Annotated in this window: 59 protein-coding genes, 1 pseudogene and 4 riboswitches (1 of these 64 cut by a window edge); of the genes and pseudogenes, 16 read left to right on the top strand and 44 right to left on the bottom strand. The window is 38.8% G+C overall.

The window, feature by feature from the left end:
- Window positions 1–48: 48 nt before the first annotated feature.
- The gene (locus tag MKX72_RS06510; protein WP_013055988.1) at window positions 49–234 is read left to right on the top strand and encodes a YkvS family protein; all 186 of its coding nucleotides are present in this window, start codon (window positions 49–51) and stop codon (window positions 232–234) included.
- Window positions 235–550: 316 nt separating this feature from the next.
- Window positions 551–778, top strand: a complete 228-nt coding sequence (locus MKX72_RS06505) for a hypothetical protein (protein WP_034268205.1) — start codon at window positions 551–553, stop codon at window positions 776–778.
- Between the two features lie 31 nt (window positions 779–809).
- Here the strand turns inward: MKX72_RS06505 and MKX72_RS06500 are convergent, their stop codons facing one another.
- The 9 genes from MKX72_RS06500 to MKX72_RS06460 all read right to left on the bottom strand — a co-directional run bounded on the left by MKX72_RS06500 (window position 810) and on the right by MKX72_RS06460 (window position 8,566).
- Window positions 810–1,511 carry an NAD(P)H-binding protein gene (locus MKX72_RS06500; RefSeq protein ID WP_028414147.1) on the bottom strand — a complete coding sequence of 234 codons (702 nt, stop codon included), beginning with the start codon at window positions 1,509–1,511 and terminating at the stop codon, window positions 810–812.
- A gap of 68 nt (window positions 1,512–1,579) precedes the next feature.
- The gene (gene queF / locus MKX72_RS06495; protein WP_013055985.1) at window positions 1,580–2,077 is read right to left on the bottom strand and encodes a preQ(1) synthase; all 498 of its coding nucleotides are present in this window, start codon (window positions 2,075–2,077) and stop codon (window positions 1,580–1,582) included.
- Window positions 2,078–2,175: 98 nt separating this feature from the next.
- The gene (queE, locus tag MKX72_RS06490; protein ID WP_025749424.1) at window positions 2,176–2,907 is read right to left on the bottom strand and encodes a 7-carboxy-7-deazaguanine synthase QueE; all 732 of its coding nucleotides are present in this window, start codon (window positions 2,905–2,907) and stop codon (window positions 2,176–2,178) included.
- The gene (gene queD, locus MKX72_RS06485) at window positions 2,900–3,340 is read right to left on the bottom strand and encodes a 6-carboxytetrahydropterin synthase QueD (protein WP_013055983.1); all 441 of its coding nucleotides are present in this window, start codon (window positions 3,338–3,340) and stop codon (window positions 2,900–2,902) included. The genes queE and queD overlap by 8 nt, the downstream gene beginning before the upstream one ends.
- A complete protein-coding gene (queC, locus tag MKX72_RS06480; protein WP_028414148.1) occupies window positions 3,340–4,005 on the bottom strand; it encodes a 7-cyano-7-deazaguanine synthase QueC in 666 nt (221 codons plus the stop codon). The genes queD and queC overlap by 1 nt, the downstream gene beginning before the upstream one ends.
- 230 nt (window positions 4,006–4,235) lie before the next feature.
- Window positions 4,236–4,279: riboswitch (PreQ1 riboswitch) on the bottom strand.
- A 72-nt stretch (window positions 4,280–4,351) separates the two neighbouring features.
- Complete coding sequence (locus tag MKX72_RS06475) at window positions 4,352–5,473, bottom strand: GerAB/ArcD/ProY family transporter (RefSeq protein WP_028414149.1); 1,122 nt, start codon at window positions 5,471–5,473, stop codon at window positions 4,352–4,354.
- Between the two features lie 22 nt (window positions 5,474–5,495).
- Complete coding sequence (locus MKX72_RS06470; protein ID WP_033578382.1) at window positions 5,496–5,732, bottom strand: hypothetical protein; 237 nt, start codon at window positions 5,730–5,732, stop codon at window positions 5,496–5,498.
- An 11-nt stretch (window positions 5,733–5,743) separates the two neighbouring features.
- A complete protein-coding gene (locus tag MKX72_RS06465; RefSeq protein WP_028414151.1) occupies window positions 5,744–6,943 on the bottom strand; it encodes a Ger(x)C family spore germination protein in 1,200 nt (399 codons plus the stop codon).
- 24 nt (window positions 6,944–6,967) lie between these two features.
- Window positions 6,968–8,566, bottom strand: coding sequence for a spore germination protein (locus tag MKX72_RS06460; protein WP_028414152.1), 1,599 nt, complete (start codon window positions 8,564–8,566; stop codon window positions 6,968–6,970).
- A 207-nt stretch (window positions 8,567–8,773) separates the two neighbouring features.
- Between MKX72_RS06460 and MKX72_RS06455 the strand changes: the two genes are divergently transcribed.
- On the top strand, window positions 8,774–9,493 hold the full coding sequence (locus MKX72_RS06455) for a 3-ketoacyl-ACP reductase (protein WP_028414153.1): 720 nt from the start codon (window positions 8,774–8,776) through the stop codon (window positions 9,491–9,493).
- A 65-nt stretch (window positions 9,494–9,558) separates the two neighbouring features.
- Here the strand turns inward: MKX72_RS06455 and MKX72_RS06450 are convergent, their stop codons facing one another.
- The 3 genes from MKX72_RS06450 to nhaC all read right to left on the bottom strand — a co-directional run bounded on the left by MKX72_RS06450 (window position 9,559) and on the right by nhaC (window position 12,329).
- Entirely contained in the window at window positions 9,559–9,684 is a 126-nt protein-coding gene (locus tag MKX72_RS06450) for a DUF6254 family protein (protein ID WP_013082238.1), read from the bottom strand.
- Window positions 9,685–9,771: 87 nt separating this feature from the next.
- Window positions 9,772–10,653: an alpha/beta hydrolase family protein gene (locus tag MKX72_RS06445; RefSeq protein WP_014461062.1), complete on the bottom strand. Its 882-nt coding sequence runs from the start codon at window positions 10,651–10,653 to the stop codon at window positions 9,772–9,774.
- 293 nt (window positions 10,654–10,946) lie between these two features.
- The gene (gene nhaC / locus MKX72_RS06440) at window positions 10,947–12,329 is read right to left on the bottom strand and encodes a Na+/H+ antiporter NhaC (protein ID WP_155008285.1); all 1,383 of its coding nucleotides are present in this window, start codon (window positions 12,327–12,329) and stop codon (window positions 10,947–10,949) included.
- Between the two features lie 421 nt (window positions 12,330–12,750).
- Here nhaC and MKX72_RS06435 point away from each other — a divergent pair, with 421 nt between their 5' ends.
- Complete coding sequence (locus MKX72_RS06435; protein ID WP_155008286.1) at window positions 12,751–14,865, top strand: ATP-dependent Clp protease ATP-binding subunit; 2,115 nt, start codon at window positions 12,751–12,753, stop codon at window positions 14,863–14,865.
- Between the two features lie 51 nt (window positions 14,866–14,916).
- Here the strand turns inward: MKX72_RS06435 and MKX72_RS06430 are convergent, their stop codons facing one another.
- Window positions 14,917–15,183 (bottom strand): hypothetical protein, encoded by a 267-nt coding sequence (locus MKX72_RS06430; protein ID WP_049163559.1) that lies wholly within the window; start codon window positions 15,181–15,183, stop codon window positions 14,917–14,919.
- A gap of 340 nt (window positions 15,184–15,523) precedes the next feature.
- Between MKX72_RS06430 and MKX72_RS06425 the strand changes: the two genes are divergently transcribed.
- Window positions 15,524–17,107, top strand: a complete 1,584-nt coding sequence (locus MKX72_RS06425; protein ID WP_155008287.1) for a PAS domain S-box protein — start codon at window positions 15,524–15,526, stop codon at window positions 17,105–17,107.
- A 25-nt stretch (window positions 17,108–17,132) separates the two neighbouring features.
- On the opposite strand, the gene MKX72_RS06420 is transcribed toward MKX72_RS06425, so the two are convergent.
- Window positions 17,133–18,827 (bottom strand): M3 family oligoendopeptidase, encoded by a 1,695-nt coding sequence (locus tag MKX72_RS06420; protein WP_155008288.1) that lies wholly within the window; start codon window positions 18,825–18,827, stop codon window positions 17,133–17,135.
- A 170-nt stretch (window positions 18,828–18,997) separates the two neighbouring features.
- Window positions 18,998–19,468: a MarR family winged helix-turn-helix transcriptional regulator gene (locus MKX72_RS06415; protein ID WP_034268232.1), complete on the bottom strand. Its 471-nt coding sequence runs from the start codon at window positions 19,466–19,468 to the stop codon at window positions 18,998–19,000.
- Between the two features lie 199 nt (window positions 19,469–19,667).
- Here MKX72_RS06415 and MKX72_RS06410 point away from each other — a divergent pair, with 199 nt between their 5' ends.
- Both MKX72_RS06410 and MKX72_RS06405 read left to right on the top strand, forming a co-directional pair.
- A complete protein-coding gene (locus tag MKX72_RS06410; RefSeq protein WP_028414160.1) occupies window positions 19,668–20,435 on the top strand; it encodes a DUF4931 domain-containing protein in 768 nt (255 codons plus the stop codon).
- 156 nt (window positions 20,436–20,591) lie between these two features.
- The gene (locus tag MKX72_RS06405; protein WP_014461072.1) at window positions 20,592–21,323 is read left to right on the top strand and encodes a ZIP family metal transporter; all 732 of its coding nucleotides are present in this window, start codon (window positions 20,592–20,594) and stop codon (window positions 21,321–21,323) included.
- A gap of 64 nt (window positions 21,324–21,387) precedes the next feature.
- Here the strand turns inward: MKX72_RS06405 and MKX72_RS06400 are convergent, their stop codons facing one another.
- The 11 genes from MKX72_RS06400 to MKX72_RS06350 form a co-directional block, all read right to left on the bottom strand.
- Window positions 21,388–21,627, bottom strand: a complete 240-nt coding sequence (locus MKX72_RS06400) for an aspartyl-phosphate phosphatase Spo0E family protein (protein ID WP_013082228.1) — start codon at window positions 21,625–21,627, stop codon at window positions 21,388–21,390.
- A gap of 277 nt (window positions 21,628–21,904) precedes the next feature.
- A complete protein-coding gene (locus MKX72_RS06395) occupies window positions 21,905–22,042 on the bottom strand; it encodes a hypothetical protein (RefSeq protein WP_186808530.1) in 138 nt (45 codons plus the stop codon).
- Window positions 22,043–22,167: 125 nt separating this feature from the next.
- Window positions 22,168–23,508: a CoA-disulfide reductase gene (locus MKX72_RS06390; RefSeq protein WP_098112866.1), complete on the bottom strand. Its 1,341-nt coding sequence runs from the start codon at window positions 23,506–23,508 to the stop codon at window positions 22,168–22,170.
- Between the two features lie 86 nt (window positions 23,509–23,594).
- Complete coding sequence (locus MKX72_RS06385; RefSeq protein WP_028414163.1) at window positions 23,595–24,629, bottom strand: ABC transporter permease; 1,035 nt, start codon at window positions 24,627–24,629, stop codon at window positions 23,595–23,597.
- Complete coding sequence (locus MKX72_RS06380) at window positions 24,626–26,131, bottom strand: sugar ABC transporter ATP-binding protein (protein ID WP_028414164.1); 1,506 nt, start codon at window positions 26,129–26,131, stop codon at window positions 24,626–24,628. Before MKX72_RS06380 ends, MKX72_RS06385 begins: the two co-directional genes overlap by 4 nt.
- A gap of 16 nt (window positions 26,132–26,147) precedes the next feature.
- Entirely contained in the window at window positions 26,148–27,224 is a 1,077-nt protein-coding gene (locus tag MKX72_RS06375) for a sugar ABC transporter substrate-binding protein (protein WP_028414165.1), read from the bottom strand.
- 122 nt (window positions 27,225–27,346) lie between these two features.
- A complete protein-coding gene (locus MKX72_RS06370) occupies window positions 27,347–27,862 on the bottom strand; it encodes a 1,2-dihydroxy-3-keto-5-methylthiopentene dioxygenase (protein ID WP_013055961.1) in 516 nt (171 codons plus the stop codon).
- A 15-nt stretch (window positions 27,863–27,877) separates the two neighbouring features.
- Entirely contained in the window at window positions 27,878–28,516 is a 639-nt protein-coding gene (locus tag MKX72_RS06365) for a methylthioribulose 1-phosphate dehydratase (protein WP_028414166.1), read from the bottom strand.
- Window positions 28,513–29,178, bottom strand: coding sequence for a 2-hydroxy-3-keto-5-methylthiopentenyl-1-phosphate phosphatase (locus tag MKX72_RS06360; protein WP_048020344.1), 666 nt, complete (start codon window positions 29,176–29,178; stop codon window positions 28,513–28,515). Before MKX72_RS06360 ends, MKX72_RS06365 begins: the two co-directional genes overlap by 4 nt.
- On the bottom strand, window positions 29,175–30,419 hold the full coding sequence (mtnW, locus tag MKX72_RS06355) for a 2,3-diketo-5-methylthiopentyl-1-phosphate enolase (protein ID WP_155008289.1): 1,245 nt from the start codon (window positions 30,417–30,419) through the stop codon (window positions 29,175–29,177). The genes MKX72_RS06360 and mtnW overlap by 4 nt, the downstream gene beginning before the upstream one ends.
- A gap of 80 nt (window positions 30,420–30,499) precedes the next feature.
- Window positions 30,500–30,606: riboswitch (SAM riboswitch) on the bottom strand.
- A 130-nt stretch (window positions 30,607–30,736) separates the two neighbouring features.
- Window positions 30,737–31,909 carry a pyridoxal phosphate-dependent aminotransferase gene (locus MKX72_RS06350; protein WP_028414169.1) on the bottom strand — a complete coding sequence of 391 codons (1,173 nt, stop codon included), beginning with the start codon at window positions 31,907–31,909 and terminating at the stop codon, window positions 30,737–30,739.
- Between the two features lie 112 nt (window positions 31,910–32,021).
- On the opposite strand from MKX72_RS06350, the gene MKX72_RS06345 reads away from it, so the two are divergent.
- From MKX72_RS06345 to MKX72_RS06325, 5 genes and pseudogenes are all read left to right on the top strand, one after another.
- Window positions 32,022–32,804 carry a carbon-nitrogen family hydrolase gene (locus MKX72_RS06345; RefSeq protein WP_028414170.1) on the top strand — a complete coding sequence of 261 codons (783 nt, stop codon included), beginning with the start codon at window positions 32,022–32,024 and terminating at the stop codon, window positions 32,802–32,804.
- 91 nt (window positions 32,805–32,895) lie between these two features.
- Window positions 32,896–33,047: riboswitch (SAM riboswitch) on the top strand.
- Between the two features lie 135 nt (window positions 33,048–33,182).
- A complete protein-coding gene (mtnK, locus tag MKX72_RS06340) occupies window positions 33,183–34,355 on the top strand; it encodes an S-methyl-5-thioribose kinase (RefSeq protein ID WP_028414171.1) in 1,173 nt (390 codons plus the stop codon).
- 35 nt (window positions 34,356–34,390) lie between these two features.
- Entirely contained in the window at window positions 34,391–35,449 is a 1,059-nt protein-coding gene (gene mtnA / locus MKX72_RS06335) for an S-methyl-5-thioribose-1-phosphate isomerase (protein ID WP_033578368.1), read from the top strand.
- Window positions 35,450–35,573: 124 nt separating this feature from the next.
- A pseudogene (locus MKX72_RS06330) lies at window positions 35,574–35,812 on the top strand (hypothetical protein).
- A 74-nt stretch (window positions 35,813–35,886) separates the two neighbouring features.
- Window positions 35,887–36,051 (top strand): hypothetical protein, encoded by a 165-nt coding sequence (locus tag MKX72_RS06325; RefSeq protein ID WP_186808532.1) that lies wholly within the window; start codon window positions 35,887–35,889, stop codon window positions 36,049–36,051.
- Here MKX72_RS06325 and MKX72_RS06320 read toward each other — a convergent pair whose 3' ends face one another.
- The 8 genes from MKX72_RS06320 to MKX72_RS06285 all read right to left on the bottom strand — a co-directional run bounded on the left by MKX72_RS06320 (window position 36,052) and on the right by MKX72_RS06285 (window position 45,411).
- Window positions 36,052–36,555 (bottom strand): methylated-DNA--[protein]-cysteine S-methyltransferase, encoded by a 504-nt coding sequence (locus MKX72_RS06320; RefSeq protein WP_028414173.1) that lies wholly within the window; start codon window positions 36,553–36,555, stop codon window positions 36,052–36,054.
- Between the two features lie 19 nt (window positions 36,556–36,574).
- Entirely contained in the window at window positions 36,575–38,731 is a 2,157-nt protein-coding gene (locus MKX72_RS06315; RefSeq protein ID WP_235918769.1) for a PAS domain S-box protein, read from the bottom strand.
- Between the two features lie 285 nt (window positions 38,732–39,016).
- On the bottom strand, window positions 39,017–39,730 hold the full coding sequence (locus tag MKX72_RS06310) for a LutC/YkgG family protein (RefSeq protein WP_098627242.1): 714 nt from the start codon (window positions 39,728–39,730) through the stop codon (window positions 39,017–39,019).
- The gene (locus MKX72_RS06305; protein WP_014461085.1) at window positions 39,708–41,147 is read right to left on the bottom strand and encodes a LutB/LldF family L-lactate oxidation iron-sulfur protein; all 1,440 of its coding nucleotides are present in this window, start codon (window positions 41,145–41,147) and stop codon (window positions 39,708–39,710) included. The genes MKX72_RS06310 and MKX72_RS06305 overlap by 23 nt, the downstream gene beginning before the upstream one ends.
- Window positions 41,148–41,164: 17 nt before the next feature.
- The gene (locus MKX72_RS06300) at window positions 41,165–41,884 is read right to left on the bottom strand and encodes a (Fe-S)-binding protein (protein ID WP_155008446.1); all 720 of its coding nucleotides are present in this window, start codon (window positions 41,882–41,884) and stop codon (window positions 41,165–41,167) included.
- 282 nt (window positions 41,885–42,166) lie between these two features.
- On the bottom strand, window positions 42,167–42,997 hold the full coding sequence (gene nadE / locus MKX72_RS06295; RefSeq protein ID WP_028414178.1) for an ammonia-dependent NAD(+) synthetase: 831 nt from the start codon (window positions 42,995–42,997) through the stop codon (window positions 42,167–42,169).
- Between the two features lie 35 nt (window positions 42,998–43,032).
- Window positions 43,033–44,553, bottom strand: coding sequence for a nicotinate phosphoribosyltransferase (locus MKX72_RS06290; RefSeq protein WP_063247582.1), 1,521 nt, complete (start codon window positions 44,551–44,553; stop codon window positions 43,033–43,035).
- Between the two features lie 138 nt (window positions 44,554–44,691).
- Window positions 44,692–45,411 (bottom strand): FadR/GntR family transcriptional regulator, encoded by a 720-nt coding sequence (locus MKX72_RS06285; RefSeq protein WP_028414180.1) that lies wholly within the window; start codon window positions 45,409–45,411, stop codon window positions 44,692–44,694.
- Window positions 45,412–45,604: 193 nt separating this feature from the next.
- On the opposite strand from MKX72_RS06285, the gene MKX72_RS06280 reads away from it, so the two are divergent.
- Complete coding sequence (locus tag MKX72_RS06280) at window positions 45,605–47,374, top strand: B12-binding domain-containing radical SAM protein (protein ID WP_028414181.1); 1,770 nt, start codon at window positions 45,605–45,607, stop codon at window positions 47,372–47,374.
- Between the two features lie 27 nt (window positions 47,375–47,401).
- Here the strand turns inward: MKX72_RS06280 and MKX72_RS06275 are convergent, their stop codons facing one another.
- From MKX72_RS06275 to phaR, 7 genes are all read right to left on the bottom strand, one after another.
- Window positions 47,402–47,575, bottom strand: coding sequence for a hypothetical protein (locus MKX72_RS06275; protein WP_014461091.1), 174 nt, complete (start codon window positions 47,573–47,575; stop codon window positions 47,402–47,404).
- 2 nt (window positions 47,576–47,577) lie between these two features.
- The gene (locus MKX72_RS06270; protein ID WP_025749458.1) at window positions 47,578–47,736 is read right to left on the bottom strand and encodes a hypothetical protein; all 159 of its coding nucleotides are present in this window, start codon (window positions 47,734–47,736) and stop codon (window positions 47,578–47,580) included.
- A 367-nt stretch (window positions 47,737–48,103) separates the two neighbouring features.
- Window positions 48,104–49,483 carry a TrkH family potassium uptake protein gene (locus MKX72_RS06265; protein WP_255256020.1) on the bottom strand — a complete coding sequence of 460 codons (1,380 nt, stop codon included), beginning with the start codon at window positions 49,481–49,483 and terminating at the stop codon, window positions 48,104–48,106.
- Window positions 49,484–49,702: 219 nt separating this feature from the next.
- The gene (locus MKX72_RS06260; protein ID WP_080974237.1) at window positions 49,703–49,891 is read right to left on the bottom strand and encodes a hypothetical protein; all 189 of its coding nucleotides are present in this window, start codon (window positions 49,889–49,891) and stop codon (window positions 49,703–49,705) included.
- A gap of 120 nt (window positions 49,892–50,011) precedes the next feature.
- On the bottom strand, window positions 50,012–51,100 hold the full coding sequence (locus MKX72_RS06255) for a class III poly(R)-hydroxyalkanoic acid synthase subunit PhaC (RefSeq protein ID WP_013055939.1): 1,089 nt from the start codon (window positions 51,098–51,100) through the stop codon (window positions 50,012–50,014).
- Between the two features lie 76 nt (window positions 51,101–51,176).
- The gene (gene phbB / locus MKX72_RS06250; protein ID WP_014461095.1) at window positions 51,177–51,920 is read right to left on the bottom strand and encodes an acetoacetyl-CoA reductase; all 744 of its coding nucleotides are present in this window, start codon (window positions 51,918–51,920) and stop codon (window positions 51,177–51,179) included.
- Window positions 51,921–52,001: 81 nt separating this feature from the next.
- Complete coding sequence (gene phaR, locus MKX72_RS06245; RefSeq protein ID WP_028414183.1) at window positions 52,002–52,601, bottom strand: polyhydroxyalkanoic acid synthase subunit PhaR; 600 nt, start codon at window positions 52,599–52,601, stop codon at window positions 52,002–52,004.
- 392 nt (window positions 52,602–52,993) lie between these two features.
- On the opposite strand from phaR, the gene phaQ reads away from it, so the two are divergent.
- From phaQ to MKX72_RS06230, 3 genes are all read left to right on the top strand, one after another.
- Window positions 52,994–53,434 carry a poly-beta-hydroxybutyrate-responsive repressor gene (phaQ, locus tag MKX72_RS06240; RefSeq protein ID WP_013055935.1) on the top strand — a complete coding sequence of 147 codons (441 nt, stop codon included), beginning with the start codon at window positions 52,994–52,996 and terminating at the stop codon, window positions 53,432–53,434.
- Between the two features lie 172 nt (window positions 53,435–53,606).
- A complete protein-coding gene (gene phaP / locus MKX72_RS06235) occupies window positions 53,607–54,119 on the top strand; it encodes a polyhydroxyalkanoic acid inclusion protein PhaP (protein WP_014461097.1) in 513 nt (170 codons plus the stop codon).
- A gap of 143 nt (window positions 54,120–54,262) precedes the next feature.
- Window positions 54,263–54,460, top strand: a complete 198-nt coding sequence (locus MKX72_RS06230; RefSeq protein ID WP_013055933.1) for an alpha/beta-type small acid-soluble spore protein — start codon at window positions 54,263–54,265, stop codon at window positions 54,458–54,460.
- 52 nt (window positions 54,461–54,512) lie between these two features.
- Here MKX72_RS06230 and sigI read toward each other — a convergent pair whose 3' ends face one another.
- The 3 genes from sigI to MKX72_RS06215 all read right to left on the bottom strand — a co-directional run.
- Window positions 54,513–55,223, bottom strand: a complete 711-nt coding sequence (gene sigI / locus MKX72_RS06225; protein ID WP_033578364.1) for an RNA polymerase sigma factor SigI — start codon at window positions 55,221–55,223, stop codon at window positions 54,513–54,515.
- A 363-nt stretch (window positions 55,224–55,586) separates the two neighbouring features.
- Window positions 55,587–56,402 carry a TerC family protein gene (locus MKX72_RS06220; RefSeq protein WP_028414185.1) on the bottom strand — a complete coding sequence of 272 codons (816 nt, stop codon included), beginning with the start codon at window positions 56,400–56,402 and terminating at the stop codon, window positions 55,587–55,589.
- A 96-nt stretch (window positions 56,403–56,498) separates the two neighbouring features.
- Window positions 56,499–56,594: riboswitch (yybP-ykoY riboswitch) on the bottom strand.
- Between the two features lie 76 nt (window positions 56,595–56,670).
- Window positions 56,671–57,671 carry the 3' portion of an MHYT domain-containing protein gene (locus tag MKX72_RS06215; protein WP_340758959.1) on the bottom strand. Its footprint extends 2,023 nt past the window's final position, so only the last 1,001 of its 3,024 coding nucleotides appear in the window; its start codon lies off the right edge, out of view; the stop codon is at window positions 56,671–56,673.

Genomic DNA, 57,671 nt, shown 5'->3' with positions numbered 1-57,671 from the left:
TTTAAAAAATTAATAATGAACTAATTTAAAACAAAGGAGCGATGAATGATGAAAATAGCAGAGGTAGGAAACTTGATAGAATTTAAAAATGGCTTACAGGGCATTGTCGAAAAAGTAAATGAAAACTCCGTGATTGTTGATTTGACTTACATGACAAACTACCGGGATTTAGACTTAGAACAGCGAACTGTTGTCAATCACAAAAACTACACGATTATTAATCCCGCTATGTAAAGGGAAAAAGCAACCGGAACGCAAAAACGGTTGCTTTTTTAGTGGTTTTGAAAGAACTGATTCTTTTGTTCTTCTGTAATAATTCCCAGCTTATACATGAGATAAATATACTGTTGAACCTTAACATCCTTCGAACTTTTTTTCACTGTACTCCCTCTTTTCTAAAATGTTTCTTCATACAATAATATATGGCTAAGATAAAAAAAGTTTCCTTAAAGAAACAAAACCAGGCCCCATTTTTTCTTGAAAGGGTCTTATTTTCGTGTGACAATAAGAACAAGCTACTACTACCTACTTACTGAAAGGAATTACTAGCATGTTTGATACTGTATTGTTTATCGTTGCACTTATTGTCATTCTTTTTTTCATCGTGCAGTTCGTTTTTAAACGCAAGCAAACTTCAAATAAAAAAACATCCGTTGAACCCATGAATTATGCCGAAGAAGATTCTAACTCCTACACAAGCTGGAGTGAATCTGCTTCTAATCACGATCACGATGGTGATGGTGATGGTGATGGGAACGCGGATGCTGACGGAAGATAGAAAAAAGCCTCTTCTTATGAAGAGGCTTTTTTTATTTTGATAACACGCGCTTGCCGTTGGTAAACGAATAATAGCATTCACCTGTATAGATGTCTTGGCTTTCATGTACATGAACACCACATTTATCTTCAAGTGCAGCTTTCATCATAGATTTGGCTACGTTATACGCTTTAATTGGACGATATTTTCTCCACTTTCCTACAAGGCAAAATGAACACGACTTTAACGTGTATCCCCCAAGCTTTTCAAATAGGCGAAACTCTTGGCGCTTGCCTAATAATAACGATGGGCGGAAAAAGTGAGTAGAACGGATATACAAGCTTGCGATATCTTCTTCTACTTGCCCCTTTACTTTACTGTAAAAGAATGGCGAACGAAGATCAGCACCAATTGCTGTAATCGTTAAAAAGTTTTTGCAGCGATATTTTTCTGCACATTTAGCCGCTTTTAAAGGAAATTCGTAGTCAACTTTAATGAATTTCGCTTTTGTTTTTGCTTTTTTCATTGTCGTGCCTAAACAGCAATATACATCATCAACTGCAAAGCATTCTTCGTGCTTATCAAGCTCTGAAAAATCAATTTCAAGCTGACGTAGCTTTGTGTGTTCGATTGGTAGCTTTTTTCGAACAAACACTGTCACATGGTTATATAAGCTGTTGCTTAATAACATTTTTAAAAGTTCTTGACCAACAAGTCCGCTTGCACCTAATACTAATGCTGATCTCTGTGACATTCTTTCACCTTCTCATCTGTTGTTTTTGCAATGGAAAACAGGTTGCATACACAACCTGTTTGTTCGAATTAACGATTATCAATTGTTTCTGGGTATAAATCATGATTCATCAGGCGATAATTAGCCATTTCTTCATACTTCGTACCAGGACGGCCATAGTTTGTATATGGATCAATTGAAATCCCGCCGCGTGGTGTGAATTTTCCCCATACTTCAATATATCTTGGATTCATCAGTTTAATTAAGTCATTCATAATAATATTCATACAGTCTTCATGGAAATCTCCATGGTTACGGAAGCTGAACAAATAAAGCTTTAACGACTTGCTTTCCACCATTTTTTCATCTGGAATGTAACTAATATAAATGGTTGCGAAATCCGGCTGACCCGTTTTTGGACATAAGCTCGTAAATTCCGGACAGTTAAATTTCACAAAATAATCACGATTTGGATGTTTGTTATCAAATGCTTCTAGAATCTCTGGTGAATATTCAAACAAATAGTTTGTTCCTTGATTTCCAAGGAGTGATACACCTTCTAATTCTTCATCTTTTCGACCGCTCATTTGCATTTCCTCTCTTTCTACGATTGTCATTCTAACAGCGTTTTTTTATTTTGTATATATCTGTTTTTATTTTTCTTTGTAAATTTTTTGCTATGCGCTTACACGCCTCGTTTATTTCCCCAAACAAGGGCGTGAACCTGCGGCAGAACTCTTACATCGTTCATGTTTTTAGCTGCCACTGCCTTGTCGATTAACCACTCATACTTTTTAAGCAATTCTTGTGTTAACGACGCATTATCGATTGTCGTTAAGTCCTCGTTGCCTACTTGAACAAAAAATGGAACCTCAGGATAACGTTCATGAACAGACGCTGCATACTCAAAGTCCTCATCATTAAATACAACGACTTTTATGCTTATGTGCGCCATGCGTTTTTCCTTTATTAATGTCTCTATAATATCGTCTAATACGGAGAAATTTGTTTTCATTAATGAACTTGGAGGCTTAGGAGAAATCGTTAAATCATCGATCTTTAGGAACCAATCCTGATAACGGCTTCCCTGTGTTTCAAGAGCTGCTTTTACCCCATGACTGTGCAAAAGCTCTACAAGTGAACCAATCGCCTTGATAAGCGCAGGGTTTCCTCCAGAAATGGTGACGTGATCAAAGCACTCTCCTCCAATTTCTTTAAGCTCCGTCCAAATTTGTTCTGCTGTTAGCTGACGAATATCGTTTTTAGCTGATCCATCCCATGTAAAAGCTGAATCACACCAGCTGCAGGAATAATCACAGCCTGCGGTACGAACAAACATCGTCTTACGTCCTACAACCATTCCTTCCCCTTGAATCGTTGGGCCGAATATTTCAAGTACTGGAATTGTATTAGCCACGTTTTTTCACCTTCTTTGGGCGGTAAACCACGTAACTTGTCGGCGTTTCCCGCACGAATACTTGTACGCAAGAAGGCTTATTTGGTAGTGTGTCTAGATATTCTTGAACCAACTCATAAATTTTACGAGCAACAACTTCAGTTGTAGGAAAATCATTTGGATTTTCTTCGTTAAAGATAGAATGATCGTTCAATAATGTATGATCAAATTGACCAGAAACAATTTTTTTCAATAGCGCAAAGTTTACTAAAAAGCCCGCTTCGTCTAATGTATCTCCGGCAACAGTTAAATTTACAAAATACGTATGTCCATGGACTTGACGGCATTTTCCTGCTTCTGTATGAGGAACAAAATGTGCCGCAGCAAACTGCATATCTTTGTTCAATTCATATTCATAGTCATGAAAGACTTGAGGATACATTTGTTGCAGCATTATTTTTCTCCTCCTTCTTTTGTTTGCAAGTATTGATCTAACCCGCGTTTTCGCAATTGACATGCGGGACATTCGCCGCACCCATCAGCAACAATACCGTTGTAGCACGTTAATGTTTTTTCACGCACATATTCAAGCGCTCCTAGCTCATCCGCTAACGCCCACGTTTCTGCTTTATCAATCCACATAAGCGGCGTATGAATCACAAACTCGAAGTCCATTGATAAATTAAGCGTGACGTTTAACGATTTCACAAATACGTCTCGACAGTCTGGATATCCCGAAAAATCAGTTTCACAAACGCCTGTTACGATATGACGGCCTCCGCTGTTTTTAGCCAGTACGGCAGCAAATGATAAAAATAACAGATTGCGGCCATCCACAAACGTTGTAGGCAACTCTCCTTCTTTTTGCTCAATTTCAATATCATCTCGCGTTAAGGCATTTGGTGCTAATTGATTTAAAAGTGACATATCTAGGACGGTATGCTTCACACCTAAATCAGCTGCGATAGCTTTTGCTACCTCTATCTCTTGACTATGACGCTGACCGTATTGGAAAGTAACCGTTTCTACTTCTTTAAAGTTTTTCAAAGCCCAAAATAGACATGTTGTACTATCTTGACCTCCGCTAAATACAACAATAGCTTTTTCATTTTTCATCATTATTGTTCGTCTCCTTTTTGATTGAAATCAAAAGAAGAAGAAACTTTATTGAACCGTTCGTTCCCTTTGTGACTAATTTTATAACACAAAAAAGAGACTGCTCTTTTCCAGCAATCTCCCTAAAAAGCAACTAAGATACACGTCCTCGCCAGCATACACGTCAAAAAGACGTGTTGATAGAAAAGCACGTGAAAGAAGACACGCTAAAACCGTGTCTTTTGTCATCAACGATGATCTTAGTTTTTTATAGAGGGAGTTTTCGAACCTCTCCCGTACATATACAAACGTGTACGGCGTTTCTTCTTGAATTGTCATCGTATACTATACCACATACGTATAAATAATGCTATGTTTGTTGGCTTCTATCACCTTTAGCTGCCTTATTTCTCTTTATATAAGAAAGCGCAATAAATAACAACGGAAAACAGACGCTTAGTACAAATAAATAAAACGGCCAGTAATATTTTTCAAAATAATTGAAGTATGCTGTATTTGGAATAATGTAATACGCCACGCCTGTAATGATTAGACCTAAAGGAAAGCTCAAAAAATTGCGCACCCGTAAATTACATAATTGAGCGATACTTAACTGAATAGCATAGAACACAATGACAACTTTAAAAAAGATAGATAACATCCAAATAATAGCTACTAATACTTCAACATGCTGTATCGTTGCACCTAACGAAATCATTTTTCCTAATAAATAAACTGGGTAGCTGTGCATTGATGCAATATTCGCGCCAAGAGCTAATATACAAGCCGCAACTGCAATCGTAATCGTCAAGCCCGATGCCACAGTGCCGATAACAATCATTCTTTTTACCTTTTTGCCATCTTTTATATGAGGCGTAATCATTAGCACAAAAATCAATTCCATAAACGGATTTCCTAAGAAATACGTGGTTCCTAACACTAAATCATCCATGCGGAATTCAAACAAAGGGTAAAGACGATCCAGTTTCATCTGAGGAATATTTAACGAAATTAACAATAAAAAAGGGACGACGATCCACGGTAAAAAGATTTCCGCGGTTCTCGCTATCACTTCAATGCCTAAATACCCTCCGTATATAACCGCTAAAATCACAAGAGCATGAATCCACGTAGGCAGCGTTTCAGGGACAATTTGCGTCGTCATAAATGTACTGATATCTCGAAGGGAAAACGTAGATTGAATGAACATAAAAAAAATGTAAATAAGAGACATACACGCTCCGGCGTAAGGACCTAGCGCTTTTTTAGCTATTTCAATGAACGTTTGCTGAGGGTAACGGTGCATCAGCCATAACAGCACCGCAACAATTAAAAGGGCAAAGCCAATAGCAAGCACACTACATACCCAGGCATTTTGTCTATTCGTTTCTAATAACGTAGCCGGAACTGCCAAAATAGCGCTTCCGATACAAAAAAAATAAATGAGAAAAAGAAGTTGTTTCGGAGTAATAAATTCTTTTATTTGCATCATACACCCCTTCTCTCCTACATGCTTACGTAAATAACAGATGATGAACGGTTTTAGTAAGAGGCTTAATGAGTTCCTCTAAAAAGTACAGAGGCGTAGGTACTTCTTTACGGAGTGTAATGGCTCCCCAAAAGAATAAACCCATACCTATAAGACAAAGATAGACAACGATTTCACGGTAATACTTTTCCTTTCGGAAGTTAATCATAATTTTTTTAGTCAAATAAGCAAGAAGTACGAGTAAGGCGATAAATCCCTCCATTTTCTTTCTCCTTAATGCTTCATTTGCTTCATATATGAGTTATTTAACGTGCCTAAGCGACGGATTTGAACTTTGGCATCTAAATCGACGGTTAAATCTTCTGCGTAAATTCTGTTCCAGTCTCTTTTCATTTTGTACCATCTCTTTACATCTTGTCTGTAAAACGTTTCTCCAAAACCGAAGATATCACTTTTATAATCTTTTTGAGCTTTTTCCACTGCGTCATTCATTTTTTCTTTTACGTCCGCTGCTGTTTTTCGTTCGAGCATATTGATTACAGCTGGGTCCTGTAAGTTTACTTGACACTCTACATCTGCCACGTTTGCTTCACCTTTTAAATCCACGTGAATATGAGGCTTATGGTTTTTCATAGAAGCCGTTACCTTCACGTTCGTTCGAAGCATTTCTACTCCGATGATATCGTGCTGTTTTTCTTTTCCTTCGCATGGAATAACAATTAACGTACTTTTTACATTTCCTGTAATATAGTTATATCCTTTACTTTCGTCTTCATTGAACCAGCCGATCAGCTTATCATTTTGAAAGACACCTAATCCTTTAAAATTGAGCAGGGTGGACAGATTGGTCCGGGAAATGCTCGACATATCTCCTGCCTTTTTCACGTCGCCTTTGACCAATACTCCCGATAACACCGCCTGCTTTCCTTCGCTCGTTAAGTTACTGATCAGTTCATTTAACTTTACGCCTCTAGTGGGTGCCCAAATACGCTGAGAGACGTCTAATGAAGCAAACATATGGTTAGCTGGTATTTTTTCAATTGTTGTTAATACGTTCAGAACGCTCGATGCTTTCGTGTTTTTAGCAACAACAACAAAATAATCGGTACGCACTTCATGATCCCGAGCAAAGAAATCAAGCACTTCAGCAATACCCTCTTCCGCCATGCTTTCGCTAATGACTAGCATTCGTAAATGAGAAAGATAAATTTTCCGCGGGGATTTTGTCGTTATTTTTCTTAACCCTTCCATTACAGACGAAGCCTTAATAGAGAATGTGGTAACAGAAGGCCCGTTTGTAGGGGTTTTGGCCTGAATATCACCAGGGTTAATCAGCTGAACTGTAACAATAATGCCATCTTCTGCTTTATCAATTCCGACAGCAACCGTAATGGCTAGCTCATTCAACTCTCGACTGCTCCAGCAGCCGCTTAACAGCAATGAACAGATACATAACATCAGAAATGCTTTCATAGTAACCGGCCACCTTTGCACAGTTTAGTTTTTTTGCGTCTTTTGACGTGAAATATTCTTCTCGTTAATAAGCTTTGGCCTTGTTTTCATTTTTTTGATCGAACGTCTAATTAGAACATCCTTTTGATCACGCTTCACAAAGGGAGCCATAGGTGTCATATAAGGGACTCCAAATGACCTTAAGCTGCATAAATGTAAAATCATTAAAATTAGCCCGAGGATAATACCGAACAAGCCAAAAGTAGCTGCTAAAACCATTAAAATAAAGCGCAGCATCCTTACTGCAATGGCCATATCATACACCGGTGAAACAAAGTTACTAATAGCGGTGATGGATACAACGATAACCATTGCAGGCGATACTAATCCAGCTTGTACGGCGGCTTCTCCTAAAACGAGTGCTCCCACGATTGAAATAGCTGAACCTACTGCTCGAGGCAATCGGACTCCCGCTTCTCGCAAAATTTCAAACGTGATTTCCATAATAAACGCTTCAATAATAGCTGGAAAAGGCACACCTTCCCTTTGAGCTGCAATACTAATTAACAAAGCAAAAGGAAGCATCTCTTGATGAAAAGTAGTTAAAGCAATATAAGCAGAAGGTGTTAAAAGGGCTAAGAAAAATGCCATGTAGCGCATTAAGCGAATCAATGTACTAATATCTGCGCGCTGGTAATAATCTTCGGCCGCCTGAAAAAATTGAATAAATAGGGCAGGAACCATCAATACAAAAGGTGTACCGTCTACTAAAATGGCTATCCGCCCCTCTAAAAGACCTGCTGCCACGGAGTCTGGACGCTCCGTGTTATGCATAGTAGGAAAAGGTGTATAATCTTCATCTTGAATCAACTCTTCGATATATCCGCTCTCCAAAATACCGTCTATATCAATTTTAGAAAGACGCTCTTTTACCTCTTGAATGACCTGTTCATCCGCAATGCCGTCTATATAAACGAGCGCAATATCCGTTTTTGTAAACTCTCCTATTTGCTGAGATTCAATCCAAAGTTTTGGAGATTTTATTCGGCGCCGAATCAATGCGGTATTCGTTCGCAGTGTTTCTGTAAAACTGTCTCGAGGTCCTCTTACAACGGTCTGAGATTGTGGTTCAGAAACAGCCCTGTCTCTCCACCCTCTTGTACTTGCCACAATACACGTTTGATACCCTTCTAAAAACAGCACGGTATCTCCTGATAAAACATGAAGAAGAGCATCATCCAATGTTTTGGCTTCCATAATTTCACCGGCCGCCAAACTATAGCTTTTAATCAACTCGTACATATTAACGACACCGTCATCATGAGTTAAATGCTCATCGTGATAATGCATAATGGAGTCCAGCGCATAGTGTTCAACTTCATCTTTATTTACCAATCCGTCGATGTAAGCAACACCTAAAGTGAATTTTTCTTCAATTGAAATTCGAAACTCTCTTGTCACTAAGTCCGTGCTCTGTCCCAATGCTTTTTTCATGTGGAAGATATTATCTCCCACTCTCTCCGACAATTTCTGCTCTTCCTCAGTGGAAGAAGCACTAGTTGCCTTAGAGTCCTTCGATTCACCAGCTTTTTCTTTCCGCTGTTTGGATTTATTCGTTAACTCCGATAGTTTTTTAATACGCATTGTTCATCCTCCACTACATTGAACGAAAAGAAACGGAATTTCTTCTTTTTAGTCTCTATAGTTTTTGTATGAAAAGGAAATTTATACTTGAAGCCATTTTAATAATCTTTATTTTTGACATCATTTGTGCATTTCTATAGGATAGTAATGGATAATTCTTCGTTATTATGAAGAATGTTTATACGGAACATTGAAAGGAGTCTATACATGGCACAATCACTTAAAGGCAAAGTAGCTCTTATTACAGGAGCAGGAAAAGGCATCGGTCGTTCAACTGCAATTGAATTAGCAAAAGAAGGCGTAAATATCGGTTTAATTGCTCGTACAGAGGCAGATTTAAAGGCTGTTGCTTCTGAACTGGAAGCATTTGATGTACAAGTTGCTTATGCAACAGCAGACGTTTCTTCTATGGAAGAAGTAAACGCAGCAGTTGAGCATCTACATACAAAATTAGGGGCAACGGATATCTTAATCAACAATGCGGGAATCGGTAAATTCGGAGGCTTTTTAGAGCTAGACCCAGCTGAGTGGAAACAAATCATTGATGTGAATTTAATGGGCGTTTACTACGTAACGCGCGCCGTTCTACCTCAATTAATCGAAAAAAATGGTGGAGACATCATCAATATTTCATCCACTGCTGGTCAAAAAGGCGCTCCCGTTACAAGTGCTTACAGCGCTTCAAAATTTGGCGTGCTTGGCTTAACTGAATCTTTAGCGCTAGAAGTGCGCAAACACAATATTCGTGTAACAGCTCTAACACCAAGTACAGTAGCAACGGAATTAGCATATAAAGAAAACTTAACGGATGGCAATCCTGATAAAGTGATGCAGCCTGAAGACCTAGCAGAAATTATGGTAGCACAATTAAAGCTGCATCCGCGTATTTTTATCAAATCTGCGGGCATGTGGTCTACAAATCCATAAACAAACATAGAAAAAGGAGAGCTTCAGCTCTCCTTTTTTGTGTCTTCTTTTATATGATGGTTAGCTTATTTACGTTTAGGCGTGATTTCTTCTGATAGTTCTTCAAAAGACTTTACTTTTCCATGCGATGGGTTTTGTGATTGCTTTCGTACGTTCCACTGACGCTCTTTTTGACTTTTAGACTGAGTCATTTTGCTTCATCCCCTTTTTATATGCTTACATGTAGTAGGATAAAACAAGCTGCTCTTTTCCATTCATCAAAACTGCTTCCAATTTCTTTACTGCTTAGCTAAATGTATTTTAAACCATTTATCAATTTCCGCGTTATATTGATCATAATAAGCAGTTAGCGGATGGTCTCCGTTTTTATACAGTACATATTTGTATTCTTTTCCCTGCTCATCTAGTTGTTTCACAAGCTTTTCAGCCTGAGTGTGATGAACTTTACGATCATGATCACCCTGTAAAATTAAAAGAGGTGAATTTACTTTATCGCTCCAGTAGACAACAGAACGACTTTTATACCTCTCTGGATACTGCGCCGGATCTCCTACAATTGTCCGCAGCACTTGTTTCATTTCAGGCCCTCTTTGGTCGTAGAATTGAAACATGTCTGTAATACCTGATTGTACGACAACAGCATCAAATTTAACGCCGTTTTTCATCGTTAAATACGTCATCATACCGCCGCGTGAATATCCTAGCGCTACCTTTTGCTGGTGATTTACATAAGGAAGCTGTTCTCCCCATTTAATAAGATTTAATACGTCGTCAATATCTTTACCGCCGTACGTCTCTGTTCCTTCACTTCCGCCATTTCCCCTGTATTGAGTCGCAACAACGACGTAGCCTTTACTTGCCCAGTATGACAAATACTGAAGTGTTTTTGCGCGAATCATGCCATGTTCGCGATTTCCTCCGCGATTATATACTAAAAGCGGATAATGTTTGTCTGCAATGTCTTTAGGCTGTACTAAAAACCCTTTTATCTTTAAATTATCACTAGGATACGTAATGCTATATACATCTACTTTATTTGAATAAGGCGATAATAAATTCAATTTTTCTTTATTTACATCATCACTTTCAGCTCGGTTAAAAACCGCTGTCACACCGAGCACAGCTACAGTGATTAATGCAATGATGCCCCATTTTTTCAACAGAAACCCTCTCCTCAATAAATATCTTTTCTCTTTTATAATGAGTGTTTTCATTTGCCTTTACCCTTCTTAAATGTTTGCTAAAAAGGGCATTCATCCCATCGCCAATACAGCTTATTTATCATACCGCAAAACCCAAATTTCTTCATTAATAAAGAAATAAGAATTCATACAAGTACATGAATAGGAAAGACGTATAGTAAATTGTATTATTAAATTATAGATTTGAAAAGTGGAATGATACTTTTTTTGTCGTTTTTTACCTGTCCTTTTTTAAAAAGAAAAAAGCCCAGTTAAGACTGAGCTTTTTTCTTGGCAATACCAATGCCTGTATATGCTAAAATAATTGAAAAAATCGGACATAAAATGCTAAAGAATGTAAATGGAATATAGTCAGCCGCTGGAATATTTAATGCAGTTGAAATAAAAGCTCCGCTGACACCCCACGGAATAATAGCATTAATAACCGTTCCACCGTCTTCAAGCGTTCGTGATAAGTTTTTCGGGTCTAAGTTCCACTTTTCATACAGCGGCTTAAACGTTTGCCCAGGCAGAAGAATTGATAAATACTGTTCTCCTGTAATAACGTTCACTCCAATTGAAGATAGAAGCGTAGCAAAAATAACGTCTCCGCTGCGGCGGATTTGTTTTGCTAATCCTTCTAATAAAGCATCAATAATTCCAACCGCTCTCATCAAGCCACCTAGCGACAAGGCAATCATGATAAGAGAAATAGAAAACATCATGGACTGTAATCCGCCTTTGTTTACAATCGCATCGACTACTTTATTTCCTGACTCGATTGCCGGCCCGCTTTGAAGAACCCCTAGCAATTGACTCAGCGTAAATTCATGCTGTGTAATCATTCCTGTAATAATGGCCGTTACAATCCCTAAAACTAACGTTGGCAATACATCGACTCTTCTCATCGAAAAAATAAGAACTAAGAGTGGAGAAAGCAACGTTAACACGTGTAAATTAAACGTATGTTTTAATGCTTCTTGAATTCCTTGAATTTCTCCGTAATTGACGCTTTCATGATTTCCGTTCATTCCGATTACCAATGCAATGATTGCTGTAATAACAATACTTGGAACCGTCGTCCACGTAATATGCTGAATATGTTTAGGGAGCGGTACTTCAACGATACCAGAAGCAAAATTTGTTGTATCAGACAATGGAGACATCTTATCTCCAAACACAGCTCCTGAAACAATCATCCCTGCTGCTAGCCCTGGATGTACACCAATAGCAGTTCCCACGCCAAATAAAGCGACTCCTACCGTACTGACGGTTGTTAATGAACTTCCCGTGAATGTTGAAACTAACACGGTGATAACCAAAGCACTAATTAAAAAGTACTGCGGTGAAATCCAGTGGAAGCCGTAGGATAAAATCGTCGGTATCGTTCCTCCTACCATCCAAATCGCAATGAGCATCCCGATCAGCATTAGAATAAGGATAGGCTTAATGCCAAGTCTAACACCGTCTAAAATGCCTTTCTCCATTTCTGTCCACTTATATTTCAACAAAAAGCCAATCACACTAATAAATGCTACACCAAATATTAGCGGAATATGAGGCGGGAGCTTTAACATAAATAATGAAATAAAAATAATAGCTAATAGCACCAAAACCACCGCTATTGATTGTATAAATGAAATTTCTTTTTTCATGAGGTATTCCCTTTCTATCTTTCTTTTTCACTTAAACGCTTTTATGCTTTTACGCAGTTAAGTGCAAACCTTCTTGAGTATAATTTTTATCCTTCTTGCTGTCAATAACTTATTTTATCCAACGGCAGGCTCTGCACTCATTTTTCCACTTTTCTTCTTATTAATATTTATTCTCTATCTAAGCAAATCATTGTACAAAATGCTTCTAATGTTTTTATATATATATAAAACGGGTACACACAAAACACACGTTTTTTTAATGTACTACCTTTTGTACATAAGCGAAGAACTTCCCTCAAAAAATTTTTAAGCAAAAGACTTGAAAGTCAAAAAAGGTCAAAGTATAATGAGATTACGAAAGGTCAAGAAAGGTCAAACACCTGCTGATCTTCGATTAAAATCATTTAGGGAGGCTAATTAAATGATTTGTCAAAACTGTAATAAACGTGAAGCATCTATTCAATTAAATGTACAAACAAATAATCAAAAATCTCAATATCGTTTATGTCATACATGTTATCAAGCACTAATGAAAGAACATAAAATCCCATCAGGCTTTGGAGGTGGCGGCTTTATGAACATCGATGATTTATTCAAGCAAATGGCGCACGAACAAGCTGCACCGGAGCAGCCACAGCAAGGAAACGGCGGCGGAGGCTTTTTAGATCAATTTGGTCGAAACTTAACTCAAATTGCGAAAACGGGATTAATTGACCCTGTTATTGGCCGCGAAGAAGAAGTAGAGCGCGTCATTGAAATTTTAAATAGAAGAAACAAAAACAACCCGGTACTAATTGGAGAACCCGGTGTTGGTAAAACAGCTGTAGTTGAAGGGTTAGCTTTAAAAATTGCGGAAGGAAAAGTTCCTGCAAAGCTGCTAAATAAAGATGTATATCTGTTAGATGTAGCATCACTCGTAGCTAATACGGGCGTGCGAGGTCAATTTGAAGAGCGTATGAAACAGTTAATTTCTGAGCTTCAACAGCGAAAAAACGTGATTTTATTTATCGATGAAATCCACCTTCTTGTAGGAGCAGGTTCAGCGGAAGGTTCAATGGACGCAAGCAATATTTTAAAACCTGCTCTTGCACGAGGTGAACTTCAAGTAGTCGGAGCTACAACTTTAAAAGAGTACCGTTCCATTGAAAAAGATGCGGCTCTTGAACGACGTTTCCAGCCGGTTATGGTTCACGAACCGTCTGTAGAAGAAGCCGTTGAAATTCTAAAAGGAATTCAAAGTAAATATGAAGATTATCACGGCGTTAGCTATACAGATGAAGCGATCCGCGCTTGTGTAAATTTATCACACCGCTACATTCAAGATCGTTTCTTGCCTGATAAAGCAATTGACTTGCTAGATGAAGCAGGTTCAAAAATGAACTTACAGGCAGGCATTACAAATAAAGACGACGCAGCCGCTCGCTTAAAAGAAATTACAAAAGAAAAAGAGCAGGCGCTAAAGGATGAAAAATATGAAGTAGCGGCAAAACTGCGCGATGAAGAAGCTGCTCTTGAAAAACAACTAAGCGAAGAACAGCAAAAAATGAATGTGGATATTGCTGACATTCAAGCCATTATTGAAAAGAAAACGGGTATCCCTGTTGGTAAACTTCAAGAAAATGAATCAGCAAAAATGAAGCATTTAGCAGAGCACTTAGCTCAAAAAGTAATCGGACAGCAGGAAGCTGTCGAAAAAGTAGCAAAAGCAATTCGACGTTCTCGCGCTGGATTAAAAGCGAAGCATCGCCCAATTGGTTCATTCTTATTTGTCGGTCCAACAGGTGTCGGTAAAACAGAGTTAACCAAAACATTAGCTGAAGAACTGTTCGGCTCAAAAGATGCAATGGTTCGTCTAGATATGAGTGAATATATGGAAAAACACGCGGTGTCTAAATTAATCGGCTCACCTCCTGGCTACGTAGGTCATGAAGAGGCAGGACAATTAACAGAAAAAGTACGCCGTAATCCTTATTCCATCATCTTACTAGATGAAATTGAAAAAGCTCATCCAGACGTTCAGCATATGTTTTTGCAAATTTTAGAAGATGGACGTCTAACGGATAGTCAAGGTCGCACAGTAAGCTTCAAAGACACGGTTATCATTATGACAAGTAACGCTGGTGTAGGTGAAAAGAAAATTACGGTTGGGTTTGACGCAGAAAATGATGCGCTTAAGCAGGCATCCGTTTTAGATTCACTTTCATCTTATTTCAAACCAGAGTTTTTAAATCGATTTGATACAATCATTGAATTTAATCACCTTGAAAAAAATAACTTGATTAAAATCGTTGACCTTATGCTTGCTGAATTGAAAGAAACATTACAAGAACAAAACATCACGCTGAGCGTAGCAGATGAGGTAAAAGAAAAACTGGCTGAACTTGGCTATCACCCTGCATTCGGTGCTAGACCACTCCGCCGAGCAATTCAAGAACAGCTTGAAGATCGAATTACAGATTTACTGTTAGATGATGCGGACGTATCAACAGTGAACGTAACGTTAAATGCAGCAAACGAAATCACCGTACAAAACTAATAGAAAAAGCGACTCTACTTGAGTCGCTTTTTTTTATAGAAATACTTTCGTTTATTTACTTTCATCTGTTTTTTCGTCCGCACTATCCGTTGATTCTTCTTGATCATCAGCTGCTTCATCCCCAGATGAGTCATCTGCTTCGTCTTGCTTCATTGTTTCCTGTGAATCATCTGTTGTTGTATCCTCCGATTGAGTATCATCCGACTGTTCAGTTTGCTGTTCTGTTGCATCTTTTTCATCCGTTTGTGAGTTGCATGCTGTGATTAACATAATTGCTAGAAGTGATCCAAATAACTTGACTAATAAACTTTTGTTCATTTTACCGTCTCCTTTCGAATCATCTGAGCCTCTATGTAGTCACCATTCATATGGCTCTACTGGCAGTATAGCCTATCCAATTGGAAAAAAGTTCACTTTTACAAGGTTATCACAAAAGCTTTACATCTCCTTCATTTCGTTCATATTCCCCTCATATTTCCTTAATAGTTTATGACCAGCCACATTCTAGATCTATCTTCCTTGGTCTAAGTGCTCAATTCGGCTATTCACATAGTTGTAACTATGCTAATATGAGTGATATATTACTGTATCGTGCGACTAGCTGACTATGAAGTTATTCTCCTATAAAGTTATTCACCATTTAAGAAAGGGATTTTTTATGGAATCACACAACCTCATAAAAAAACGTAATTTTATTCTTTTACTTATTTTTTGGCTGCTGTATTTTGTCCACATTGTGTTATACCACTTTATTGCAGCTGATCCTCATCTGATTGTTTTTATAAGCGGAGGGGTTTTATTATTGGTAGTGACGGCTATGTATTACTTTCATTTTCATCCTGCTATCATTATGTATTCTTTTTTTATATGCTATTATGCCTATATTGCGTACATAACATCTATTGAACCTGCTGTTATTAATTATTTGTTTTTGTTTCTTGGAATAATTGTTAGCTTTATTTACTATAGCTATATCGCTATTGTAACTTCTACATTAATGTCCATAATAATTGTTTTGTACTTTTATGTAAGCAACACTCTTTTTACATCTGTGACTTTCGTGAAATTAGATATCGTTTATTTCATTTTGTTTACGCTGATCACAATGATTATTTTGTTGTATTGTGCTCATTTCTCTAAAAAATTGATTGCTATTACGACGGTCAAAATGAACAAAACCGAAGATGAACTTTACTCAGCTCAAGAGTATTTACAATCTTTTTTCACATACAATCGCGACGCCATTTCCGTATTCAGTCTAGACGGCAAAGTGATTAAAGTAAACGATGCTTTTGAGCAAATATACGGATGGAAAGCGGAAGAAATTGTCGGAAAAGCCATCCCATTTATTCCTGCTGGCTTAAAAGGCGACGCTGAAAACCGATTAGAAAGGGTTAAAAAAGGAGAAAAGCTGGTAGCCTTTGAAACCCAAGATAAGCGAAAAGACGGAAAAATAATTGACGTAGAAATCACTGTTTCACCTATTTTTAATCGTGATCAGCAAGTCGTTGCGCTTTTTGGTATTTCACGCGATCTTACAGAAGAAAAGGAAACAGAAAAATTTCTTCGCCAAACCGATAAATTATCTTTAGCCGGCGAAATGGCAGCTGGCATCGCTCATGAAATTCGAAATCCGCTTACTTCCCTGAATGGATTTATTCAGCTTATTCATGAAGACAGCAACCGCTATCATTCTTATACAACCATCATGCTGAGTGAACTGAATCGTATTAACTCAATCGTTGGAGAATTTTTATTGCTCGCTAAACCTCATGATACGGTTATGAAAAAACATGCATTCTCTACTATTTTAAATGACGTTATTCTTCTGTATGAATCAGAATGTGTATTAAAAAACGTCGTAGTTAAAACGCAGGTGGAAGCTCCGCATACATACATCTGCTGTGATGCCAATCAAATTAAGCAAGTACTCATTAATTTATTAAAAAATGCGCTCGAAGCTATGCCTAGCGGAGGAGAAATTCATTTAAACGTTACTCAGCATACTAAAGGCCTTACTATTTTTATTAAAGATACAGGAGTGGGTATTCCCTCAAATTTGCTTACGCACATTCAAAAGCCCTTTTTTACTACGAAGCCATCAGGCACCGGTCTTGGACTTGTTGTGATTAAAAACATTCTGTATCAGCATAAAGGAACATTTGAGATTAAAAGCACTGTGGGCGAAGGAACCAGCGTTACCCTTACGATTCCTTTATGGAAAGAAGGAACATGTCAATAAAAAAAAGCCGCAAACGCGGCTTTTTTTATAGCTTTTTATCATCAATACTATTTAAATAGCTTTCAATTTCATCTACTACAGACTGCACGCAGCCCTCTTCGAATGGAGAGATCAAATTCGCTTCCTCTACTAATTCTAAAAATGGCTTACTTCCGCCAAGCTTACACAAATGAACGTAATCTTGCCATGCTTGTTCATGATTTTCCCGATCTTTTTTCCAAAATTGAAATGCACAAATTTGAGCGAGCGTGTAATCAATATAATAAAACGGAGACGTGTAAATATGAAGCTGACGCTGCCAGAAGCCCCCGCTTTCTAGATAGTGATGGCCGTCATAGTTTTTAGAAGGCATATATTTCTTTTCAGTTTCTCGCCACGTTTGTTTTCGTTCCGAAGGCGTCATCTCAGGGCGTTCGTATACAGCATGCTGAAATTCATCAACTGCTACCCCGTAAGGCAAGAAAGTTAAGCCTGAGCTTAAATGAGAAAACTGGTATTTATCTTTGTCCTCTTTAAAGAACAACTCCATCCAAGGCCATGTAAAATACTCCATGCTCATCGAATGAATTTCAGCTCCTTCATGCGTAGGCCAGTGATACTCATTGGTTTCCATATCTCGGCTGGAATACACTTGAAAAGCATGCCCTGCTTCATGCGTTAACACATCAATATCGCCTGATGTTCCATTAAAGTTTGAAAAAATAAACGGCGCTTTGTATTCTTCAATAAACGTACAGTAGCCTCCGCCTGCTTTGCCCTTTTTAGCGACTAAATCCATTAAATTATTTTCAAGCATAAAGGAAAAAAATTCGTCCGTTTCTTTAGAAAGCTCCTTATACATAACCCGTCCATTTTCAATAATCCACTTTTCATCACCTTTTGGCACTGCGTTTCCTGTTTCAAACTGAAACGGTTCATCATAATAAGTTAAGCTCTCTACTTGAATTCTTTCCTGCTGACGCTTTTTTAGTTTTTCAGTAAGGGGAACAATATACTCTTTCACTTGTTGGCGAAAAGCGGCAACCATTTCAGCATCGTACCCTATTCTAGACATACGAGCATAGCCCACTTCTACGAAATTTTTATAGCCTAATTTTTCAGCAAGCTTAGTCCGCACTTTTACAAGCTTGTCGTAAATATCATCAAATTCCTCTTCATGATCAGTAAAAAATTGAAACTTCGCTTCTGCTGCTTTTTTTCTCATTTCTCGATCAGATGACTCCATAAACGGATCGAGCTGAGCTAACGTTCTTTCTTCTCCTTCAAATACAATTTTAGCTGACGCCACTAGCTTCGTATATTGAGATGATAGCTTATTTTCTTCCTGCAGCTCTTTTACTATTTCAGGAGAGAACGTTTTTAACTGCATTTCAGCAAGAGAAAACAGCTGCTTTCCCCACTTTTCTTCTAGTTCCGGTTTAAAAGGTGAAGAGATTAAAGCTTTGTAAAATTTCTCTACGTATCCTTCTAAAAGCGGCTGTGTTTCATCAAAATAGTCTTGTTCTTCTTTATAAAATTCATTGGCTGTGTCGATAGAATGACGAATATAGCAGATGTTCCCCATTGTACTGTACTGAGAATACGCATCGTTTGCTAGACGAATTGCCTCATTTTGCTGACTGACTGACCCTGCTTCCGTAAAATGTGTAATGGCCTTTTCAAACTGCTTTTCAATTTCATTCATATCAGGTCGCGTATATGTATAATTCTCAAATTTCATCATTTATTCCCCTTCCTCTATTGTCTGTATGTAACCTAATTCGTTTTTATCCAGCTGTATTCCTGTTAATTTCAATTTTTTGTCACTTTTTATTTTTTATGTCGATTGGTCATGAAAGAAGTCATAGAAAAAACTCGTTTGTTCAACAGAAACAAACGAGCTTTCCTTACTTAATTAGTCGATTCCGGCAAAAATTCATCTGCATAGTGCCCTAGTTTCTTAAGCATCGAAATGGCAACTTCCTTTTCTTCGCTAGATAAAACGGATAAAATTTCATGAATTCTTTTTTCGTGACTCGGAAACATGCTTTCAATCATTTCCTTGCCTTGCTTGGTGATAGCTGCATAGGTTACGCGACGATCGTTCGGACAAGCAACGCGCTCCAAGAAGCCTTTTTTCTCAAGCTTGTCTACTACATACGTAATACTGCCGCTTGCCAACAGAATTTTTCCGCCAATTTGCTGAAGAGGCTGCTGGCCTTTGTGGTACAATAACTCTAGGACAGCAAATTCGGTTGGATTCATTCCATGCTGTTGAATAAATTTATGCACATGATCATTAATTGAACGATTGGCACGAGATAGTACAATAAATAATTTAAGAGATTGGTCTAACTCTTCTCTAGTTACATCATTCGTCATTTTAATCAGTTCCTTTGATATTATCTTGATATCAAGATAATACTAAAATTTCCCTTCAAAGTCAATCAAAGCAGGCTTATTTCATCGGTTATTCTCTCTGCTTGTACAATTTTTTTGATAAAAAATGTATATAAGTGGATTTATACATATGCTTTTAATACAATAAACATATGAACATTACATAAAAAGGTGAATGATTATGAAACCAACCCATTTATTATTTAATTCCGCGATTGGTTCGCAAAAGCCTGAAACAATCGTTAACCGGCAAAACCCCTGTCCCTTTTGCGACGTAGAATCTCTTACAGGCATCATTGAAAAACAAGGACCTATCATTTGGCTAAAAAATAAGTTTCCCGTTCTGCAAGATGCTTATCAGACGGTTATTATTGAGACCGATGAGTGTTCTTCAGAACTATCTATTTATCCAAAAGAACATCTGTATACCTTGCTGAGTTTTGCTACTGAACGATGGATATCGATGATGAACAGCGGAGAATATGCTTCTGTTCTTTTCTTTAAAAACCACGGCCCCATGTCTGGAGGATCATTACGACATCCTCATATGCAAATTATTGGTTTAAATGAGATGGATGTAAATGAAAATGTGAAGCTAGAGCAGTTTGAAGGAGTCACAATTGCCAAAAATGAACACGTCACATTTAATTTATCTGTAAAACCTCGAATGGGCTTTTTTGAATTTAACGTAATAACAGATCAGCTTGACAAAGAGCTGCACACGTTTGCAGATTATCTTCAAACGGCTGCTCACTATTTATTAAATCATTTTCATCGTAGCTGCACGAGCTACAACTTGTTTTTTTATAATCTTAAAAACGGCAAAATTGCAGCGAAAATCATTCCTCGCTTTGCCACATCTCCTTTGTATGTAGGATATGGCATTCCTCAAGTTTCCAATAAACTTGAGCACATTGCTAACCAAGTTCAGGAGCTGTACTTCACCTAAAAAGTTGAACCTTCACTGGTTCAACTTTTTTGTAAGGTTATTGCATAAACCTATTCACTTTTAAAATAGTCATGCTCATATAAAACAAAAAAACATACACTAAAAGAACGATGTGAATTGAGGATAAAAAGAAGAATACGTAAAAGGAGACGGTTTATGACTGAGGTACTAATTGGAAGCATTCTTTCTGCGCTATCGACTGGAGTAGGTGCTTTGCCTATTCTGTTTTTGAATCAAGAACTCACTCATCGGTGGAAAGATGTTCTTCTTGCGCTCACTGCAGGTATTATGACAGCAGCTTCTACTATGAGCTTGATTCCAGAATCTCTTCAAAGCGGCGGTTTTTTTTCCTTAGCGATTGGCTTACTGCTTGGCGTGGTAACATTAACACTCTTGGAGCAGAATATTCCTCACATTGATCTTGAGCATTCTAAAACCGGCATTCAGTTTGATGAAAAAGCACTTTTAATTGTTTCCGCTATTACGTTGCACAACCTTCCTGAAGGACTGTCTGTTGGTGTTAGCTACGCTTCAAATGTTGAAAATACAGGGAACTTAATTGCCCTTGCAATCGGTCTTCAAAATGCACCTGAAGGACTGTTGGTCGCGCTATTTTTAGCTCAGCAAAATATTAGTAAAATAAAAGCATTTTTAATTGCTACCCTTACAGGCTCCGTTGAGATTGTAACGTCTTTACTCGGTTTTTATTTAACTAATTTTGTTGATTCTCTCGTTTCATATGGGTTAGCTTTTGCTGCCGGAGCCATGCTTTTTATTATTTATAAAGAGTTGATTCCGGAAAGTCACGGCGATGGAAACGAAAGGTTTGCTACTTATTCGTTTATTTTTGGTATGCTGTTTATGATTTTTTTAATTAACATTTTTTAAAGCTGAAGAGAGACCACGGGCAGCGTAATTGTTTTACTGCCCGATTCCGAATGCTTGTCCTGCATTACAGCTTTGAAAAAGATAAAAAGCGGCTAATCAGTGTGGCAAACGATGTCTTTTCTTCCTCTTCTTTTAAACGCTGCTTTTGATAAACGAGTAAGAGCTGATCAAGCTCTTGACTACAGGTAACGGTTTCTTCATTAGTCAGACCTTTTTCTTCTCCGAGCTGCACCATCTTTTGTCTTTTTTGGACGATTTCCACTAATAATCTCTCTGATTTCGTTCTATTTCTCACTCCAAACACAAAATCCTCTCCTATGACAAAGAAATTAGCTTATAACGCATTATTACAAATTCTACTAAATATGTAAATAGAGTCGCAATAATAGACATTTTTTTCGCAAAAAAATTATTTTGTCGGAATTTACAAACGCTTACATTACTATAGGAATACCGTTTATCTTTTTTTTACAAGTTGTTTTTCGACAAAAGGTGCTGCTTGTCGAATAAAAAAGAGGTTGAGACATAACGAAATAAATCCAATCGAAAGACGAACAAATGAGATACATGAGCTGGACTGCTTATGACACCGCAATTGATTTCCGTGCAAGGCTTCGCTTTCCGCGGGCGGCCGCTGAGCCTCCTCGTCGCTTTCGCTCCTGCCGGGTCTCACCTGTTCCGCTTTTCCCGCAGGAGTCTTCTCCTTGCCCTCCAATCAATTGCTAGAAGGAACGAAACAAATAAAACGATGTGCACCATCACAAAAAAAGAACCACTCATCAAACAGGTTGATGAATGGTTCTTTTTTTACTTGGACTCAACTACTTTTGTCCCAGCCTCTTTTTTATTCAGCTTTTTGAGCAGCGATTTGTACAGCATCCCATACCGTAGCAAAAGGAGGGGCATATGAAAGATCTAGCATGGTTATTTCATCTGTTGTGAGGCGGCAAGTAATAGCTGTCGCAAATACATCGATTCGTTTTGCAACTCCTTCTTTCCCAATCATTTGAACTCCTAAAATCTCTTTTGTTTCAGGATGATAAACAAGTTTTATGACCATCTTCTCAGCTCCTGGATAGTAAGAAGCATGACTCGGAGCCTCGGCTGTGATGGCTTTGTATAAAAGAGAATTTTCTCTTGCTTCTCTTTCTGAGATGCCGGTTTTTCCAATTTCATAGTCCATCACTTTGACAATACTTGTACCTAGAACACCCGGAAATTCTCTATTTTCTCCCCCTAATCGGTAACCAAGAACCCTTCCTTGCTTATTGGCAATGGTTCCAAGAGCAATATGAACATCTTTTTTTAATACGCGGTGATAGCTCGTTGCACAATCTCCCGCTGCGTAGATATGAGGCACGTTGGTTTCCAACTTCTCGTTTACTAAAATAGCTCCATTTTCAAGCATTCTTAGTCCGTTTCTTTCTAAGAATTGCGTATTCGGACGAACTCCTACATTTACAATCACTAAATCCGTTTGGTACGTTTGACGGTTTGTTTGAACGTGAGTGACGGAACCATCTGAATGCAGCAATGCTTCCACTTCTTCTTCGAAATGAAATAAAATATCGTCATCTAGCTGCTTTTGTAAATGCTCTGCCATGTCTTGATCTAAAATAGATAGAATCTGCTTTCCCTGTTCAATGACCCGTACTTCTTTTCCCAAAGCCTTCATTGCTTCAGCTACTTCCATTCCGACATATCCTCCACCAATAATAGTGACTTTTTCTACGGAGTGAGCCTGTAGATATGTATAGATTCTTTCGCTGTCTTCTAATGACTTTAATGTGCATACATTCGGCATGTTATCACTCATAAAATTAGGTTTAACAGCCGTTGTTCCAGTTGCAATGATGAGTTCATCATATGTTATCTCTTTTTCAGCGTGCGTTTTGACATCTTGTGCTACTATGTATTTCTTTGTATGGTTTACTTCTTTAACTTCGTGAAAAAGATGGACGGAGATATTTCGCTCTTCAAACTCTTGTTTCGTACGAGCAATCAAATCGTCTTTTTCTTTTACAACACCTGACAAATAGTAAGGCATGCCACATGCGCTGTAAGAAATATCTCCACCTTTTTCAAACACAAGGATTTCCACTTCTTCTTTTTCTTTCATCCGGCGAAGCTGTGAAGCTGCGCTCATTCCGGCGGCTACTCCTCCTATAATGACGACACGTTTCATCTATACTCCCTCTTTCTACATAAATAATAGATTATACTATTGTTTTTCCTTATTCTTCCCGATTTCAAACGAAAAAAAACGGCTGTTTACACAGCCGTAGATGTTTGTTTCGAGCGGTAATACGTTAAAGCCAAGGCTCCTGCTAATACAGCTCCTTTAATAATATCTTGCATATAATACGGAACATTTAGCATCGTTAATCCATTTAACAGCACACCAATTAAAATAGAGCCAATCAGCGTCCCGAATACATTCGGTTTCCCTGCTCCAAATACGGAAAAGCCAATGTATGTCGCAGCTACGGCATCCATTAAAAATGGTGAGCCTGCGTTCACTTCTCCTACTCCAATACGGGCAGCTAAAACGACTCCTCCAATTCCAGCAAGCAAACCTGAAAACATATAGGCATACATACGATAACGATTAACCGGTACACCCGAAAGTCTTGCTGCTTCTATGTTACCTCCTGTTACGTAGAAAAAACGACCAAACTTTGTATAGGAAAAAACGATATGAACAAGCAGCACAGTCAGCAGCATAATGATCACAGGGACGGGAATACCTAGAAAGTGACCTTGCCCCAGCGCAAGGAAAGAAGGAATGAAAATTCCCGGAGCTCTTTCTCCGCTTGGTAAAGGCATATTGGTATAAATAGCTGAGCCTTTTGTATACGTTAATAAAATCCCCTGTACGATAAACATCATGGAAAGCGTGGCTAAAATATCAGGAATCTTTACTTTCACTACTAAAAAAGCATTCACTAACCCGATGAGAAGCGATGCAATAATCGGAACAATGATCGCAACTGCAATTTCTTGTCTGTGTAAAACGAGCATAGAAGCTGATAAAATAGTGGCTAAACCAGCCGTAGATCCTACAGATAAGTCGAGTCCGTTGACCGTTAACGATATCGTTACACCAAGCGCAATTAAGGTAACAATGGAAATAGAGCGCAGAATATCACTAATGTTTTCTCCTGTTAAAAAGTTAGGTGTGGCAATGGAAAAAATAATCATAATAACAAAAATCATTAAGACTGTCCCATATTTGTAAAAAAAGTCGAAAACGCTTATTTTTCTCTTTGGTTTCGCTACAGGTTCTGTTACATACTCCGCACTCATCCTTTTACTCCTCCTGCTGTATAATAAAATAATTTTTCACTAGTTGCTTCTTCTTTGGATAATTCTTTCACGATTTTCCCGTTGTACATAACATAAATTCGATCCGCTACCCCTAGCAGCTCCTCGAATTCACAGGTTGCATAAACAACGCCTTTTTGCTGTGACACAAGCCCTGTAATTAAGTCGAATATCTCTCGCTTAGAGCCCACATCAACCCCTTTAGTTGGCTCATCGAACAACAGTACGTCAGAATCCGTAACAAGCCATTTTCCGATTGCTACTTTCTGCTGATTTCCACCGCTTAACGTTCCAACTGACTGCTCGATAGAATGAGACTTTACGCCAACTTGCCCAGTCGTTTTCTGCGCTTTTTCTTTGATCTTTCCTCGCTTTAGAAACGAATAATTTGTAAAGCGGGACAGACTTGGCAAAACTAAGTTATCGGCAATCGATTCATGAACAAAAATTCCTTCTTTTCTTCGTTCTTCAGGAACAAGAGAAAGACCTTGTGCAATATAATAATACGGCTGCTTATTCAACTTTAGTTTCTTGCCTTTTAACCGAACGCTGCCGCTGACATATTGCTCTAAACCAAATAGACTTCGGCAAAGCTCCGTTTTCCCTGCTCCTACAAGCCCTGCAATACCGACTACCTCTCCTTCTTTTACATGAAAAGAGATATTCGAAAGGCGCCCTGGAAGGGATAATGCTTCTACATGTAAAAGTTCGTTTCCAACTTCTACTGATTTTTTGACCCACTGTTTTACAGAAGACGTTCCTAACATGAGCGTAATCACGTCTTCAATTGATGTATGTGAAGTTTCTTTTGTAGCTACATAGCGTCCGTCCTTTAAAACCGTTAAGCGGTCGCAAATATCAACCACTTCTTGAAGGCGATGTGAAATATAAATAATGCCTACTCCGCTTTTCTTCAGCTCTCTCATCACAGAAAACAATTGTTTCGTCTCTTCCACACTAAGAGGTGCGGTTGGTTCATCCAAAATTAAATAATCAACATTCTGTACAATTGCACGTGCAATAAGCACCTGCTGTTTTTCTGATAGAGTTAGATCAACAACATTTTTTTTAACGGATAAAGAAGAACCAAGTAAAGAAAGAGCTTCTTCCGCTTTCTTATAAATAGATTTCCAGTTTACAAATGTCTTACTTTTCTTAGAAACCTGCACGTCTAACACAATGTTTTCAGCTACTGATAGCGAAGGAATCAGCGCTACATCGACTTCTTGGTGTACAATGCCGATGCCGTGGCTCTTCGCTTCTTTAGGAGAAGAAATAGAGATTTCTCCTCCGTCTTTGTAAATCTTTCCTTCGTACTCGTCGTAAGCTCCGCACAATATTTTCATCAACGTACTTTTACCGGCACCATTGGCTCCCAATAAAGCATGAATTTCCCCTTTTTGAACAGTAAAATCAACTTTGTTCAGCGCTTGAAAAGAACCAAAGTTTTTTGTAATGTTCTTCATTGAAAGCTCGTTCGTCATGTCTGTCCCTCCACTTCTACTCTTTTTTACCCCATTCTTCTACGTACTGACTAAGCTGGTCCATATTAATCGTTTGATTAGGCAAGTCAGTTTGTTTGACTAAAACCGGATCAAAGGAATAATAACGAGGGATCTCTTGACCGGAAATCTTTTTAAGAAGCAGATCAACCTGCTTTTCTCCTACTGAAGCTGGGTTTACAGCAGCTGACGCTTTCCACGGGCTGTTTTTTGCCTGCATCATTTGCAGGTCTTCATCAGATAAGTCCACTCCATATACCTTAATCTCATCTCGTCCTGCTTCTTTAATCGCTCTTGTGACTCCTTTTGCAAATTCGTCCCAAGGTGCCCAAACGGCTGCAATGTCTCCTTTATTTGGATACTGCTTTAATACAGCCGCCATTTTATTTTGAGTGTCTAGAGAGGTGTTGTCTGTTGCGCTTCCAAATGTGGCAATTTGTTTTACATCTGGATAGCGATTCATCATAATTTTATAAATGCTGTCGCGTTTTTCCATCGGTGCAAAGCCTCCAACAAACGCATATACAATATTTCCTTTTCCGTTAATGTCCTGCATCATTTGCTTTAGCCCCTGGAGCGCAAGCATATAATCATCTTGGTCAATCGTTGTAACGCCTTCTACTTTTAATTCTACGTCTGTTGCAATAACGGGAATCCCTTTTGCAATCGCGCGCTTCACGCCAGGTTCAAGGGTTTCAGCCCGGCCGTGGTCAATCATAATACCGTCAACATTTTGGTTAATAGCCGTGTCTAAATACGCCGCCATTTTAGATTGATCATTATTAGAATCAGAAACGGATAGCTGTACTCCTGCTTTTTTAGCCGCTTTTGTCACACCTGTTATGTACTGAGCAGCGTGAGTGCCTGACGTAAATTCAGAAATAAGAGCAATTTTTGTATCTTTCGTAATCTTTTTTCCTTCTTGCTGTACAGGCTTAGCAGAAGCCGCTTGCTGCGCTGGAGCTGCCTGTGCTTTCTCGTTTAGACTTGGCTGTTCTTTCGTGCAGGCAGCCAGCGCAAAAACTAGAAGCACGAGCAAAGTAAGTGGCCACAGCATTTTTTTACTCTTTTTCATGGTGTTCCTCCTATTAAACTTATTATTCATATAAAAATAGTTAGTTTTATAATAATCCAAAGAATACCCCGCTTTTAGATGTAAAAGCGGGGTGATCATGACCTATGCTTTACAAGTAGTTGTTATGCGTAAATAGGTACCCATCCTTCAGTTGTCACGAAAATTCGCACAGCGACTACTTTACGATCTTCCATTAGTGTAAAGTAATGAAGAATGTTTTCTGGTACTGAAATTAAATCGCCCGGCTCTAATTCAACATCAAAAAATTCACCGTCTTTTCCTTGAATAACAAAGATTCCATGACCGCTTACGATAAAGCGAACTTCGTCATCTGTATGAATATGCTTGCGCTGAAAGTTTTTTAACAATTCATCAATGTTTGGTGTAGATTCCGATAACGAGATAACATCTTGAGCTTTATAGCCGCGGCGTTCAGAAATATCTTTAATATCCTCACCAAAAGCGTTTAAAATTTCTGTTTTTTCTTCATCAGTTAAATCATATTTTTCACGAAGATTTTCTGGAAGTTTTGTAATATCCCAGTTTTCATAAATAACTTCATTGTTTGCCAGAAAAGCTGATACTTCCTCTTGAGTTTCAATTCTTTTATTATTTACATGTAAGCGAATTTGCGCCATTTTTATTTCCTCCTTTTATAAATGCACCTTTGGCTTAATGCCTTTAAGTGATAGTAATTTCACATGGTAGCTAAATAGAAATTCATAGGCTTCTAGCGCTTTTTTTGTTTCAAACGCATTTTTCCCCCATACCGTAATTCCGTGGTTACGAATTAAAATCGCGCCTTGATCGCCTTTTATATGATGAGAAAATTCTTCTGCTAGTGTCGGAATATCCGCGTAATTCGGAATAATCGGAACAGTAATTTCCGCATCTTCCTCCCAAATACCCAGTGCCTTAATAATTTCTTGGCCTTTGAATGAAATAAACCCTTCATCTCCGTACAGTTCAGAGATCACGTTGTTGTCGATTGTATGTACATGAAGGCTGCACCCAGCATTCGTTGACTCGTAAATCTTAACGTGTAAAAGCGTTTCAGCAGAAGGCTTTAAATGCGTTTCTTCTGCAGGCTTCCCGTATTGATCAACTAACAAAAAGTCTTCATTTGTGCGTTTTCTTTTATCTTTTCCACTTGCTGATACAAAGAAAGTTGTCGGATTTTGATCCACTTTAATCGCTAAGTTTCCGCTTGTACCGAAGAACCAATCGCGCTCTGCCAACTCATCTTTTATATCTGCAAGCTCGTGTAATCTTTGCTGAGCCATAATACTCATGCTTTCACCTCTTCTGTTAATTCTTGTAAATGGTGAATCACATCATAAAAAGTAGAAAAAGGACGATACGGTAGAGATAGCTCTTCGCATTTTTTAATTAAAAAGTCACGCGCAATGACAGTGTCAGCTAATTTGGCAGCCTGCAAATCTGTAATTGAATCGCCAATAACAACCGTATGATCTCTTTCATCTGCAAGATGGCGAATAATCGTTGGCTTACAGCAGCCGCAGTCATTTGTACACTGTTTATCACATGTATGAGGCCACGTAATGGAAATATGCTCACCGGAAAAATCAGATCCGTTGCAGTAGAGCATTTCCTCTGCAACTCGATTTCCCAAAAGCGGTTTTACAAAAAAGTCAATTCCTCCGCTTACAATATAAAGCGGAATATGATGCTCTTTTGTATAGGCAATAAAATCATCAAATCCATCTCGAATAGCAGACGTCTCTAAAATATAAGAAATAATATCTTCCTTTAATTCCACGGGAAGCAAGGCAAACATTTGCCCTACTCCTTCTTGAATGGAGACGCGCTGTGCTAGCACGTCGTCTTTAATACTTTCCCACTCCGGAGGAGCAAATTGTTTCATAATAGCAATAATGTTATCGCTATTTGTGATTGTTCCATCAAAGTCACAAAAGATTTTTAACGATGTCATGCTTTCACCTCTACTGTTCCCCATAGTTGCAAAGCTTTTTGCAACTCTTTTGATTCTTCCGCTTTTTCGGCTAGTGTTTGATGAGAGAGTACTCCATCTATCGCCGCACGGAATGCTTTTCCTCCTCCGATAGCGCCGTCTGGATGACCGTGAACTCCGCCTCCTGCATTAATAATGCTGTCGATTCCAAAGTCCTTCACAAGCTGCGGTACCATTCCAGGATGAATTCCTGCTGAAGGAACCGGGAAAGTCTGCTTATATTTGTACACAGGACGCGTTAATTCGTAGGCAATGCCTGTCGTATCTTCAAGAGAAAGCGCTACGCTTCCGTATGGTGATGGAAACAGTGAGAAATCTGCTCCGGCTAAGCGCAATAGTTTTCCAAGCAGTAATGAATTTGAAAAACCGTAAAACTCTGATGGCGTAAGCGCTCCGCTAACAGCTGGGTGTGCCATAATCGGCAAGTTAATTTCATCATCTTCTCGAAGTGCCTGCAGTACGTCTAACCCGTAAGCAAATACGTTGAATAAAAGAGCATCGGCTCCTAGCTCAGCTGCTTTTCTCGCTTTTTCTTTTAATTCAAACGTTCGTCCCGTTAAATTAACAGCATACAGCGTGCGGTGTCCCGTTTTTTCGTATACGTCATTCAGTACTTTTTTTCCTTCTGTAACGCGAGTTTCAAAAGGTGTTCGTTCACTATCAAACAAAATCTCGTCGTCTTTAACCAAATCCACTCCGCCAAGCGCTTGCTCACGCAGCTGAGTTGTTAAGTACGTCATGTCTCTTCCAATCACGCCTTTAAAAATACTCATCACAAGCGGACGGTCATAAACGCCTAGTTTCTCTCGTATACCTTCTATTCCAAAGCGCGGTCCTGGGAATTCAGCTAATAATTCATCAGGAAAATCCAAGTCTAATAATTTCACTTTTCCATCAAGTGATAGTTTTCCGAAAACCGTAACTAAAATAGCCGGTAAATCTCTTGAAAAGTTGGCAGTTGGATAAGCAATTTTGACAATAGCCTGCTTAACCTCTCCGCCTAAATATCCGTTAACACGTTCGCAGTCTTGAAGCTCAGTTACGGATACGACGCGCCCTTTATGCTTTTGAAGCTGTTGTTGATCTAAAAGCGGCAGACCTGTCCATGAGCCGACGGTTAGTCCTAAAGCAATTCCTTCCGCTTTTTTATGAAAATTTCCTTTATTGTCATGTAGTAAGTAGCTTGCAACGATTTCACTCATTATGCTAAAAACTCCCTTGCTGTTTAATATCGTTAATAAAAAAAACCTCTTCTGTGATTAAGAAGAGGCTTTCGTTGCTCTTCTTATCTCTCAGCTGCTGCTGCAAGAATTAGCACCGTGCTTAACATGCGTTAAGTCGGTTGCCGGGCTTCATCGGGCTAGTCCCTCCACCTACTCTTAATAAGAAAGTTGCTATTTATTTAAATTGAATTCGTAGATTATATACTAAATAAAAAATACCGCTAGGATTTATCGGTTATTAATCTCGTTAACTTCTTACATATTAAGCCAACTCAAAAAGGATTGTCAATGCGTTTTTAAAATAAATTTAATTTTTTTATTCGAGATACAGCTTCTCTCATGCGCTCTTCATCCGTCAGCAGTCCTACGCGCACATAGCCTTCACCATATGTTCCGAAGCCTACTCCAGGTGCCACTACAACGTGGGCTTTTTCAAGAAGTAAATCTGAAAATTGTTCAGAAGTATATCCTTTAGGAACTTTTAGCCATGCAAAAAAGGAACCCGCTGGAGATGTAACGTCCCAACCAATTTCTTGAAGCCCTTGAATAAAGGTATTGCGTCTAGATTCATAGCGCTTAACTAAATCATTCACACATTGTTGAGATTCTAACAGAGCTGCCGCTGCTGCCTCTTGAACCGCCCCAAAGAGGCTGACATACATATGATCTTGAAGAAGATTAATAGCTTCTACTACACTTTCATTTCCTACAGCAAATCCAACTCGCCATCCCGCCATGTTATACGTTTTAGAAAGAGTATAAATTTCAATTCCCGTCTCTTTTGCACCAGGAGTCTGTAAAAAGCTGATTGGCTTTTTACCATCAAATCCAATGGCTCCGTAGGCAAAGTCGTGTACCACACAAATATCGTGCTTGGCAGCAAACGCCACGGTGTCTTCAAAAAATTCTGCCGTTGCCACTGCACCGGTAGGATTATTCGGATAGTTTAAAAACATGAGCTTTGCCTGTTCTTTAGCACGTTCACCTATCTCTTCGTATACGGGCAGAAAATGATTTTCAGCCGTGAGCGGCATCACTTCCATCTTTGCTTTTGCAAGCTCTACTCCAGACCAGTAATCAGGATATCCAGGATCCGGAACCAGCACCGTATCTCCAGGGTTTAATAAGCACTGCGGGATTTCAACAAGTCCACCCTTCCCGCCAAACAAAATAGCTACTTCTTTTTCAGGATCCACATCAACGCCATATTCTCGTTTATAAAAAGTCGCAACGGCCTCTTTCAAAAACTGGTGCCCCCGAAATGGAGAATATTTATGATGCATAGGATTAGCACTTGCTTTTTGGAGTGTTTCTACAATATGTGAAGGAGTGGGCTGATCAGGATTTCCCTGCCCTAAGTTAATAACGTCGTGCCCTTGGGCCATTACTTTTCCTACCTTGCCTACAAGTGATGCAAAAAATTGTTTTGGTAAACTTTTTAATAGTTCCGATTGCTCAAATTGTTTCATCATCGCACACCTTCTCAAAAAATTCTTGAAATTCTAGTCACAAATAATATATTGTAATACTCAACTTGTAAAGTCATTTTTTTCAACTACTAAAAAAAGGACGGATGATAAAGTGAGTGTAAAAATCACGTGTTTGCAGCTTGATATTGCGTTTGGAAACCCAACTAAAAACCGAAAATATATTCAACAAAAAATGACGGAAGCTCTAAAAGAAAACCCTGACATCCTTGTGCTTCCTGAGCTATGGGATACAGCTTATGATTTGACGCGGCTAGACGAAATTGCCGATGATGAAGGACAGCAGGCCAAGCAATTAATCTCTCAATTTGCTAAAACGAACGAAGTAAATATTGTGGCAGGTTCGATCGCGAAAAAAACAGAGCAAGGCGTCACAAATACGATGTATATTTTCGATCGAAAAGGTCGTGAAGTGTCACAATACAGTAAGCTGCACTTATTTAAATTAATGGATGAGCACCTCTATCTAGAAGCAGGAACAGCAAAAAATCTTTTTACACTTGAACAGTCTTTATGCGCAGGAGTTATTTGTTACGATATTCGTTTTCCAGAATGGATTCGCGTGCATACTAGCAGCGGAGCAGAAGTCTTATTTGTTGTTGCTCAGTGGCCGGCTCCAAGACTTGCCCATTGGAAAGCACTGCTCATTAGCCGCGCAATCGAAAATCAATGCTATGTAATCGCGTGTAATCGTGTAGGCCAAGATCCTAATAACACATTTGCCGGACATTCCTTAGTCATCGATCCGTGGGGAGAAATAATCGCTGAAGCTGGCGATAGCGAAGAACTTTTAAGTGCCGACGTTAACCTGGAACTTGTAAAAGAAATTCGTAAACAAATTCCTGTCTTTACAGATCGCCGCACAGAATTTTATTAATTATGTATTGACAGCCGTTTTTTTGCATGATACGATTTTCACCAGATAACATAAAATTTTCAAACAAATCAAAATTGAATAAGTAATCGTACTCTTATCAAGAGTTGGCTGAGGGATTTGGCCCTGTGAAGCCCAGCAACCGACCGTCATTCCATCCTAAGATGGATCACACCCGTAAAACATGTTTTTACAAAGGCACGGTGCTAATTCCAACAGAAAGTAATTCTTTCTGGCAGATAAGAGGTTTGAACACTACAATCAAGCCTCTTTCCAACGAAAGAGGCTTTTATATTTTCTAAAATTATAAAAGCCTCCATACATTCTTAAACCTATTAACTTAGTAAACAAATCAGTTTAATAAACTATGGAGGGATTCTAATGTCAACAACAAAAACAGAGAAGTATCAGCCTTTAACAGAAATTTCAGCAATCAAACTTGTGAAAAAGCTAGGTCTCTTTGATGCCACAGAAGCACTGACTGCCCGTGAAATCGGTGATGGCAACTTAAATCTCGTCTTTCACATCATAAATGATCAAACGAATAAATCCATTATCGTCAAACAAGCACTTCCTTATGCAAAAGTTGTAGGCGAGAGCTGGCCTCTATCCTTGAACCGTGCCACGATTGAAAGCAATGCGCTCAAGCAATTCGGTGCATTTACCCCTGAACTCGTACCAGCTGTGTATTACCACGATGAAACGCTTGCTGTTACGGTCATGGAAGATCTGTCTCATTTAACGATTTCCCGCGCCGGACTTATTCAAGGAGAAAGTTATCCCCTGCTTTCACAGCATATCGGTTCTTTTCTAGGACATATTGCGTTCAAAACGTCGGATTTTGCCTTAAAGCCTCAGGATAAAAAAGAAGAAGTCGTCAAGTACAGCAATCCGGACTTATGCAATATTACGGAAGATTTAGTTTTTACAGATCCTTTTTTTGATATCGATACAAATGAATTTGAAGAAGCGCTGCGTCCTGATGTAGAAGAATTGTGGAACGATGGAGATGTAAAGTTACAAGCAGCAAAATTAAAATATAAATTTTTAACAAATGCCCAAACGCTAATTCACGGTGATTTACATACAGGAAGCATATTTGCTAGCAGTCAAGAAACGAAAGTGATTGATCCAGAGTTTGCTTTTTACGGTCCGTTTGGATTCGATTTAGGCCAATTTGTTGCAAATTTATTTTTAAATGCTCTTTCTCGAAAAACAGATCGCGAACCGTTATTTGCACACATTACGAACACATGGAACGTATTTAAAGATACCTTTACTGCGCTTTGGCATTCTGAAAACACTGAACCTTTCGCTAAAGATGAGCGCTTGTTACATGAAATTTTAACGCAAACGTGGCAAGATGCTGTTGGATATGCAGGGTGTGAAATCATTCGACGTACGATTGGCTTAGCTCACGTGGCGGACTTAGACGAAATTTCTTCAGAGGAAAGAAAAATTAACGCTAAACGTACTGCGTTAAAAATTGGACGCTATTTACTTCTGCACCAACAAGACGTTTCACCAAATGAATTTGAACATTTACTTCGATAACGAATAATGTACACAATGAAAGGATCGGTATCAGCATGACAAATACACTATCACTTCCGCGCTCAGTGGAATGGAATGAATCATATATTACTTTATTAGATCAGCAGCAGCTTCCTGGCAAAGTTGAATATATTAAGCTGCAAACCATTAAAGACGTATGGGATGCTATCACTACCTTGAAAGTACGCGGAGCCCCTGCAATTGGCATTACGGCGGCTTTTGGTCTTGCTCTTTCTGCGCTTAGCTATGACACGGATTCAGTCAAGGAATTTAACAAAAAGCTAGCTCTAGATCAACAGTATTTAGCTAGTTCACGCCCGACTGCCGTCAATTTATTTTGGGCATTGGACCGCGTAGCGAAAAGCGCTGAATCCGCTTCGTCCGTTAATGAAGCTAAAACAAAAGTTGTTCATGAAGCGATTCAAATTCAAGTAGAAGATGAAGAAACGTGCTACCGAATTGGAGATCATGCCCTTTCTTTATTTAAAAAGAAAGATAAAATCATGACAATATGTAATGCTGGTTCAATTGCTACAGCTTATTATGGAACAGCATTAGCACCTTTTCACTTGTCTAAGCAGCGCGATATTCCGCTTGAAGTATTTGCTTGTGAAACAAGACCCGTTCTTCAAGGTTCTCGCTTAACAGCATGGGAACTTCAGCAGTCGGGAGTAGACGTTACGCTGATTACGGATAATATGGCTGCTCATACCATTAAAACAAAAGGAATTAATGGGATCATTGTAGGTGCTGACCGCATTGCATCAAATGGCGATACGGCTAACAAAATTGGAACGTATGGACTTGCTCTTTTAGCGAAAGCATTCGGTATTCCATTTTACGTAGCAGCGCCGCAGTCCACATTTGATTTATCTATTCAAGACGGAAGCAGCATCCCTATTGAAGAACGTTCACCTAAAGAAGTAACGCACATTGGAGATACGCAAATTGCTCCAGACGGAATCTCTGTGTACAATCCAGCTTTTGATGTGACGCCAAGCGAACTGATTACGGCCATTATTACAGAGCATGGAGTTATCCATTCCCCGTCTTTTGAATCCATTCAAAAAGTTTTGCTGCAATCTGCTCAATAACAAGAGGCTGGGACAAAAGTATTTTAGCCCCACTGCAAAACGAACCACTAATCAACATGTTGATTAGTGGTTCGTTTTTTTGTGATGGTAAATATCGTTTTATCTGTTTCGTTCCCTCTAGCAGTTGATTGGAGGGCAAGGTGAAGACTCCTGCGGGAAAAACGGAAGGGGTGAGACCCGCAGGAGCGCAAGCGACGAGGAGGCTCAGCGGCCGCCCGCGGAAAGCGAAGTCTTGCACGGAAATCAACTGCGGTGTCACAAGCGGTTCAGTTCATCTATACGAGTTGTTCATCTTTAGATGACATTGATTTTGTTATGTCTCAACCTTTTTTATTAAACAGCGCTTTTTGGCTGCATTTGTAACACAATTGTAACAGTACTCTCTGCTTTTTCTACATATATTATAGGGGATTCTTTTTGAATAAGGAGGAGTAAAAATGAGTGCAGAGCAAAAAACGGATAAAAACAAAGCGTTAAATCGCAAGCAGCAATATCAGCTATTCGATTTATCCAAAGATGAAGAACTAAATTCCCTCCCTTCTCCTCAGCAAATTGACGGTGTTTTTGTGCAGGGAGAAGGCTGGAAATTAGACGATGAATAGTTATTTTAACTCCAGAGCGCCTTTTGCTACATTTCTTTCAAGCATTAATAGTTTTTCTTTTATATGAGTTTGGGAACCTGCATAACCTGTTAAAGCTCCATTTTTACCAATAACACGGTGACAAGGTAAAATAATAGGCAGTGGATTTCGACGATTCGCTTGTCCCACAGCCCTTACGGCTTTAGAGCGATTAACAGACTCCGCTACATCACTATAAGACCACGTTTGTCCATAAGGTATACCTTTAAGCGTTAACCACACTTCTTTTTGAAAGTCTGTTCCTTTTATATCCAAAGGCACATCAAATGTTAGCGTGCGCCCTTCAGCATAATCCTGAAGCTGCCGCTTCGCTTCTTTCACAAGGTGATAATTCTCGTCATGGACAAGTTTTTTAAGCTGCTCGTTGTGATCATCGCTATCAAACCAAATATGTTGAACCCCTTTTTCCGAGGCTACAATATAAATTTTCAAATCAGAAAATAAGTTCATTTCTCCATAGTACATACTCGCTTATCCTTTCTAATTAGGCTGGAAGAATAACACGAAAAGCTGTTCCTTCTCCTATTTTGCTTTCCACTTCAATTCGCCCTTTATGTTCTTCGATAATTTTATATGAGACCATCAAACCGAGCCCCGTTCCTTTTTCTTTTGTCGTATAAAATGGTTCCCCTAAGCGCTTGATGCGCTCTTCGGGCATTCCGTCTCCTTGATCTCGAATGGAGACCGTCACGTAGTGCGGCTCTGTAGAATAGACTTCAACAAAAATTCTTCCCCCGTTTGACGTGACTTCAATTGCGTTTTTAATTACATTTATTAGTACTTGTTTAATTTGGTTCGGCTCGCAGTATACCATTGGCAGCTTAGGGGACACACTTAGTTCAAACTGAATATTTTCTAAAAGCGCTTGAGCATTTAATAAATCAATCGTTTCTTTAACAACCGCAGCTAGATTTTTCTTTTCGAACTTTACGGCCTGTGGCTTAGCGAGTACTAGAAACTCTGTAATAATAGTTTCGATTCTTTTTAATTCGGATTTAATAATATCAAAATAAAGAGAGTGATCTTCTTGAATGCTGCTTTCTAGCAGCTGAACAAACCCTTTTAAAGCCGTCATCGGATTGCGGATTTCATGCGCAATCCCAGCTGCTAACTGTCCGACTACTTGAAGCGTATCCGATTTCCGAATCTGCTCCTGCATTTGATTTCGTTCCGTTACGTCTCTTAAAAGCGTCATATATAGACCTGGCAAGATATCTTTTTTCGTAGAGAATTCGATGTTTTTAACTTTTTCGTTCCCCGTAACGTACGTAATCTCTCCTTCAGCTTCCCCTTTTTGCTCAATTGTTTCTTTATGCTCAATGACCGCATCTAAATTCGCTGAAGAAATAAAATCCTCCATGGAATGCGCACAAATCTCCTCTTTGCTGAGTTCGAGAATATCACAAAGAGAAGAATTCACATCAATAATATTTCGCTTGCCGTCCCATAAAACTAACCCATCGATCGAACCATTAAAAATCTGTCTGAATTTCTCTTCGTTATTCCGAAGCTCTTGTTCGATTTTTGTACGTTCACTAATGTTTCGAAAAATGGTTAAATGGTCTCCTTCTATAATGCCTTTTTTCCCTGTGAATTCCAACTGTTTGATTTCTCCATTTGGCATGTAAAAAGGAAGCTGATTGCGAATTTCTCCTTCTTTTTGAAATGTTTGCAGCATTTTTAATGCACTAAAGCTTTGCTTATCGATAAACGTATACAAATTACTTCCAATCAATTTGTTCAACGGCAGCTCGAATGTACGGGACGAAGCAAGATTAGCGTTTAAGATTTCCCCATCGTCTTTCCAAATCAAAATGGCTTCAATCGCATTTTCAAAAATAGCCCTGAAATTTTTTTCGCTTCTCAACAGCTGCTGCTCCATCAGCCGTTTTTCCGTCACGTCTCTCATAATGGACATATAGTATTGACTGTATATATTAGCCGTTGTGGTAAATTCAAAAAAAGTAACGTCTCCATTTTCGAGCTTAATCGGCAGCTCGCCGCTTGTCTTTCCTTCTTGATGCAGAGTTCTCCATAATTTTTTCACTTTATAATGATAAGTAGGTTCTACAAGCTCCTCTAACGTTTTGGTTAAAAGCTGTGCTCTTGTATAATTTAATCGCTCGCAAAATGAAGGGTTCGCGTCGATAAGCTGACCAGTTCGATCAAAAATAACAATTCCATCTACCGCTTCATTAAATACATCCATAAACATATGATGACTAATAAACCGTTCGTTTTCCATCACCTTGTGCTGTGTAATATCTCGAAATGTACACACAATAATGCCCGACATGTGACTATGTTTGTGTGAAGTAAATTCAACATGTTTCATCATGCCGCTTTGAAGCGTCATCGCGCCTTCATATTTGAAATAGCTTTCTTCTAAAAGCGCTGGATAGTACGCTTCAATCATGTCATACGGAAAATACATGAGAAAATCTTTCATTTGATACGTTAATAGCTCATCCTTTGTTTTTTCAAACAGCCCGCAGGCTGATTCGTTTGCATTTATAACTTGAAAATACTCATCAAATACGACAATGGCATCTAATACGTCATTAAAAATAGCTCGTAGCTGCTCTAATTCACCTTGCTGCTTTTGCGCAGCTTCAGATGTTAATTCTCTGTGTGGTGACATGCTCATTGCTCCTTTCTTTTGCACTTCCCATTTCCCCACCTTTTATCTATAGACTTAGTATTCTACAAGATTTGCTTTTTACCTTTTTAAAATTAGTCACGTTTATTCAAAATGCGACATTTCTTCACATTCTCCCGTTATTTAAAAAAGGAGCATGAATAAAAGAGGCTGGGACATAACAAAATGAAACCTATGCTCAACATAACAAAGAAAACGAACCGTGAATCAACATGTTTGATTCACGGTTCGTTTTTCACTTCGGCTAAAATACGTTTTCCCCAGCCTCTATCGATCATTCACTACAATATAAGTGGCTTGAATAGGTCCATGCACGCCAACGACTAGATTCATTTCAATATCAGCTGAATTGCTCGGTCCCGTAATAAAGTTAATGCAAGAAGCAATCGTTTCTCCTCGCTCTACTTTTTCATGAATCATTTCAGCAGCTTGTGTCATGCGAGGGACAATGGAGCTTTGAGGAATGATCGCAATATAAGTGGCCGGCAGCAAACTGACCGATCGTCCTTTTGCAGCGCTGCTGAACAAAACAACTGTGCCGGATTCCGCTAGCGTCAAATCACTGAATGTGATGCCTACATTTGCTTGTTCAGCTAGTTTAATATTCTCATCGCCTTTTGCAGAATTCCATACATGAAGGCTACTGCTTGTTTCCCATTTCTCCATCAGCAGATTCAATCCATATTCGGAAAACCTAGGATCATCCCACGTGCTCACAAGACCATTTCCATAGTTCGCTACGGCTTCCTCAAGGACAGCTGGCAAGTGTTGTAATGATGTTTCTACATAGCGAGTATGAATACGTTCGCAATGGTTTTCAAGCTCTTTCTTTAATTGATCTGGCGAATAGCTGCGGTAGACCTCATGCTGAGGAGCATGCTTCCATTGGGGCTTTACTACGCCGCTTGTTCGCCTGCTTCGCTTAAGATTAGCAGCAATATTGCCTAAAAAACTGTCTCTATTTTGAATGCTTCCGTTCATCATCATCACTCCTTTTATCAAACCAATCTCGTAAGCGCTCTTTTGTAGGCGCCGGAAACTCTCTGCTTTCTGTCCACGCTTTTAATGGACCAGGCCCTTTGGAAATACTGCTTCCTGACATAAAAGGAGTAAGAGCTGCCGGTGCTACTTTAGCGCCCACTGTATATAGAGAAGAAGAAGCTGCTCCCAAGCCAAATGCTTTCATCGCCAGCTTTTCCGAAATAGGTGCTTTCCCTTCTTTCTCGACAATTCGCTGACGATGCTTGTGCAATAGCTCATGCAGCGGAATTTTGACCGGACAGGCATCCGTACAGGCTGCGCATAGCGTTGAGGCATATGGAAGCTCTTTGTAGTCTTCATAGCCTCCAAGCAAAGGAGATAATACAGCTCCAATCGGACCTGAATAAATAGATCCATATGAATGCCCTCCAATATGGCGATACACGGGACATACATTCACACATGCCGCACAGCGAATACACTGTAAAACAGATTGAAACTCAGTTCCTAAAATCGCAGATCGTCCGTTATCCACAATCACTAGGTGAAATTCTTCCGGTCCGTCTACTTCCCCTGGAAGTCTAGGCCCTGTAAGCGCTGTTACGTAACTTGTAAGCCGCTGACCTACTGCACTTCTAGTTAACAGGCTTACCAACACTTCAAACTCTTCAAACGTTGGCACAATTCGTTCCATTCCCATAACCGTAATTTGCGTTTTAGGAAGGGCAGTTGTTAACCTTGCATTTCCTTCATTGGTTACAAGTGAAATAGACCCAGATTCTGCAATCGCAAAATTACATCCCGTGATGCCAATATCAGCTGATAAAAATTCTTTTCGCAGCATTTCCCGGGCGTGAAGAGCTAGTTCTTCAGGTTTTTCCGTTTTTTTATAAGAAAGCTTTTGTTGAAATACATCTCTAATTTGTTCTTTATTTTTATGAAGTGCAGGAGCTACGATATGAGAAGGCGGATCGTGATCATCTACTTGCAGGATATATTCTCCTAAATCCGTTTCAATAACTTCACAGCCCAGTTCTTCTAAAGCAGCGTTCATATGAATTTCTTCTGTAACCATTGACTTGGATTTAACGACTTTCTTTGCCTGCTTTTGCCTCGCTACATTTTTTATGTACTCATTCGCTTCTTCAGCTGTTTGAGCGAAAAAAACGTGGCCTCCGCGTTTAGCTACATTATCCGTGAGCTGCTCTAAATAGTAATCTAAATTTTCAAGCGTATGCTGACGAATTTCTTCGCCAAGCGCTCTCCATTCTTCCCAGTTCCCTAACTCTTCCGCCGCATCTAATCTACGGCTTCTTAAGCGCTCTTGAGCACCTGAAACCGCAAAGCGCATAAACGCATTATTGACTCCGTCATCGACGCGTTTTTTAAACTGATCGTTTCCTATTTTCATAGACATTCGGTATTCTCCTTTCTTTACATTCTGCTATTTAACACTTCAGCGATATGCATCACTTTTACAGGCTGTCCTTTTCGTTCAATTCTTCCTCCAATATTCATAAGACAGCCGCAGTCAGCTCCAATTAAGTACTCCGCGTTTGTTTTAGCTATACAGCCCACTTTTTCATCGACCATTTGTTCAGAGATTTGCCCCATCTTAACCGAAAACGTCCCGCCAAATCCGCAGCAGTTATGACTGTTTTCAAGATTCTCCATTTCAAGACCCTTTACATTGTTTAATAGTGTAAAAGGTTCTTTTTTTACGTTTAGCAAACGCGTCATATGACAGGAAGAATGATAAGTGGCTTTCCCATTTAAGCTGGCTCCCAAGTCTTCTACTTTTAAAACGTTTACAATAAAATCCGTTAGCTCATACGTTTTATCAGCAAGCTTCACGGCAGACTCATGCCATGCAGCATCACCTTTAAAAAGATGGGGATACTCTTTAAACATTGTCACACACGAGCCTGATGGAGATACAACGTACTCTGCATGCTCAAACGCTTTTATCATGTTTTTCATTGCTTCTTTTGATTCTTTTACGTAACCGCTGTTATACGCAGGCTGCCCGCAGCATACTTGACTCTTTGGAAAATCCACTTCGCATCCTAATCGTTCTAACAATTCTACCGTCGCTTTTCCTACATTTGTTTGAAACATATCAATCAAACATGTGGCAAATAAAGATACTTTCATCATTTGCTCCCTCCAAGCTGATCATTTTACTTCTTTTAGTTAACAGGTCATCAGATGACTTAATGCTATTATACTCCTATGTTTTTCTAATTTCACTAGTTTTTCAAAAATACATTTCTTTGTTTGATATTTTTGCCACAAAATAATAAGAAATTGAGACACGTGAAACCTACGTTTGCCCTATTATTAAAAAAATCCGAACGAATTTGATTCTCCATCAAGAATCAAAACCGTTCGGATCTTCCTTCAACTAAACTACGTTTGTCTCAGCTTCTTACTTATTTATTTCCAAAAATCATCAAACACTGTGATTGGCAATTGGCGTTTATGCTGCGTTTTTAAGAAGTGACCTTCAATGACGTTACTTGCATGTTCACCTACATCTTTGCCTTCTAAATAATCGTCGATTTGCTCATACGTTACGCCAAGCGCTTCTTCATCCGGAAGCTGTGGACGATCTTCTTCCAAATCAGCCGTTGGTTTTTTCATATATAGATGCTCGGGACAGCCTAATTCTTTTAGCATTTGTTTTCCTTGTCGCTTGTTCAGACGGAAGATAGGAACTAAGTCAGCTCCTCCGTCACCAAATTTTGTATAAAATCCTGTAACAGCTTCAGCGGAGTGATCCGTTCCAAGTACGACTCCACTGTACATGCCTGCTACCGTATATTGCGCAATCATTCGTTCACGTGCTTTTACATTTCCTTTGTTGAAGTCGGAAACTTTATCATCTGCCGCTTCTTCAACAGCAGAAAGCATCGCATCTACTGCTGGTTTTACATTAATAGAAATAGATTTTGTTGGTTGAATAAAAGCAAGTGCATCTTGACAGTCTGCTTCATCTGCCTGCACACCGTATGGAAGACGAACAGCAATAAACTGATAGCGCTCTTCTTCGGCTTCTTCATTCAACTCATTAACCGCTAGCTGCGCCAGCTTTCCAGTTAACGTAGAATCTTGGCCGCCGGAAATACCTAGTACAAACGAACGTAAAAAAGGATATTTGTTCATGTAGGATTTCAGAAAATCAACGCTGCGGCGAATTTCTTCCGCGGGATTAATTTCTTTTTGCACATGCATTTCTTCAATAATTTGCTTTTGTAGCTCTTTCATAAAAAAACTCTCCTCTCATTACTAGCTGACGGAATCTACACAAGTACGGTATCAGATAGTAACTTGCTTCTAGTCTCTTCGATATTTTGCATTTTGTTATCCCAGCAGTTTGTACTTAAGTCTACTGGATACTCTGTAGGACGAAATACATCTTCGTTCGATTTTGTAATAACTTTGTAGTCATCCCATAGATGCTTTAAGTTTTGTAAGCAGTAGGCTCTCATTTCTTCAATGGTAGGCTGCTCATACACAAGCTTTCCCTGTACAAAGATTGGCTGGTGAATTTTACGTGCGTTAAAGTTCGTGACAAACTTGCTGACGTGCGTATGAATAGGATGAAACATTTTTAAATGCTCCTCTTCATTCGGCACTTCGTCTTGCATCGTAATATAATCGCCTTCCCATTTGTGATTCACTTGATTTACAATTCGATATACTTCTTTTAGACCGGGAGTTGAAATTTTCTCCGGGTTTTCTGACAGCTTAATCGTATCCACCATGTTTCCATGATCATCTTCAATAGAAACCAGCTTGTACACCGCTCCTAGCGCCGGCTGATCAAAGGACGTCATGAGCTTTGTTCCAACTCCCCATCCATCAATTTTGGCACCTTGCGCTTTCAAATCTAGAATGCTGTACTCATCAAGGTCATTCGAAGCGAAAATTTTCACATCATGATAGCCCGCTTCATCAAGCATTTTTCTTGCCTCTTGAGAAAGATATGGAAGTCTTCCGCTGTCTAATCGAATACCGATAAAATTAATTCGTTCTCCCATTTCTTTTGCTACTTTAATAGCATTTGGAATACCTGATTTTAACGTATTATATGTATCTACTAAAAAGATACAGTTACGGTGTGATTCGGCATATTTTTTAAACGCACTATATTCATCACGATAGACTTGAACAAGCGCGTGGGCGTGAGTGCCGGACACAGGAATTCCAAACACTTTTCCCGCTCTTACATTACTGGTTGCGTCAAAGCCTCCAATATAAGCAGCTCTTGCCCCGTAAAAAGCAGCATCCAGCTCATGTGCTCTTCTTGAACCAAATTCCATAAGCTGATTTGTACCCGTATGTTCATATAAATTATCTTCTCCCGCGGCTAAGCGAATACGCGATGCTTTTGTGGCAATCAGCGGATGGAAATTTAAAATATTTAAAAGCGGCGTTTCAATAAGCTGCGCTTCTGCTAAAGGAGCGTCAATTTGCAGCATCGGTTCATTAGCAAAAATCATTTCGCCTTCTACGACCGAACGAATATTACCGCTAAATCGAACCTGTTTTAGATAGTCGATAAACTCCGCTTCATAATGTAATTCTTCATATAAATAATCTAAGTCCGTTTCGCTAAATCTGAAATTAGCAATAAAATCAATTACTCTTTCTAGCCCGGCAAACACCGCATAACCGCTTTCAAACGGCATCCGACGAAAGTAAGCTTCAAATACAGAACGACGTTTATGAATCTGGTCTTGAAAATACGTATGCGCCATATTCAGCTCGTATAGATCTGTATGCAAAGCTAGACTATCATCTCTATATTGCTTTTTCATACTTTGTAACCCTCCATTTGACAATCCTAGTTTCTATTATGTAAATCTTTTCACAATAGAGCAAGCATAAATTATCGGAAGGTGCTTGAATTTTAGTTTTTCTGTTGTTTAGAGCGCACTTTTCTGCCTGAAATGGCGTTATTTTTCTTCCGGTATGTATTTCATTAGTACATGTTCAACATTATCAAGGTGACTCATCATAAAATGCTGAGCATCTTCTGCATGCTGAGAAAGAATAGCTTCATAAATTTGCTGATGCTCTTTATAAATCCGTTCAGCCGTTTTCTCTTCTGCATAAAGCCAGATGCGTCTTGTCTCTTTCATCGTTTCAATCATCATTTCTGATACGTTATTCATAAGCTTCACTAAAAGAGGGTTTTGTGAGGCTTTGGCAATGGCTAAATGAAAAGCAAAATCTGCTTTCTCTCCCAGTTCTTCATTGCCAAACGCTCCTTTCATTTGTTCCAGACTATTAGACAGCTGTTTAAGGTCCGCATCCGTTCTCTTTTGAGCTGCCGCTCGAACAGCTCCAATTTCTAATACTTTTCTCACTTCAAGCAAGTGCTCAATATCGTTTTTATTCATTAATACAGCGCTAGTTACAGGCAAAGATAGCATATCTGAGTTAAATTCGCGTACAAATGTGCCTTCTCCTTGCTTCATCTCCAGAAGCCCCATCGCCCGCAAAGCGCTAAGAGCTTCACGAATAGCTGAGCGTCCTACCTGAAAGTTTTCCGCCAGCTGCTGCACTGAATCCAAACGGTCTCCAGGTTTCAAGCTGCCTTCTTTTATATTCTCAAGAAGCGTTTCGGCTACTTCTTCGTATATTTTTTTTGGCTTAATTCGCTTATATTCCACGTTTTCCACCTCATTTTTTTCGTTCACCAAGGTTCACATTAACCGAGACTCTTTCTTCTTTTACGTTTCTGTTACATTTTACCGAAATCTTTTCCCCGCCACAACAAAAGTGCAAAGGTATTTATACTTTATTTCTCAAATGTGCTAAAATAGTAAATTGATTTCATATTACGAGTTAAAAGGAGCTTTTTGAATGAACATTGTTGTCAGTACATTGAATGCGAAGTATATTCATACTTCTTTAGCCCTTCGATGTTTAAAAGCCTATGCCGAGCCTGACTATAAAGTGGATATGGCCGAATATACGATTAAAGATCCTGCTATGAACATTGTCACGGATTTATATAAACGCAACCCAGATATTATTGGTTTCAGCTGTTACATTTGGAATATTGAAGAAACGATTAAAGTCGCACAAATGCTTAAAAAGATCAATCCTGAGCTCATCATTATATTCGGTGGACCAGAAGTAACCTATGATGTAACTCACTGGTTAGAGCGTATTCCTGAAGCTGACTTTATCGCTATTGGTGAAGGTGAAGAAACATTCAAGCAGCTGTTAGATGAACTTCACGGCGAGCGTCAGTTTGAAAACGTAAGCGGCGTGGCTTTCCGAAAAGAAGGAAAACCAGTTGTTAACCCACAGCGCAATAAAATTGATCTGCGCGAAATGCCTTCTCCTTTCCGTTTTGAAGAAGACCGCCAAGAACTTTCAAAACGCGTTGTGTATATTGAAACAAGCCGCGGCTGTCCGTTTAGCTGTCAGTTCTGTCTCTCTTCTATTGAAGTAGGCGTTCGTTATTTCGACCGAGAAAAAGTAAAAGAAGATATTCGCTATTTGATGGATAACGGAGCGCGCACAATTAAGTTCGTAGACCGCACGTTCAACATCAGCCGCAGCTACGCCATGGAAATGTTCCAATTTTTAATTGATGAACATCGTGAAGGTACCGTATTTCAGTTTGAAATTACTGCCGATATTATGCGCCCAGAAGTTATTCAGTTCTTAAACGATAACGCGCCAAAAGGATTATTCCGCTTTGAAATTGGCGTTCAATCTACAAATGATGCCGTTAATGAGCTAGTCAAACGCAAACAAAACTTCAAAAAATTAACGCGTACCGTAACAATGGTAAAAGAAGGCGGAAAGATCGACCAGCATTTAGATTTAATCGCCGGACTGCCAGACGAAGATTACAACTCATTTAAAAATACGTTTAATGATGTATTTGCACTTCGTCCTGAAGAGCTTCAGCTAGGCTTTTTAAAAATGCTTCGCGGCACTGGCTTACGTTTAAGTGCGCCTCGCTATAATTATCAATACATGGATCAGTCGCCTTATGAAATTTTAAGCAATAACGTCTTGCCATTTTCAGATGTCGTACGCATCAAGCATGTAGAAGATATTTTAGAAAAGTTTTGGAATGACCACCGAATGGATGAAACGATCGAGTTTTTAGTAGAACACTGCTATGATACGCCTTTTGATTTTTTCCAAAACTTTGGGACGTATTGGGATGAAATGGGCTGGGTTCGAATCGGTCATCAGCTTGAAGATTTATTCAGACGCCTTAAACAGTATATTCAAACAGAAAGTTTTTCAAATGAAGAAGTAATTGAAGGGTTTATGAAAATTGATTATTTACAAAACCAAAAGCATAAGCCTCGTAAGCCTTGGTGGGACGATAAAGTAGAAAAACAAGTCCGCTCTCATTACTATCAGCAAATGCTTGCTAATCCTTCTATCATGGGACAGGCTTTTGAAGCTGAACAGCTTGCTGAAAAAGAATTATACAAGCACACTGTTTTAGAGATTCTTCCATTTGATTATATGTATTATAAACAAACAGGACAAATCAATGAACAACCATCTGTTCTTCTTGCTTATTATGATCAAAAAGCAAATGATACAAAACTTTATTCAGCACCTGTAGAAGCATTTGGTCTTCCAGTTGTAAGCTAAAACCTCGGATATCCGAGGTTTTTTTCTTTAGCATTCTTTTTTCTTTTCATGCTCTTTATCAGACTTTGTCTTTCCAAGGGATTCATATATTTTAGCTGCGTTCGGATCGCCCATTTCCGTTCCAAACTCTTCTTGCAGTAATTGTTTTTGTTTTGCTTCGGTGCTCGCTATATGCTTATTATTTTGTTTATGTTTGCTCATCGTTACTTACCTTGCTTTCCTTTTTTAGAATTGCGATTCGCGCCTTTAGCCGGCTCCTCGCCGCCAGCATATTCAGCAGCAAATTCTGCATCTGAAAGGCTCTCTTTTGGTGTATTGTTGTTAGTTAGTGCTGATTTGTACCCTACTTTACGCTTTGCCATCATCTATCCCTCCTATGCTTGGAAGTCCATTGAACTTCCTTTTCTTAGAATGCGCCTTTTGCTAAGCAATATAAGCAGAAAAAGCTGTAAAAAAGCGGTTGAAACATAACAAAATCACTTTACTCTAAATACGAACAACTAGGATAAATGCGTTGAACCGCTTGTGACACCGCTGTTGATTTCCGTGCAAGGCTTCGCTTTCCGCGGGCGGTCGATAAGCCTCGCCCTCCCATCAACAGCTAGAAGCAGCTACATGAAACCTACGTTCACCATCATAATAAAAAGATCCGAACGAGTTGGATTCTTAATCAAGAAACAAACTCATTCGGATCTTCCTTCAACTAACATATTTTTGTCCCAGCCTCTTTTATCCAATAATGATACGTTCTTTCGGATAGTGATAATCCGGTCCAGACGTTGGACGGCGAAGCATTAAGATAAATGAAAACATGCCAATTCGGCCAATGAACATTAAAATCATAATAACGCATTTTCCGATATCAGAAAGTCCTCCTGTAATGCCCATTGATAAACCGGTTGTCCCAAAAGCTGAACACACTTCAAAAATAAGCTCAATGAGAGAAAAATGTTCTGTAATACTTAAAATAAGAAGAGAAATCGAGCAAATGATCACGGCTAACATCGACACGGCTACTGATTTGATAATGTCATCTTCATGAATTTCGCGGCGAAAGATTTTAATCGTCTTATTTCCTCTTACGTAATAAAACAGGAAAAGAATATTTAATGCAAACGTCGTCGTACGAATTCCTCCTCCTACTGAGCTCGGTGAAGCCCCGATAAACATCATCGCGCTCATCATAATTAACGTAGGAAGTGAAAACTCATTAATATTCATGGTCGCCACTCCTCCGCTCCTTGTAGCAGCGGATTGGAAAAACGCATAAAAGAACGATTCATCCCAAGACTTATCTGCTAAAAACCCTGAATGCTCTAGCACAAGAATTAAAATTGTTCCCCCTGCTAACAGCAGAAAAAACATAATGGTCGTTAGCTTCGTAAATAGAGAAAATTGAAATTTACGCTTATCTTTAAATGTTAAAAAATAGTGCTTAATCTCAATTAACACAGGGAATCCAATCGCTCCAAGCGTAATTAAAATAACAGTTACCACTTGTACAAAATAATCATGGGCATACGGAATAAATGAAGATCCTGTAATATCGAAGCCGGCATTTGTTGTAGCGCTGACAGAAGCAAAGAAACCATGCAGAAACGCATCTGTCCAGCTCGAATAGTAACGGAGAAAATGTAATCCTAAAATAATGGCACCAACTAGTTCAATAGCAAAAATAATAAATAAAATATTTCTCATCAAGTCAACTAATCCTGATAAACGGGATTGGTTATGATCTGTCATAATGAGCTGACGTTCCTTTAAACCAATTTTTTTACCTAAAATCATCCAAATGAATGTACTGAGTGTCATCACACCAATACCACCGATTTGAAAGATAAAAGCGAGCAAAAAATAGCCCGTGGTACTAAATGTATCCGGAGTAGAAACAGGTGTCAGCCCTGTTACACTTACCGCACTAACGGCAATAAATAAGCGATCAATAAATGCTAACTTCACTCCCGGCTTTAAAGCTTCTGGAATACTAAGCAATAGAAATCCAAGCGTAACAGCCACTATGTAAAATGTAACAATAATTTGAGCTGAAGACATCTGCCTTACTCGTCGTTTCCATGGTTGCGGCATAATCTGACATTCCTTTTTTGTTATAATACTAATAGTTTTCTTCTTTCTTCCCAAAGCATACTCATTGTTACATGGATCGCAATATCCATGTAAAAAATCCCATGTTCAAGAAGGTGACTACATTAGTATAAAAGAAGTCACCTCACTTGTCATTAGATATCATAAATCCCAGCAGCCTGCATCAAGAACCGTCACTCAATATTGTCTGTTTATACAAAAAAACGAGGTCGAGACATAATTAAATTAATCTAATCTAAAGACAAGTAAATGGGATACATGAGCTCGTATGGACACTTGAGACACCGCTGTTGATTTCCGTGCAAGACTTCGCTTTCCGCGGGCGACCGCTGAGCCTCCTCGTCGCTTACGCTCCTGCGGGGTCTCACCTGTTCCGCTTTCCCCGCAGGAGTCTTCGCCTTGCCCTCCAATCACCAGCTAGAAGCAACCACATACTTGAAACCTGCGTTCACCATAACAAAAAACGAACCACTGATATCAGTGGTTCGTTTTTTACTTCGGCTAAAATATTTTTGTCCCAGCCGCGTCTTTATTTTATTTAGAACGTTTTTCTAGCCAATCGCCGATTGAAGGATATGTTTCCTTCACTGCTTTTGGACCAAATACAACAGATACGTGACCTGTTTGCAGCAATTTGTACTCTTTATCTTCACTTGAAACAGCGTCCATTAAAGCTGCCACTTGATGCGGCATCGCAATATGATCACGGCTAGCAGCAATGTTTAAAATATTAGCTTTAATATTTTTCAAATCTACTTTGCGTCCGCGAACTTCAAGTTCACCATTGATTAATTTGTTTTGTTGATAGAAGTCGCGAATCCACTGACGATAAGCTTCACCAGCAAATGGGATTCCGTCAGCAACCCACTTTTGCATTAGCTTCCAGCTTTCAACAAAGCGCTGATTTTCCGAACGATCCACCAGCGTTACATACGGACCGTAAAAATTTGTGATTGGCTTTAGCATCTTGTTTCCAAAGTCAATCATCTCTGGAGGGATGTTTCCAAATGTATCTACTGCTTTATCTAAATTAAAGTAGCGGTCGTCTAGGAATGCCCCGTATAAACCTGTATCCGAGAAATCAAATGGACTTGTCATAAAAATTAAGTTTTTAATCGGCAAGTCTTCATTTAATGCAGCAAAAATAGATGTCATAGTTCCGCCCATGCAGTAACCAAGAACAGACAAATCAGGAGATTTAGAAGTGCGCAGCACCTTTTTCGCCGCTTTTGGAATATAATCCACAATATAATCATCTAACTTCATATTGCTGTCTTCAAGTCCAGGAGTTCCCCAGTCAAGTAAATACACGTCAAAACCGCGGTTTAATAAGTATTCAACAAGGCTGTTTCCAGGTGTCAAATCCAAAATATACGGTTTATTGATCAGTGCATATACGAGTAAAATTGGTGTTTTATGAAGGTTATCTTTTACTGGCGTATAGCGATATAATTTCGCTTTGTTCTTTTTCCAAATAACCTCTTTTGGTGTTAATCCAACTTCCGGTTCCGCTTCTGTTGTCATAATTTCATATGCACGCTTAAAACGTCTTGCAGAACTTTTATATTCACTTGGCATTGATTTGATTAATTTTTCCCACTCTTGCACGTAAGGAATTGCCACGAATATACACACCCTTTCATTTCATTAGTAGTTAGTTAACAAGCACAGCCCCGACAAAAGTCAGGGCCAGCATCTATTACATGTATAAGCCGCCGTTAATGTTTAACTGTTGTCCTGTAATGTACGCGCCGTCTTTTGCTAAGTAAACAACTCCGCGTGCAATTTCTTCAGCGTGGCCTAAGCGACGAGTTGGAATTTTCGCAACAACTTTTGCACGAACTTCTTCCGGCATTGCCATTACCATTTCCGTTTCAATAAATCCTGGGCAAATTGCATTAACTGTTACGCCTGACTTAGCAAGTTCAAGAGCTAATGATTTAGTGAATCCTAGCATACCTGCTTTAGCAGCTGAGTAGTTTGTTTGACCAAATCCGCCCGCTTGACCAATAATTGATGAAATATTGATAACACGACCGCCTTCAGATTCTAAAAGATGCGTTAGCGCAGCTGATGTTGTGTTGTATACGCTATGTAAGTTTACATCAATTACTTTTTTCCAATCTTCTTCGCCTAACTTCTTGAATGAACGGTCACGCGTAATTCCAGCATTGTTTACTAGAATGTCCAATTGACCAAACGCAGCTTTTGTTTCTTCGATTAGGTGTTTTGCTTGATCTACATAAGACACGTCAGCTTGAACCGCAATAGCTTCGCCGCCGTTGTCTTTAATTTCTTTTACAATTGCTTCTGCAGATTCTTTACTGCTGTTATAGTTTACTGCTACTTTTACTCCATTAGAAGCAAGCTCACGTGTAATTGCTGCCCCGATACCTTTAGATCCGCCTGTTACGATTGCTACTTTACCTTGTAATGTTGTCATGAAAAATTTCCCCCTTGCTTCTTCAGCGATGATTTTTACTGTAAATACAGCAGTTAATGTTGTTTTAAAATCCCCTATGCCCTACTTGCGAGCCGGCTGCTCAGTTTTTTGAGCGTTTGATGGTTTTGCTTCAGCTTTAGCTTCTGCCTTTGGCTTTTCAGCTAATTTTTCTTGTTTTTCTAACAGCTGAGCCTGAAGCTGCTCACCTTGAGTTTTAATTTGTTGTTGAATCGTTTCTTTTAACTCGTCTTGTGTTTTTTGCTGCCCTTCAAGAAGAGATAAAACTTTGTCGAGTTTTTTGTCTAATGATTTGACATCAGATTTCAGCTTAGTTACATCTTTTTTCAAAGCGGATGCACTTTCTTGCTGTGCTTCTAATTCATCAAAACGATCATCAAATTGCTCTTCTAATAATTCTACTTTTTCTTCCACATTGATGACTAATGACGCAACGTTTGCTACATCTTCTTTTGTGGGTACATTTACTTGGTGCAGATAGCGCCCCGTTACTTCATTTACTGCTTGTTGATATTGAAGGTTCATATTTAGCACATTTCCCATGAGCTGGGAAAATTCTTCACGATTCATATTGTCCCCAATAACTTTACCCCAGTAAGATTCGGTTTTGTCATATACGTCTTTCCATGCTTGAAACGGATCAAATACTTTTTGCTGTTCCAAAACTCCATCTCCTTTCTTGTGTACGTTAAAAGTGATGGCTTTCAATATGGACACTTAATGTGACAAGCGACATATTAGAAGCTCTAAGTAAACGCAACCAATTTTGCGTTTATTTATTGGATAATGTAAATCTTTTCACAATTCACTTACCAACAAATTATAAATGTTATAAAAATTACCTACATGTACTATTATAAATTCGTTTTCCAAAATAAACAATTCTAAATCTTTGTTTATTTTTGAATTTTTTTGACGCTTTTTGTCGAAATTCAAAAAATCGTTCTTTTTTCCTGTATTTGAAAGACCTGTTTTAAAGTGTTGACAATTTTTTCATCTAGGTGTAAATTACACATATAGAAAACAAATTCTCTTTTTTCGAAGGGGTGATTACCTTGGGATCAAGTGAAAAAGATAACACCTCTAATTCAAACAACTTAGAAAAATCGATTAGCGGTGCACCAAAAAACTTGATGGTTCCTTTTCTTCTTTTAAGTTTAAGAGGTTGGAATCTACATGGTTACAAGCTCATTCAGCAACTAATGAGCTTTGGATTCACATCAGTTGATCAAGGAAATGTCTACCGCACGCTGAGACAGCTTGAAAAAGACAACTTGATTACATCGCAATGGGATACGTCAGCTGAAGGACCTGCACGCCGGATTTACTCATTAACAGATGCCGGTGAACAATATTTAAGCATGTGGGCTAATTCACTTGAACAGTATCAAAACATGTTAGATTCATTTTTTCACATGTATACCGACATGTTGTTCCCTTTTAGCTCTTCTTCTTCTAAAAAGTCAAAAGAATCAAAAGAGGAAGAAAACGATTAAAGGGATTCACGCAGTACATCTGCGTTTCCTAATATAATGTTAAATAAATTTCACGGTCAACCAGCGAGCGCGGAATGTTAGGTTTATTACACAACTACGAATTTCTTCTTTAACGTTTTGTTCATTACGATAACTGTTCGCCAGACCAAATTATTCAAGGAGGAATTTGATTATGTCAACAGTAAAGTATGATACAGTAATTGATGCAATGTGGGAACAATGGACAAAGGGGTTACAAAACATTGCAGACGGAAACAAACAAATTGAGCAATGGACGTTAAAAGCACTTGAGCAACAGCAAGAATTTGTAACAAAAGCAGTTGAACAACTTCAAGCAACAGACAAACAGTGGAAAGCTGAATTAGAAGATCTTCAACAAAAAACAGTTGAAAACTTACGTAAAACAGCTGGTAACGCTGTTGCCGATTCTTATGAAGAATGGACAAACCGCACGCATGAAGCATTAAATAAATTACAAGAGCTTTCTCTTAACCAAAGCAAATCAAGCTATTCTTTAGTAAAGCAAGCTCAAGAACAATATCATCAAGTAGTAACACAATTAGTAGAAGAGCAAAAGAAAACGCGTCAAGAGTTCCAACACGTATCTGATGCATACGTAGAGCAAGTAAAATCTCTTCAAAAATCATTTGCTCAGTCTCTTGAGCAATATGCAGTTGTAAAATAATATATAAAAAAGCCCAGCTTCTTTGAAAGCTGGGCTTTTTTATACTTTCTTGCAAACCATTACCAGTATGCAAAATAGTAAACAGCAAATAATACAGGTACAGCAGTGAACTGCTGTACAACTAAAAAAGGAGATGACTAATCATGGCTAGAACAAATAAACTATTAACACCAGGAGTAGAACAATTTTTAGATCAATATAAATACGAAATCGCTCAAGAATTTGGGGTAACTCTAGGTTCTGACACTGCTGCACGCAGCAACGGTTCAGTAGGCGGAGAAATCACAAAACGCTTGGTGCAACAAGCTCAAGCTCACTTAAGCGGCAGCACACAAAAATAAAACATAACTTCATAACATGGCTAAAAAAAAGGCACCTGCGTGTGCCTTTTTCTTACATAATATAGTCTTTTAAATACACGTAGTCCCCCGCTAATATAATAACCATTGCGATGATATATTTCCGGTTTCTTTCAATTGTTTTCCGGCTCACTTTGACATGTTTTTCAATCAAGCGAATGGGAAGCTGCCGCTTTAAAAACAGCTTATCTTTTAATTCTTTTTCATTGACGATAAAAGATGCAACTTCCACTGCGTTTCCCCTTGCATCCTTATGTTTAGGAGACGTGTTAATAATGTCTTCAAGAGTTAATTTAAACAGTTCCAGCGTCTGACAAAAATAAGTCATTTCCTCTTGAATATATGAAGTTTCACTTTGCCTTTTATAGTTAGAAAGCGATATATCCCTTTCTACCTTACCTTGCATAAAACCTTCATTTTCAATTCGGCTATAGAGCAGCGTTTGGTTTCGCTTTTCTTTTCGAATATAGTCGATGACTCTTCTTTTAATAATCAGTTCCGCAAATGCAAGAAGGGATCTTCCTTTTTGGATTGTGTAATTTTCAATGGCTTCATTAAACGCAATCAGACCAATGCTAAATTCATCGTCAGCTTCACTTATATAACGTTTACATACAGCTGAAACAACTTTAGCAATAAACGGTTTATATTGTTGAATCATTTCGTTATGTAATTGTTTATCCCCTTGCTGAATCGTCAGTACAAGCGTTTCAAGCGATGGAGGCGTTTGAACTTTTGTGAGCATTGGCTTCACCTCTTTTACTATACTCAGTTGCTTTATACCATGTTAATATCCATTCTTTTGATGACGAACAGGGTAAAGAAGCGCTCTGCTCCTTTTAATTCTCTTTATTATAACCCATAATAGCTCAATTTTACCAATTAACATACATTTGAAATATATGTTTATGAACTGAAATAAACTTCATTGAACTGAATTATCCAACGCTGATTCTGTTCTTTACAGAATATGAACGAAAAAGCAAAACATTCGGATATACAGTAATTAAACACCAGTTAGTTCTTTTACCCTTTCCCAAAACAATTTAAACTAGGTATTTTATCTTAATACAAAAAAAACGCGCATTAAAAGCGCGTTTTTTTTGTATTATTGATTTTCAATTTTCTTTAATGAGTCTTTTTCTTTCTCTGAACCTTCAAGATCAGTTTGTTCTTTGTTTTTAGATAAGAACCAGCCTGAAGCTGCTATGCCAAGTAACACAACCCAAAACGTAATTTTCCATACTTTTGATTCAGGGAAGTGTTCATTAATAATACCTAACTCCGGATGAGCAAGAGTGTAAACTGCTAGCTTAACCCCTACCCAGCCTACGATAGCAAAAGCCGCCGTTTCTAGCCCCGGGCGCGTATTTAATAGCTTGACGAACCAAGTTGCAGCAAAACGCATAATGATTAGTCCCATAATTCCTCCGGCAAAGATCACCAAGAATTGTCCGCCATCGAGTCCGCCAATTTTAGGAAGATTGGTTGTTGGCAACGTAACGGCAAGAGCCACAGCAGCCAAAATTGAATCAACCGCAAAAGCAATGTCCGCTACTTCTACTTTCAAGACCGTCATCCAGAAACCTGAGCCCTTTTTTCCGTCCGCTTCTTTTACTTTTTCATGATCACCTTTTTTCACATATCGCTTCACAATATGATTAATGGAAATGAACAATAAGTAAATGGCTCCTATTGCTTGAAGCTGCCATACATCTACCAAAAATGAAATCAAAAACAATGAACCGAATCTAAAAATAAAGGCACCGGCTAATCCGTAAAATAATGCCTTCTTGCGTTTTTCTTCCGGTAAATGTTTGACCATAATGGCCATTACAAGAGCATTATCCGCCGCCAAAATTCCTTCTAATGCAACCAGCACCAGCAATACCCATCCATATTCTAACAAAAGCGATGCATCCATAAAAATCCCCTCTCGTTTCTTTGTATAAGTTGATTTATTCTCATTACCGGAATAAAACACAAAAAGACCTTTGCCAAATATGGCAAAGGTCTTGCTAAGCATAATCATTATGCCAACAAAGCCGATGGAATACTCCATGTAATGACGACTTTGTTTCAGGTTTCCCTGACGCTACTCCCCTTTACTCCGTAAGAAGTAAATGTATTAAGTTGTTTTTATTTTACAAAAGGTCCACTAATAAGTCAATGAAAAGCCTTCTAAACTTTTGTTAAGCTTTTGTAAAGCGATTTAATACATTCAAAAACGTGGCAATATGAATTGGCTTTGTTACGTATTCACTAAAACCGACTAAAAAAGCTTGATCGATGTCGCTTTGCATCGCGCTTGCACTCAAGGCGACTCGCGGAATATGCTTCAACTCTTTTTCCAGCTGAAGCTGTGTGCATACCTCAAAACCATTCATATCAGGTAGATCAATATCAATTAAAACAATATCCGGTGAAATGGACTTGATTAGCCCGATGCCGTTTTCTCCTGTTTTGGCAACTAAGAGCTTAACGTTTTTATATGGAGAAAGAATCGATTGCATAAGCTCAATATTTGTATCGTTATCCTCAATATACACAATTGAGATCGGCATAGAAAAACCTAAAAATGACTCGGCTTCCCTTTCATTGGATAAGCGTTTAGGAACAGGTGGATGTACTAAGGGAAAACGAACCCAAAATGTACTGCCTTTTCCTTCTTCACTTCGCACTCCGCACGTTCCATTCATTAAGACAACAAGCTGCTTTACAAGCGCCAGCCCAATCCCTGTTCCGTCTTTTTCTAGTCTATTCACACGATAGAAAGGTTCAAAAATCCGATTTAATTCTGAAGCTGGAATTCCAAAGCCCCTATCTTCAATCAATATGGTTACGTGATGCTGAGCAATATCGGTATAGATAATGATATCGCGATAAGCGGGCGAATATTTAATGGCGTTTGTAAGCAGATTTAATAAGATCTGCTGAAACCGAAGTTCATCTACTTCAACAAAGACTTCTTGGTATGCGTGAAAGCGAGTATAAAATATACTATGCTTATCTTTTGCTAATGGTTTCATAATTTTAAGCGCGTCTTCAATTGCTTCTTTTACCGACACTGGTTCAAGGTTAATCGCTAAGTGACCTGATTCAATTTTCGATAAATCAAGCGTTTCATTTATTAAATAAAGAAGATGATTACCTGCTTTTAAAATTTTTCGTATACGATTCAATTGTTTTTCTG

Source organism: Priestia sp. FSL R5-0597 (assembly GCF_038006305.1).
GTDB classification, from domain to species: domain Bacteria; phylum Bacillota; class Bacilli; order Bacillales; family Bacillaceae_H; genus Priestia; species Priestia zanthoxyli.
Note: the sequence above shows the minus strand (reverse complement) of the source record. Positions and strands in the feature narration are given on the sequence as shown.

Excerpts from the sequence above, each read along its gene's own strand:
- MKX72_RS06380 (WP_028414164.1), bottom strand. The coding sequence starts at position 26,131 with ATGACGAACGAGCTTTCAATGAAGAACATTACAAAAAACTTTGGTTCT.
- mtnK (WP_028414171.1), top strand. The coding sequence starts at position 33,183 with ATGTCAACAACAAAAACAGAGAAGTATCAGCCTTTAACAGAAATTTCA.
- MKX72_RS06305 (WP_014461085.1), bottom strand. The coding sequence starts at position 41,147 with ATGTCTATGAAAATAGGAAACGATCAGTTTAAAAAACGCGTCGATGAC.
- queF (WP_013055985.1), bottom strand. The coding sequence starts at position 2,077 with ATGAGCGGTCGAAAAGATGAAGAATTAGAAGGTGTATCACTCCTTGGA.
- MKX72_RS06510 (WP_013055988.1), top strand. The coding sequence starts at position 49 with ATGAAAATAGCAGAGGTAGGAAACTTGATAGAATTTAAAAATGGCTTA.
- MKX72_RS06405 (WP_014461072.1), top strand. The coding sequence starts at position 20,592 with ATGACTGAGGTACTAATTGGAAGCATTCTTTCTGCGCTATCGACTGGA.
- MKX72_RS06325 (WP_186808532.1), top strand. The coding sequence starts at position 35,887 with ATGAGTGCAGAGCAAAAAACGGATAAAAACAAAGCGTTAAATCGCAAG.
- MKX72_RS06370 (WP_013055961.1), bottom strand. The coding sequence starts at position 27,862 with ATGGCGCAAATTCGCTTACATGTAAATAATAAAAGAATTGAAACTCAA.
- MKX72_RS06460 (WP_028414152.1), bottom strand. The coding sequence starts at position 8,566 with ATGCGTATTAAAAAACTATCGGAGTTAACGAATAAATCCAAACAGCGG.
- MKX72_RS06415 (WP_034268232.1), bottom strand. The coding sequence starts at position 19,468 with ATGACGAATGATGTAACTAGAGAAGAGTTAGACCAATCTCTTAAATTA.
- MKX72_RS06280 (WP_028414181.1), top strand. The coding sequence starts at position 45,605 with ATGAACATTGTTGTCAGTACATTGAATGCGAAGTATATTCATACTTCT.
- mtnW (WP_155008289.1), bottom strand. The coding sequence starts at position 30,419 with ATGAGTGAAATCGTTGCAAGCTACTTACTACATGACAATAAAGGAAAT.
- MKX72_RS06230 (WP_013055933.1), top strand. The coding sequence starts at position 54,263 with ATGGCTAGAACAAATAAACTATTAACACCAGGAGTAGAACAATTTTTA.
- MKX72_RS06385 (WP_028414163.1), bottom strand. The coding sequence starts at position 24,629 with ATGAGTGCGGAGTATGTAACAGAACCTGTAGCGAAACCAAAGAGAAAA.
- MKX72_RS06390 (WP_098112866.1), bottom strand. The coding sequence starts at position 23,508 with ATGAAACGTGTCGTCATTATAGGAGGAGTAGCCGCCGGAATGAGCGCA.
- mtnA (WP_033578368.1), top strand. The coding sequence starts at position 34,391 with ATGACAAATACACTATCACTTCCGCGCTCAGTGGAATGGAATGAATCA.
- MKX72_RS06220 (WP_028414185.1), bottom strand. The coding sequence starts at position 56,402 with ATGGATGCATCGCTTTTGTTAGAATATGGATGGGTATTGCTGGTGCTG.
- MKX72_RS06505 (WP_034268205.1), top strand. The coding sequence starts at position 551 with ATGTTTGATACTGTATTGTTTATCGTTGCACTTATTGTCATTCTTTTT.
- nhaC (WP_155008285.1), bottom strand. The coding sequence starts at position 12,329 with ATGAAAAAAGAAATTTCATTTATACAATCAATAGCGGTGGTTTTGGTG.
- MKX72_RS06320 (WP_028414173.1), bottom strand. The coding sequence starts at position 36,555 with ATGTACTATGGAGAAATGAACTTATTTTCTGATTTGAAAATTTATATT.
- MKX72_RS06310 (WP_098627242.1), bottom strand. The coding sequence starts at position 39,730 with ATGAACGGAAGCATTCAAAATAGAGACAGTTTTTTAGGCAATATTGCT.
- MKX72_RS06475 (WP_028414149.1), bottom strand. The coding sequence starts at position 5,473 with ATGATGCAAATAAAAGAATTTATTACTCCGAAACAACTTCTTTTTCTC.
- queC (WP_028414148.1), bottom strand. The coding sequence starts at position 4,005 with ATGATGAAAAATGAAAAAGCTATTGTTGTATTTAGCGGAGGTCAAGAT.
- MKX72_RS06350 (WP_028414169.1), bottom strand. The coding sequence starts at position 31,909 with ATGAAACAATTTGAGCAATCGGAACTATTAAAAAGTTTACCAAAACAA.
- MKX72_RS06500 (WP_028414147.1), bottom strand. The coding sequence starts at position 1,511 with ATGTCACAGAGATCAGCATTAGTATTAGGTGCAAGCGGACTTGTTGGT.
- MKX72_RS06275 (WP_014461091.1), bottom strand. The coding sequence starts at position 47,575 with ATGAGCAAACATAAACAAAATAATAAGCATATAGCGAGCACCGAAGCA.
- phaP (WP_014461097.1), top strand. The coding sequence starts at position 53,607 with ATGTCAACAGTAAAGTATGATACAGTAATTGATGCAATGTGGGAACAA.
- MKX72_RS06270 (WP_025749458.1), bottom strand. The coding sequence starts at position 47,736 with ATGGCAAAGCGTAAAGTAGGGTACAAATCAGCACTAACTAACAACAAT.
- MKX72_RS06300 (WP_155008446.1), bottom strand. The coding sequence starts at position 41,884 with ATGAAAGTATCTTTATTTGCCACATGTTTGATTGATATGTTTCAAACA.
- MKX72_RS06410 (WP_028414160.1), top strand. The coding sequence starts at position 19,668 with ATGAAACCAACCCATTTATTATTTAATTCCGCGATTGGTTCGCAAAAG.
- MKX72_RS06425 (WP_155008287.1), top strand. The coding sequence starts at position 15,524 with ATGGAATCACACAACCTCATAAAAAAACGTAATTTTATTCTTTTACTT.
- MKX72_RS06315 (WP_235918769.1), bottom strand. The coding sequence starts at position 38,731 with ATGTCACCACACAGAGAATTAACATCTGAAGCTGCGCAAAAGCAGCAA.
- MKX72_RS06435 (WP_155008286.1), top strand. The coding sequence starts at position 12,751 with ATGATTTGTCAAAACTGTAATAAACGTGAAGCATCTATTCAATTAAAT.
- MKX72_RS06375 (WP_028414165.1), bottom strand. The coding sequence starts at position 27,224 with ATGAAAAAGAGTAAAAAAATGCTGTGGCCACTTACTTTGCTCGTGCTT.
- nadE (WP_028414178.1), bottom strand. The coding sequence starts at position 42,997 with ATGAAAGAGCTACAAAAGCAAATTATTGAAGAAATGCATGTGCAAAAA.
- MKX72_RS06465 (WP_028414151.1), bottom strand. The coding sequence starts at position 6,943 with ATGAAAGCATTTCTGATGTTATGTATCTGTTCATTGCTGTTAAGCGGC.
- MKX72_RS06470 (WP_033578382.1), bottom strand. The coding sequence starts at position 5,732 with ATGGAGGGATTTATCGCCTTACTCGTACTTCTTGCTTATTTGACTAAA.
- MKX72_RS06365 (WP_028414166.1), bottom strand. The coding sequence starts at position 28,516 with ATGAGTATTATGGCTCAGCAAAGATTACACGAGCTTGCAGATATAAAA.
- MKX72_RS06420 (WP_155008288.1), bottom strand. The coding sequence starts at position 18,827 with ATGAAATTTGAGAATTATACATATACGCGACCTGATATGAATGAAATT.
- MKX72_RS06450 (WP_013082238.1), bottom strand. The coding sequence starts at position 9,684 with ATGACTCAGTCTAAAAGTCAAAAAGAGCGTCAGTGGAACGTACGAAAG.
- queD (WP_013055983.1), bottom strand. The coding sequence starts at position 3,340 with ATGCTGCAACAAATGTATCCTCAAGTCTTTCATGACTATGAATATGAA.
- phbB (WP_014461095.1), bottom strand. The coding sequence starts at position 51,920 with ATGACAACATTACAAGGTAAAGTAGCAATCGTAACAGGCGGATCTAAA.
- MKX72_RS06430 (WP_049163559.1), bottom strand. The coding sequence starts at position 15,183 with ATGAACAAAAGTTTATTAGTCAAGTTATTTGGATCACTTCTAGCAATT.
- MKX72_RS06290 (WP_063247582.1), bottom strand. The coding sequence starts at position 44,553 with ATGAAAAAGCAATATAGAGATGATAGTCTAGCTTTGCATACAGATCTA.
- MKX72_RS06360 (WP_048020344.1), bottom strand. The coding sequence starts at position 29,178 with ATGACATCGTTAAAAATCTTTTGTGACTTTGATGGAACAATCACAAAT.
- MKX72_RS06455 (WP_028414153.1), top strand. The coding sequence starts at position 8,774 with ATGGCACAATCACTTAAAGGCAAAGTAGCTCTTATTACAGGAGCAGGA.
- sigI (WP_033578364.1), bottom strand. The coding sequence starts at position 55,223 with ATGCTCACAAAAGTTCAAACGCCTCCATCGCTTGAAACGCTTGTACTG.